At 62.0% G+C, this 56,535-nt stretch carries 54 protein-coding genes and 2 pseudogenes (1 of these 56 only partly in view); 18 read left to right on the forward strand and 38 right to left on the reverse strand.

Annotated elements, in window-relative coordinates:
• Positions 1–54 precede the first annotated feature (54 nt).
• The 13 genes and pseudogenes from ACLKMW_RS11680 to ACLKMW_RS11740 form a co-directional block, all read right to left on the reverse strand.
• Positions 55–204 (reverse strand): annotated as a pseudogene (locus ACLKMW_RS11680) (DUF736 family protein); the annotation flags it as partial.
• Between the two features lie 677 nt (positions 205–881).
• A complete protein-coding gene (locus tag ACLKMW_RS11685) occupies positions 882–1,175 on the reverse strand; it encodes a type II toxin-antitoxin system VapC family toxin (RefSeq protein WP_415724643.1) in 294 nt (97 codons plus the stop codon).
• Complete coding sequence (locus tag ACLKMW_RS11690) at positions 1,168–2,109, reverse strand: hypothetical protein (protein WP_415724644.1); 942 nt, start codon at positions 2,107–2,109, stop codon at positions 1,168–1,170. The genes ACLKMW_RS11685 and ACLKMW_RS11690 overlap by 8 nt, the downstream gene beginning before the upstream one ends.
• On the reverse strand, positions 2,109–3,035 hold the full coding sequence (locus ACLKMW_RS11695) for an ArdC family protein (protein ID WP_415724645.1): 927 nt from the start codon (positions 3,033–3,035) through the stop codon (positions 2,109–2,111). Before ACLKMW_RS11695 ends, ACLKMW_RS11690 begins: the two co-directional genes overlap by 1 nt.
• A 335-nt stretch (positions 3,036–3,370) precedes the next feature.
• On the reverse strand, positions 3,371–3,958 hold the full coding sequence (locus tag ACLKMW_RS11700) for a hypothetical protein (RefSeq protein WP_415724646.1): 588 nt from the start codon (positions 3,956–3,958) through the stop codon (positions 3,371–3,373).
• A gap of 26 nt (positions 3,959–3,984) precedes the next feature.
• Positions 3,985–4,455 carry a hypothetical protein gene (locus ACLKMW_RS11705; RefSeq protein WP_415724647.1) on the reverse strand — a complete coding sequence of 157 codons (471 nt, stop codon included), beginning with the start codon at positions 4,453–4,455 and terminating at the stop codon, positions 3,985–3,987.
• Positions 4,439–4,762, reverse strand: a complete 324-nt coding sequence (locus ACLKMW_RS11710; RefSeq protein ID WP_415724648.1) for a hypothetical protein — start codon at positions 4,760–4,762, stop codon at positions 4,439–4,441. Before ACLKMW_RS11710 ends, ACLKMW_RS11705 begins: the two co-directional genes overlap by 17 nt.
• On the reverse strand, positions 4,762–5,646 hold the full coding sequence (locus ACLKMW_RS11715; protein WP_415724649.1) for a DUF7007 domain-containing protein: 885 nt from the start codon (positions 5,644–5,646) through the stop codon (positions 4,762–4,764). Before ACLKMW_RS11715 ends, ACLKMW_RS11710 begins: the two co-directional genes overlap by 1 nt.
• The gene (locus ACLKMW_RS11720) at positions 5,643–6,119 is read right to left on the reverse strand and encodes a hypothetical protein (protein ID WP_415724650.1); all 477 of its coding nucleotides are present in this window, start codon (positions 6,117–6,119) and stop codon (positions 5,643–5,645) included. The genes ACLKMW_RS11715 and ACLKMW_RS11720 overlap by 4 nt, the downstream gene beginning before the upstream one ends.
• 90 nt (positions 6,120–6,209) lie before the next feature.
• The gene (locus ACLKMW_RS11725) at positions 6,210–7,949 is read right to left on the reverse strand and encodes a ParB N-terminal domain-containing protein (RefSeq protein ID WP_415724651.1); all 1,740 of its coding nucleotides are present in this window, start codon (positions 7,947–7,949) and stop codon (positions 6,210–6,212) included.
• Between the two features lie 325 nt (positions 7,950–8,274).
• A complete protein-coding gene (locus ACLKMW_RS11730) occupies positions 8,275–13,371 on the reverse strand; it encodes a lactate dehydrogenase (RefSeq protein WP_415724652.1) in 5,097 nt (1,698 codons plus the stop codon).
• Positions 13,372–13,455: 84 nt separating this feature from the next.
• The gene (locus tag ACLKMW_RS11735; RefSeq protein WP_415724653.1) at positions 13,456–13,854 is read right to left on the reverse strand and encodes a DUF3085 domain-containing protein; all 399 of its coding nucleotides are present in this window, start codon (positions 13,852–13,854) and stop codon (positions 13,456–13,458) included.
• A 10-nt stretch (positions 13,855–13,864) separates the two neighbouring features.
• On the reverse strand, positions 13,865–14,470 hold the full coding sequence (locus ACLKMW_RS11740; protein WP_415724654.1) for a DUF1419 domain-containing protein: 606 nt from the start codon (positions 14,468–14,470) through the stop codon (positions 13,865–13,867).
• 245 nt (positions 14,471–14,715) lie between these two features.
• Here ACLKMW_RS11740 and ACLKMW_RS11745 point away from each other — a divergent pair, with 245 nt between their 5' ends.
• The gene (locus ACLKMW_RS11745; protein WP_415724655.1) at positions 14,716–15,051 is read left to right on the forward strand and encodes a hypothetical protein; all 336 of its coding nucleotides are present in this window, start codon (positions 14,716–14,718) and stop codon (positions 15,049–15,051) included.
• A 376-nt stretch (positions 15,052–15,427) separates the two neighbouring features.
• Here the strand turns inward: ACLKMW_RS11745 and ACLKMW_RS11750 are convergent, their stop codons facing one another.
• Positions 15,428–16,327 (reverse strand): DUF3991 and toprim domain-containing protein, encoded by a 900-nt coding sequence (locus tag ACLKMW_RS11750; RefSeq protein ID WP_415724656.1) that lies wholly within the window; start codon positions 16,325–16,327, stop codon positions 15,428–15,430.
• A gap of 180 nt (positions 16,328–16,507) precedes the next feature.
• Complete coding sequence (locus ACLKMW_RS11755) at positions 16,508–16,696, reverse strand: hypothetical protein (protein WP_415724657.1); 189 nt, start codon at positions 16,694–16,696, stop codon at positions 16,508–16,510.
• Positions 16,697–17,058: 362 nt separating this feature from the next.
• Between ACLKMW_RS11755 and ACLKMW_RS11760 the strand changes: the two genes are divergently transcribed.
• Complete coding sequence (locus ACLKMW_RS11760; protein WP_415724773.1) at positions 17,059–17,529, forward strand: Ros/MucR family transcriptional regulator; 471 nt, start codon at positions 17,059–17,061, stop codon at positions 17,527–17,529.
• Positions 17,530–18,497: 968 nt separating this feature from the next.
• Here ACLKMW_RS11760 and ACLKMW_RS11765 read toward each other — a convergent pair.
• From ACLKMW_RS11765 to ACLKMW_RS11775, 3 genes are all read right to left on the reverse strand, one after another.
• On the reverse strand, positions 18,498–18,641 hold the full coding sequence (locus tag ACLKMW_RS11765; RefSeq protein ID WP_415724658.1) for a hypothetical protein: 144 nt from the start codon (positions 18,639–18,641) through the stop codon (positions 18,498–18,500).
• The gene (locus tag ACLKMW_RS11770) at positions 18,638–18,934 is read right to left on the reverse strand and encodes a copper chaperone PCu(A)C (RefSeq protein ID WP_415724659.1); all 297 of its coding nucleotides are present in this window, start codon (positions 18,932–18,934) and stop codon (positions 18,638–18,640) included. Before ACLKMW_RS11770 ends, ACLKMW_RS11765 begins: the two co-directional genes overlap by 4 nt.
• A 532-nt stretch (positions 18,935–19,466) precedes the next feature.
• Positions 19,467–19,961, reverse strand: coding sequence for a hypothetical protein (locus ACLKMW_RS11775; protein ID WP_415724660.1), 495 nt, complete (start codon positions 19,959–19,961; stop codon positions 19,467–19,469).
• Between the two features lie 237 nt (positions 19,962–20,198).
• Here ACLKMW_RS11775 and hisI point away from each other — a divergent pair, with 237 nt between their 5' ends.
• Positions 20,199–20,606 (forward strand): phosphoribosyl-AMP cyclohydrolase, encoded by a 408-nt coding sequence (hisI, locus tag ACLKMW_RS11780; RefSeq protein WP_415724774.1) that lies wholly within the window; start codon positions 20,199–20,201, stop codon positions 20,604–20,606.
• 82 nt (positions 20,607–20,688) lie between these two features.
• Here the strand turns inward: hisI and merB are convergent, their stop codons facing one another.
• The 10 genes from merB to ACLKMW_RS11830 form a co-directional block, all read right to left on the reverse strand.
• On the reverse strand, positions 20,689–21,444 hold the full coding sequence (gene merB / locus ACLKMW_RS11785; protein ID WP_415724661.1) for an organomercurial lyase: 756 nt from the start codon (positions 21,442–21,444) through the stop codon (positions 20,689–20,691).
• Between the two features lie 94 nt (positions 21,445–21,538).
• Complete coding sequence (locus ACLKMW_RS11790) at positions 21,539–22,216, reverse strand: helix-turn-helix domain-containing protein (protein WP_415724662.1); 678 nt, start codon at positions 22,214–22,216, stop codon at positions 21,539–21,541.
• Positions 22,217–22,380: 164 nt separating this feature from the next.
• Entirely contained in the window at positions 22,381–22,623 is a 243-nt protein-coding gene (locus ACLKMW_RS11795; RefSeq protein WP_415724663.1) for a hypothetical protein, read from the reverse strand.
• A gap of 45 nt (positions 22,624–22,668) precedes the next feature.
• Positions 22,669–24,024, reverse strand: coding sequence for a dihydrolipoyl dehydrogenase family protein (locus tag ACLKMW_RS11800; RefSeq protein ID WP_415724664.1), 1,356 nt, complete (start codon positions 24,022–24,024; stop codon positions 22,669–22,671).
• A gap of 170 nt (positions 24,025–24,194) precedes the next feature.
• Entirely contained in the window at positions 24,195–24,434 is a 240-nt protein-coding gene (locus ACLKMW_RS11805) for a hypothetical protein (RefSeq protein ID WP_415724665.1), read from the reverse strand.
• Positions 24,435–24,441: 7 nt separating this feature from the next.
• On the reverse strand, positions 24,442–25,866 hold the full coding sequence (merA, locus tag ACLKMW_RS11810; protein WP_415724666.1) for a mercury(II) reductase: 1,425 nt from the start codon (positions 25,864–25,866) through the stop codon (positions 24,442–24,444).
• Positions 25,867–25,877: 11 nt separating this feature from the next.
• A complete protein-coding gene (locus ACLKMW_RS11815) occupies positions 25,878–26,099 on the reverse strand; it encodes a hypothetical protein (protein WP_415724667.1) in 222 nt (73 codons plus the stop codon).
• Between the two features lie 4 nt (positions 26,100–26,103).
• The gene (locus ACLKMW_RS11820) at positions 26,104–26,460 is read right to left on the reverse strand and encodes a heavy-metal-associated domain-containing protein (protein ID WP_415724668.1); all 357 of its coding nucleotides are present in this window, start codon (positions 26,458–26,460) and stop codon (positions 26,104–26,106) included.
• A 199-nt stretch (positions 26,461–26,659) separates the two neighbouring features.
• On the reverse strand, positions 26,660–26,983 hold the full coding sequence (locus ACLKMW_RS11825) for a cation transporter (protein ID WP_415724669.1): 324 nt from the start codon (positions 26,981–26,983) through the stop codon (positions 26,660–26,662).
• A gap of 27 nt (positions 26,984–27,010) precedes the next feature.
• Positions 27,011–27,418 (reverse strand): mercuric transporter MerT family protein, encoded by a 408-nt coding sequence (locus ACLKMW_RS11830; protein ID WP_415724670.1) that lies wholly within the window; start codon positions 27,416–27,418, stop codon positions 27,011–27,013.
• Between the two features lie 79 nt (positions 27,419–27,497).
• Here ACLKMW_RS11830 and ACLKMW_RS11835 point away from each other — a divergent pair, with 79 nt between their 5' ends.
• From ACLKMW_RS11835 to ACLKMW_RS11865, 7 genes are all read left to right on the forward strand, one after another.
• Positions 27,498–27,911: a MerR family transcriptional regulator gene (locus ACLKMW_RS11835; protein WP_415724671.1), complete on the forward strand. Its 414-nt coding sequence runs from the start codon at positions 27,498–27,500 to the stop codon at positions 27,909–27,911.
• A 445-nt stretch (positions 27,912–28,356) separates the two neighbouring features.
• The gene (locus tag ACLKMW_RS11840) at positions 28,357–28,578 is read left to right on the forward strand and encodes a hypothetical protein (RefSeq protein ID WP_415724672.1); all 222 of its coding nucleotides are present in this window, start codon (positions 28,357–28,359) and stop codon (positions 28,576–28,578) included.
• Between the two features lie 501 nt (positions 28,579–29,079).
• Positions 29,080–29,820, forward strand: a complete 741-nt coding sequence (locus ACLKMW_RS11845; RefSeq protein ID WP_415724673.1) for a DUF6088 family protein — start codon at positions 29,080–29,082, stop codon at positions 29,818–29,820.
• Positions 29,801–30,913: a nucleotidyl transferase AbiEii/AbiGii toxin family protein gene (locus tag ACLKMW_RS11850; protein WP_415724674.1), complete on the forward strand. Its 1,113-nt coding sequence runs from the start codon at positions 29,801–29,803 to the stop codon at positions 30,911–30,913. Before ACLKMW_RS11845 ends, ACLKMW_RS11850 begins: the two co-directional genes overlap by 20 nt.
• A 61-nt stretch (positions 30,914–30,974) precedes the next feature.
• Positions 30,975–32,060: a hypothetical protein gene (locus ACLKMW_RS11855; protein WP_415724675.1), complete on the forward strand. Its 1,086-nt coding sequence runs from the start codon at positions 30,975–30,977 to the stop codon at positions 32,058–32,060.
• A gap of 356 nt (positions 32,061–32,416) precedes the next feature.
• Complete coding sequence (locus ACLKMW_RS11860) at positions 32,417–32,863, forward strand: hypothetical protein (RefSeq protein ID WP_415724676.1); 447 nt, start codon at positions 32,417–32,419, stop codon at positions 32,861–32,863.
• A 70-nt stretch (positions 32,864–32,933) separates the two neighbouring features.
• A complete protein-coding gene (locus tag ACLKMW_RS11865; protein ID WP_415724677.1) occupies positions 32,934–35,669 on the forward strand; it encodes a UvrD-helicase domain-containing protein in 2,736 nt (911 codons plus the stop codon).
• Between the two features lie 6 nt (positions 35,670–35,675).
• Here ACLKMW_RS11865 and ACLKMW_RS11870 read toward each other — a convergent pair whose 3' ends face one another.
• From ACLKMW_RS11870 to ACLKMW_RS11890, 5 genes are all read right to left on the reverse strand, one after another.
• A complete protein-coding gene (locus tag ACLKMW_RS11870; RefSeq protein WP_415724678.1) occupies positions 35,676–37,415 on the reverse strand; it encodes a phospholipase D-like domain-containing protein in 1,740 nt (579 codons plus the stop codon).
• Positions 37,412–40,843, reverse strand: coding sequence for a DEAD/DEAH box helicase (locus tag ACLKMW_RS11875; RefSeq protein ID WP_415724679.1), 3,432 nt, complete (start codon positions 40,841–40,843; stop codon positions 37,412–37,414). The genes ACLKMW_RS11870 and ACLKMW_RS11875 overlap by 4 nt, the downstream gene beginning before the upstream one ends.
• Before the next feature lie 77 nt (positions 40,844–40,920).
• A complete protein-coding gene (locus ACLKMW_RS11880; protein WP_415724680.1) occupies positions 40,921–41,841 on the reverse strand; it encodes a hypothetical protein in 921 nt (306 codons plus the stop codon).
• 212 nt (positions 41,842–42,053) lie between these two features.
• Positions 42,054–42,938 carry a nucleotidyl transferase AbiEii/AbiGii toxin family protein gene (locus ACLKMW_RS11885; RefSeq protein WP_415724681.1) on the reverse strand — a complete coding sequence of 295 codons (885 nt, stop codon included), beginning with the start codon at positions 42,936–42,938 and terminating at the stop codon, positions 42,054–42,056.
• Entirely contained in the window at positions 42,935–43,762 is an 828-nt protein-coding gene (locus ACLKMW_RS11890; protein ID WP_415724682.1) for a type IV toxin-antitoxin system AbiEi family antitoxin domain-containing protein, read from the reverse strand. Before ACLKMW_RS11890 ends, ACLKMW_RS11885 begins: the two co-directional genes overlap by 4 nt.
• 104 nt (positions 43,763–43,866) lie before the next feature.
• On the opposite strand from ACLKMW_RS11890, the gene ACLKMW_RS11895 reads away from it, so the two are divergent.
• From ACLKMW_RS11895 to ACLKMW_RS11910, 4 genes are all read left to right on the forward strand, one after another.
• Positions 43,867–45,240, forward strand: a complete 1,374-nt coding sequence (locus tag ACLKMW_RS11895) for a DUF4238 domain-containing protein (RefSeq protein WP_415724683.1) — start codon at positions 43,867–43,869, stop codon at positions 45,238–45,240.
• Positions 45,241–45,416: 176 nt separating this feature from the next.
• Positions 45,417–45,950, forward strand: a complete 534-nt coding sequence (locus ACLKMW_RS11900; RefSeq protein ID WP_415724684.1) for a hypothetical protein — start codon at positions 45,417–45,419, stop codon at positions 45,948–45,950.
• Positions 45,947–46,735: a hypothetical protein gene (locus tag ACLKMW_RS11905; RefSeq protein WP_415724685.1), complete on the forward strand. Its 789-nt coding sequence runs from the start codon at positions 45,947–45,949 to the stop codon at positions 46,733–46,735. Before ACLKMW_RS11900 ends, ACLKMW_RS11905 begins: the two co-directional genes overlap by 4 nt.
• A complete protein-coding gene (locus ACLKMW_RS11910) occupies positions 46,728–47,552 on the forward strand; it encodes an integrase (protein ID WP_415724686.1) in 825 nt (274 codons plus the stop codon). Before ACLKMW_RS11905 ends, ACLKMW_RS11910 begins: the two co-directional genes overlap by 8 nt.
• A 132-nt stretch (positions 47,553–47,684) precedes the next feature.
• On the opposite strand, the gene ACLKMW_RS11915 is transcribed toward ACLKMW_RS11910, so the two are convergent.
• Entirely contained in the window at positions 47,685–48,299 is a 615-nt protein-coding gene (locus ACLKMW_RS11915) for a recombinase family protein (RefSeq protein WP_113946499.1), read from the reverse strand.
• Positions 48,300–48,425: 126 nt separating this feature from the next.
• Between ACLKMW_RS11915 and ACLKMW_RS11920 the strand changes: the two are divergent.
• Positions 48,426–51,311, forward strand: a pseudogene (locus ACLKMW_RS11920) (Tn3 family transposase).
• Between the two features lie 80 nt (positions 51,312–51,391).
• Here the strand turns inward: ACLKMW_RS11920 and ACLKMW_RS11925 are convergent.
• The 3 genes from ACLKMW_RS11925 to ACLKMW_RS11935 are packed head-to-tail and all read right to left on the reverse strand — an operon-like array spanning position 51,392 to position 54,272.
• On the reverse strand, positions 51,392–51,577 hold the full coding sequence (locus tag ACLKMW_RS11925; RefSeq protein ID WP_415724775.1) for a TIGR02391 family protein: 186 nt from the start codon (positions 51,575–51,577) through the stop codon (positions 51,392–51,394).
• A 21-nt stretch (positions 51,578–51,598) separates the two neighbouring features.
• Positions 51,599–53,767 carry a heavy metal translocating P-type ATPase gene (locus ACLKMW_RS11930; RefSeq protein ID WP_415724687.1) on the reverse strand — a complete coding sequence of 723 codons (2,169 nt, stop codon included), beginning with the start codon at positions 53,765–53,767 and terminating at the stop codon, positions 51,599–51,601.
• A gap of 19 nt (positions 53,768–53,786) precedes the next feature.
• Positions 53,787–54,272 carry a methyltransferase family protein gene (locus tag ACLKMW_RS11935; RefSeq protein WP_415724688.1) on the reverse strand — a complete coding sequence of 162 codons (486 nt, stop codon included), beginning with the start codon at positions 54,270–54,272 and terminating at the stop codon, positions 53,787–53,789.
• 70 nt (positions 54,273–54,342) lie between these two features.
• On the opposite strand from ACLKMW_RS11935, the gene ACLKMW_RS11940 reads away from it, so the two are divergent.
• The gene (locus ACLKMW_RS11940; RefSeq protein ID WP_415724689.1) at positions 54,343–54,756 is read left to right on the forward strand and encodes a MerR family transcriptional regulator; all 414 of its coding nucleotides are present in this window, start codon (positions 54,343–54,345) and stop codon (positions 54,754–54,756) included.
• 42 nt (positions 54,757–54,798) lie between these two features.
• Here ACLKMW_RS11940 and ACLKMW_RS11945 read toward each other — a convergent pair whose 3' ends face one another.
• Entirely contained in the window at positions 54,799–55,131 is a 333-nt protein-coding gene (locus ACLKMW_RS11945) for an ArsR/SmtB family transcription factor (protein ID WP_415724690.1), read from the reverse strand.
• Positions 55,132–55,203: 72 nt separating this feature from the next.
• Here ACLKMW_RS11945 and ACLKMW_RS11950 point away from each other — a divergent pair, with 72 nt between their 5' ends.
• Positions 55,204–56,070, forward strand: a complete 867-nt coding sequence (locus ACLKMW_RS11950) for a cation transporter (protein WP_415724691.1) — start codon at positions 55,204–55,206, stop codon at positions 56,068–56,070.
• Positions 56,067–56,535, forward strand: partial view of a signal peptidase II gene (gene lspA, locus ACLKMW_RS11955; protein ID WP_415724692.1) — the 5' portion only. Its footprint extends 20 nt past the window's final position; the window shows 469 of its 489 coding nt (coding positions 1–469); its start codon is at positions 56,067–56,069; its stop codon lies beyond the right edge, outside the window. Before ACLKMW_RS11950 ends, lspA begins: the two co-directional genes overlap by 4 nt.

The following is a 56,535-nucleotide window of genomic DNA, read 5'->3' on the forward strand; positions in this document are numbered from 1 at the left end:
CCGGAAACCGGGCACTCCAGACCACCCACTCCGCATAACGACACGCTATGCATAATCGACATTGCCGGAGAAGATGCGGAAATGCGGTCCCTTGTCGGAGGGGTTTTCGATGCGGACCAGCTTGGCCTTGACGTTAAGGTTGAGGGTCTTGATCGAACCGTTGAAGCCGTTGCCCGTGGAAGCGAAGGTGCCGATGGTAGCCATGTGTCTCATTCCTTTGTTGCTCGGGCCGCGCCCATCGCGACCTCGATTGACGGTCGATGGACCGGAGGCGATCGACGGGCACCCGCAGGGCTGGAACGAAGTGGAAGGCGGCCGGGAGAGACTTTCTTGATCCGCGCGGAATGGCGGCGCAGCCGTCAGGGGAAGAAAGTCGCGAAGGCCGTTGCCGGGACAAGATCGAGAGCCCGCCATAGCGGGATCGGTCTTCGGTCAGGCCAGTCACATCGAGGACGCAGGTGGACGTGGCTTTTGTGGAAACCGGAATGAAGACCGGCGTTTCCATCGTCGGCGTCATACACACGAGACAGCGACTGTCCGTTCGAGAGTCCCTCTGCAGTTAGCCCACGCACCGCCTCGGATCCCAACGGCGCGGACCGCGCCCCCATTGCCCCGCACCGGCTTCGACACGGAGACGTACGGGGAAGATCGGCGAGAGAACCGCCCGACGCTACGCGCCAGGCTAACCCACGGCTTTGCAACCACGCTGCGTCCATGGTGCGCGATTGGGGGAAGACAGCCAGCAATTGCACATCCGGCTCCCGTTCAAACCGGATCGGCAACCGATAGAGGCAACCGTACAGGCGGGGTTCCGTCGAGCAAATCTACAGTGTGGGAAGGCCTCTCGTCCGGGTCCGGGGCCGGGGACGGCGGGTCGCTCGTCACGGAACCGTGGTGAGATCGGTTTGCCGGAACTCGTCGACCGTCGCCAGGATAGGCACCGCAAAGTATTTCGCGCATGCGTAATACAGGCAATCGCCGAGATTGAGGCCATGGCGGCCGGAGCGATACCGGTGTGCCGCGGACAGGGCCAGCCTGGTGGTCTCGGGTGCGGGCGGCGGATCCCGAACCTCGATCCCGCGCTCGTCGAGGAATTCGGCGACGATCGGCTCCACTTCGGAAACCGCGCCGGCAAACTTATCGGGGCGCGCGAGACCAAGAACGCCCTCACACACCGCACATGCCCTCGCACTCATTCGGCCAGAGATCGAGCTGGCCCCGGTCGGCGGCGGTGGATAGATCAACGTCATCGAGCGGTACGCAAGATCGATGCAGATACACCTCGCCGCGAATGCTGCGCAGTCCGGTCCGCAATACCCGATCGACTTCGACGGCATCCTCCCATGCTGCCGCGTCGTGTTCACGCATCGACCGCCACATGGCGTTGCTGTGAAAGGGGCAACCGATACACGCGCTTTTCGGGGGATCGGGATAGTCGTGCCGGCGCAGCCAGGCGAGACAATCCCGCCGGCTCATGCGCTTTTCGATCAGCGGGAAACGCTTGACTTGCCAAGCCTCGAAGCTCGGTTTTGCGCGTACGATCTCGTCCGTCGAGATGCCGATCCAGCATTCAACGACCCGAAAGGAAGGGGAGCGTTTGCGCGTCAGCCCCGCGAGTTCACGTATCTTCCGACGGATTGGAACAATCTTATAGTCGGTGGTGCATTGTCGGCGGATCATGCCGATCGAGACGGTTTCCGTCGTCGTCTGGCGCGTGGCGACCTCGATCAGTTCACCGTCGCCGTCCTCGTCGAAGACCGGAACCATGGCACCTGCGGGCGTGACGGTCTTGGCGAAGGCGGGGATCGAGGCCCAGCGGTTGCCCTGCCCGGCCGCGATCAGCTGCTCGCGAATATTGCCGCCCGAGACAATATGGACTGGGAACGGCAAGACGTTGGGCGACATCAGCCATGCGAGATGATCGTAGACGGCCCGTGGCTCCCAGCCAGTGTCGGCGAAAATGGCGCAATCGGGCATGGGGCCGATCTCGCCATGAGCGGCCATCAGCGCGAGTGTGGTGGATTGCACGCCGGCGCCCAGCGAAAGCGCGCGCAAGCGGAGCGGGGAAGGCTCAGCGCCTTCCCCCATGATGTTCGGAGCATGCAGCATCACGCCGCCTCCGCGACTTGTGCCGCACCAGGCTGGAGGTCGTGCAGATAGTTGACGGCGCGCTGGGCGTGGGCAGCTGCGGCAAAGATGAAGCGCTTCTCGTTCCTGAGGATTTCAAGCCAGCTCGCCAGATAGCTCGCGTGATCCGGCCTCGGCTCCAGTTCAGGGACGATGCCGAGATCGGCCGCTAAAAAGCAGCCCCCCAAATCCGCGACCAACTCTTCATGCGCCCTGAAGGAGCGATCCTTGTGATAGCGGGAGAGATTGCGATCAAGCCGCTTTTCCGAGCCAACCCAATGGGTCAGTTCGTGCCCTAAAGTTGCATAATAACTCGGGGCGTCGCGAAAACTCTCGAACGGCGGCATTTGCACGATATCGAGGCTCGGATTGAAGAATGCCTTGTCGCCGCCGTGCCGGATGACCGCCCCGGTGTTGGTGAAGAAGGCATCCGCGTGCTCGATCCGCTCGACCGGATCGGCCACCGGCGCGGGATTGCCGTAATACTGCGCCGGAAGGTCCTCGATCTGATCGGCGCAGAACACGGTGTAGGCCTTGAGGATGGGAATGCCGCGTTCGACTTCCTCGCCTTTCGCATCGGTTTCGGTGCGGGTGATCCGGCTGGCATAGACGACCATCGAGCCGGTCTCGCCCTTGCGGACATGGCCGCCCAGTTCGACGCTCTGCTTGAACGTCATCCAGGTGGGCGAGATAAACCCCCTCGCCACCGCCTCCGACCAGAGAAGCAGCGTATTGATGCCCTGATATGGCAGCCCGTTGTGGCGCAGCGGCCGGGTGATGCGACCCGTCGTATTCCCGGCGCTCCAGGGCTTCACCCATGGGCGCACACCTTTCTCCAGATCGGAGACGATGCGGTCGGTGATCTTCGCGTAGATATCGACGCGGGGTTTGCAATCTTTCCTGCTCATTTTTCAGAACCTCCATTCGAGGCCGCGCCAGTCGCAGCCGTCACGAGGTCCGCAAGCGCAGGACCGCAGGTCCGCGAACCCGCTCGAGCGCAATCGGAAAGAGGAGAGATGTCAGTTGCGGGCCGCAACGTCAGTGAAGGACGGCGCAGCCGTTTCGCGGGGCGAGGACCGGAGCAGGACCGACATTCGTGACGGCCGCGACTGGCGCGGTCTCCGCGATCATCTTCATTTGTCCGATTGCGTGGCGGCGCACACGCGAAGAGGCCGGCGTCCTCAAGGACACCAGCCTCGATGTGGAAAGATGGGGGCGGAGCCGAAGCTCCGCCCGTGGGCGATCAGCCGAGTGCCGCCATCTGGAGATCGGCCGCCTGGCGGCTGACGGTCTGGCCGGGATTCTCGACCTGACGCTCATAGGGCTTCCAGGTCTCGCCGACGATGTGCTCGTAGGCAGCAACGGCGCCCTCGGCAGCCATGCGCAGAGCGTGTGACTGAAGGCCCATGTCGGCGGCGAATTCGCGCTTGCGCTGGGCGTTGCTGTCGAAACCGACCGGGCCGTCGAGATCCTCGTCGCGGACGTCGTTGGCGAGCTTGGCCGTGGCGTCTTTCGCCTCGGTAACGGCCTTGGAGTAGAACTGGCCTGCACCGTAGGCGGAGCCGACATAGGAGCCGACGATCCGTTGCAGGTGGATCTGCATCGCCTTGTCGGAAAGCCCCTCGGAGAGGCTGTCGGCGCCTTCGATCAGGCTGCGTTGGTGGAAGTCGCGGATGCCGTCGCTGTCGAGGACAGAGAGGCCGAAGCTTTCGGAGATCAAGGAGGCCTGGTTGCCATCCGGGCAGCAGAGCCGGACCATTTCGAGGGTCGTGCCCTTGCGGAGCGGGACGACGCGGGCCTTGGACTTGGGGGAGCGGGTTGAACTGGACATTGAGCTTACCTTTCTAGCGATGCCCTTCAGGTGATCGGCCCTCGGCCGTTCTTTCCTGCGGGTGCGGTCAAAAGGAACCGGCGGAAGCTGGACGCTTCAGGGTCCGGGCCCTGCCAGGCGAGCGAGGTTGGCTTGCGGACAAGCGGGGGCCAGTTCTTCACTGGTCCCTGCGCGGGACGCGGGCCGGCCTTGTCAAGATCGGCGGGGTTCCGGCCGCTCCGCGGCGCGACAGCGGCCTTGAAGTGGCCAGCCGCTGGTTCAGACCGCAGCAAACCCGCCGGAAAGACCGGCAAGGGATGGTCTACGACACCGGCATGCTGACCGGCAAGCGCCTGGTCGACCCGCACCGCCACGGTGTTCCATGGCCTGCCGCGCTTCAAAGGCATCCACGATTTGACCTGGGTCGTCTCGTCACCGTGGTTGCGACCAGCATCGTCGCCACGGATGAATGCCAGCCTGCGGCGAGAACGACATCCGGCGTCACGCACAGAGCTCATCAGGTTGGAGCTGCGCCCGCAACGCCGCTATGGCGCTTTCCTGGCGTGCCAGTTTGCGCGTCAAGGCGTCGATCTCCGGCTGACGCTCAGCGGTAATGGCGGCCAGATTGGCACGATACCGTTCAAGGAATGCACCGGGATCGGGCGACTTCCCGCGCCGATACGTGGTCTGGCGCGGATGTAGCTGCGGTATCAGCGCTGTCATGCGCCGCGTGATCTGCCGGTCGATCATGTCCAGGTGACGCTGGATTTGCCGGCGAGCTTCCTCCATACGGAAGAGCCGCGCCCGACGAGCTGGCTCGGCCATCACGCTGATCTCCCCTGCCAGCTGACAAAGCTCGACGGCCCTCCATAGACCGCGTGTCGCTCCGGATGGATGACGAAGCCGAAGCGGCCGACACGGTATTCGCCCGAAGGAACGAGGAAGCGACGTTCCTCGCTGCCCAGCCCGCGTTTGCCGCCGGGGGTGGCGATGACTTCGGTGAAGCCGGGTTGGTGATCGGAGACGATCGCCGACACCACGATCCAGTCATCGCGGTGCTTGGCGAAGAATGCACGTTCATCCTTCATCCAGGATTCACCGGGACCAAGCACATCGCCGGTGATCGCCTCCCAGGCATCGGGGAAGCTGTCCTTCATCGTCTTTTCAGCTGCCCGGCGCTCGAAGGCAGTAAACAGGTGAGGAAAGCTGAATGCGACGATCGCCCAGGCCTCATCCTCCTCATAGGTCCCGCCGGTGACGCGGATCAACTGATGAACCTTGCGGTTCCGGTCAGGCGAAAGGAGGAAGCCGCCATGGCCGGCCGTTGAGTGGAAGACAACCCCGTCAGCATAGATGGTTGCCCCCTGCGATGGCCCCCATGGTGTACTGGCCGTGGATCGCACTTCGCGTCGGACGAGCGCGATCTTTTGGCGCTGGTGTTCGGCGTTTTCCAGAACTTTTGCCCGGAATGCGTTCTCATTAGCGAGGTCGCCGTTATGACCGTAGAAGTCACCCCGCGTCCATTCGGCCATGGGCCGCCGGATACGCCAGCCGGTGACAAGGTAATGGCGCCCGTCTCGGGCGGGAGCCATCGCAAAGGCGTGCTCGCCGACGAGTGCAACGAGCAGGCCATCAGCGCTTCGCCCAAAAGAAACCCCCGGAAATCCGGGGGCTTCTATGACGCTGGTTTCGAGAGCAGGCGCGCTCATGCCGCCGCCCTCCCCTCGACAATATCGGCCGCTACGGCGTCGGCCGTGATTTCCTGCAGGACGGCATTCGGATAACCGTGGCGGGTCACCCATTCCTCGGCGGCCGCGCGATTGGCGGCAAGATGAACAAGCTCGGCGTCCTCGCCACCCCGATCGAGGACGAGGACCGAGCCGACAGCGGGCCGTTCCTTTACCGCGAACTTGAGTTCGCTGTTCACCGAAAACGTCCGATGGACACGCAGCACGATCGTGCCCTGACTGCCGTAGTCACCCTCGTGGAGGGTGATGGAGGCGGGAATCGTCGTGTTGCCGACACGGGCTTCGGCCTGTTTGCGGATCAGCCGGCCGCCTGAGTTACGTTTTTCCCAGGCGGCGAGCTTCTTGGCGAACCGCTCCGGAGGGCGCGGGGAGCCGTCAGAATATGTCAGGGTCGAGCCCAGTGGCACGAGGTCGTAGATCAGTTGAGCGGTCATGGTTTTCTCCATGGTGTTGAGTGGAAAACAGAACCGCCGCCGGTGATGCACCGGCGGCGGGATGATCGTTCGGAAGGAAAGATGTGGCGCCTACTCGGCGGCGACCTTGTAGGCCTCGCGCTGCTCGTCGGTGAGATCATGGTCCTGCGGAGCCGGACCTTCATCGACATAGTCATGCGCGGGGTCGACGACCGCATCGCTGTCGAGCTCGTCCTGGTCTTCCGACGTACCGTCGTCTCCAGGCTGTTCGACGCGCTCGTTCTTCTTCAACCACGCAGCCAGCTTTGTCTGGTCGGGACCGAACAGCGCTGACGGATGGACGAAGCGACCTTCCTTGAAGTGCTCGACCAGGGCGGCGCGGGTGTCCTTCACCTTCTGCCGGGGAAGAACCGACGTATCCGCGCATGACGCCTCCAGCGCCGGTCGCGACAGGCACGAGAGGAAGTCTTCCGTGCCCATGTTGGGCAGGAAGCTGTCCGCACCGATCACATCGCCGGCCACACGGGAGACTACGCCGCTGTCCGAACGGTTTTCCCTGCACGACAGCACGTCGATCAGGAGCGAGCGCACTGCGACGCGAAGCGTGTCCATGTCGAAGTCGAGCTTGCCCTCCTGGTCGAACAGGCGCACGGCATGTTCGCCAAGGCCGGCCGCCCCATAATAGGAGATGTCGCGTGTGCCGGACGCCACCGTTACGTTCTGCCCTGCGAACGCCAGAACCAACAGCGCCATCAGCGTGTCGTCCTCGATCGGTGCCCGCGACAGCGCTTCATGTAGAGCATCGGTACGAAGATCACCGATCATCTCGAAGCCCTTTCGGGTGACATCGGGGCGGGTCTTCACGACGATGGCAGCATCGTCACCCTCACTGAGCGGTTGCTCGCCCTTCTTGGGCTTCTTTGCCTCCGGCATGCGGAAGTGCACCGCCTGCACCTTCCCCTCGCGATCGAGGTACATGGCCGTGTGGTCGGACTTGCCCGGCTTGCCATAGACGCGTTCCGCCTTCTTCGGCAGTTCCGGCTGTCCCCAATTGTTGGCCTCGGTGATGACCCCCTTCTTGGGAAGGTTCTGCGTCATCCACTCCTGCTGCGCGCCCAGGAACGCCTCGACGTCGGTCGTGTAGCGGCTGTCCTGGTCGGCCGGTGCGAATAGATCCTCGACCCAGGCAATGCCGTAGGCCTGCGCGAGTTCGTCACCAAAGCTTGCATCGTGGGCGTACATGCGGGTCTTCTGCAGGCCCTGCGCTACGCTCCACCAGGATACCTGCGGGTCGGCCTTCGAGGGCTTGTGCTTCTTCCAGACCTCCTTCTGTTCGTCGAGCGACGCTGCTGCGATGGTGCGCAGCTGGCCCTCGTTAGGCATGTCGCCCTTTGCCATCTGGTCGAGCATCGCCGGCAGGACATTGGCGAGCAGACGCAGTTTCCGGATCTGGCGAACCGGCAGAGCCAGAGCGACAGCGATTGCTTCCTCGGTCCAGCCGAGCGCGACCAGGCGCTCGATCGCCCGCCACTGGTCGACGGGATTGAGCTGTTCATGCGCCAGCGTTTCTGCGAGCGAACGCATCGCGCCGCCATCTTCGGCGCGCTCGATCACCAGCACGGCGATTTCTTCAAGCCCTGCCGCGATGGCCTGCTTGACGCGGCGGTGGCCGGCATCGATGACGAAGCCGTTGCCGCCATCGGATTCCGGTGCAACGACAGGCGGCTGCACGATGCCGACGGCGCGAATGGTCGCTAGCAGCAATGCGTCAGCCTGCGGGCAGGACTTGGAGCGTCGCGCCTTGTCGGGGTTTCCCTTCAGCGCGCGCGGATCGACAAACTTCAGTTCCATGGAAGTGCTCCTTACGGGGTTGCCGGACACAGCCAGTCGCTGCGTCCTTTCTCGTCTTCTTCTCGAAGACACCCCCCGGCCCGCGGAGCGGACGGACCGGTGCAACTGCGGCCGAGCATCCCTGCCCGGCAGGACAAGCGGGGCTAACAGCCCTGCGAAGGACGCCGCGGCCGGGATTGCGAGCGGCGCGGTTGAGCGTAAGTGTCACCGGTTCGGCCGATCGGCGAACCGGATTTCCTCTTTCCTCCTTTTCCCTTCTCGGTTCCCCTTCAAGATCGGCCGCACCCTGGAGTGGGCAATCGGCCTGCCAACCACGACGGAAAGGTTACGCGGCATCCCGCAACGGGCCGGCGAGTGTTTCCACATCAGCCGATAGCGCCGCCTCCACTTCACCAAGCTGCCGTCGCTTGTCAGCCAGTTCGCCGCCGAACGCGAACTCGGCACCATTGTCCCGGGATTGGTATGATGCGAGCCTGCGGCGTGAATCGGCGAGGCGCTGGCGATAGCGCTCGCGTTCGCCCTCGAAATCGTCCAGCGCGTGCTCAAGGCGCGAAATCGCTCCGAGTGGCGTGACCGTCATCGAGAGTTCGATTTCGGAGTCTGCGCCGGTGCGCACTAACATCGTGGTGTAGCGGTAACCCTCCTTGCCGAAGCGCTGGCCGTCATATTCGAGGTCGAATCCGCCGACTGAGCCGATGATGCTCTCGCCTTGCCTCTGAAGCTGCACCAGGGTCAGGATCTCCTTCATGAGCGCCCGCCCCGCCTCCTTGCGCTCAGCGTAGATCTTGCCGGCCACGGTCATGACGAAGGCCTCGCCGGCGGTCGGAACGAGAAGCTCGATATCCCGGCCGATCTCGGCAATCCGGCGTGTGCAAAGCTCGATATCGCGCTCGGCGTCGCGAAGCTGCCGGCGAACGGCGTGCTGATCGTCGATATGGGCGGCGCGCAGGCGTTCCAGACGGGCAATGTCGGCTTCAAGCCCCGCCTTCTGCATCAAGCGCTGATCACCGGACGCGATGGCCTTGGCCATAGCGAACTGGTTTGCCTGCCCTTCGCCGAGATCTTCGAGGCGACGGACAGAGGTGTCGCCCGAGAGCGCGGCGGCGATGAACCGGGCCTTGCGCTCGTTATTCTGCCACATGGTCGCGTCGAGTGAGCCCTCAGTGGCGTAGGCGAAAATATCGATCTCGTCATGCTGGTTACCCTGACGCACGATGCGACCCTCGCGCTGCTCGATCTGCGACGGCAGCCAGGGTACATCGAGATGGTGAAGCGCCTTCAGCCGGAGTTGCGCATTGACGCCGGTGCCCATCGTCTCGGAACTTCCAATCAGGAAGCGGACCTTGCCCGCGCGAACGTCGCCGAACAGCCGTTGCTTGGCCTCCGACTTCTTATAGTCTTGCATGAAAGCAACCTCGCTGGCTGGCACTCCCATGCGAATGAGCTCGTCCCGGATCCAGCGATAGGCGGAAAAGCCCCTGCTCTTCTCGACGCTGATCGTGCCGAGATCGCTAAAGATCATCTGCGCGGTGCCCTGGAGTTCGAACGGCTTGCCGTCATGGCGGATATAGTCGTTGTTCGAGGTCGCCTTCCAGATATTGAAGGCGTTCGAGATGAGGTTGTTGAGCTTGTTGTCCGCCTCATTGTCATTATCGGCATCGATAAGGCGCAGGTCGATCGCAGCGTGGCGGCCATCGGTGATGACGGAGAGCAGGATGTCGTCCCCCGGCTCGGGCGGCCTGTCGCGTTTCTCGATCTCCGCGATGCGCGCAGCCAGGACCATCTGGTAATGTTTGAAGGCCTGCGTCGGCTTCGACGTTATTATCTGGCGCTTGCCGGTGGAGATCGCTGGCACCTTCACGAATTGGCGCAGGTCCTCCGGCATCACGACGTCGGCGAAGGAGCGGAACATCGCGATCAACTCAGGAACGTTCACGAAGGACGCGAACCGCGACACCGGCTTGTATTTGCCGGAAGGTTGAAGCTCGAGCTCGGTCGTCGTGTCGCCAAAGGTCGACGCCCAGGCATCGAACTCGTGCAGTCCGCGTTCCATCAGCGCAGCGTGGTCCATGAGCCGCTGGACAGTGAACATCTCACCCAATGTATTCGTGATCGGGGTTCCGGAGGCGAGGACGAGCGCCCGGCCGGGGTTCCTGGTCTCGATGAAACGGGACTTCACATAGAGGTCCCATGCGCGCTGCGAACCGTTCGGGTCAACGCCCTTGAGCGTCGACATATTCGTAGCAAAGCTCAGCTTGCGGAACTCCTGCGCCTCGTCGACGATGATCTGGTCGACCCCAATCTCGGCGATGGTGAGAAGATCGTCCTTGCGGGTGGAGAGCGCTTCCAGTCGCTCCTGCAGGCCCTCTTTCAGCCGCTCGAGGCGTTTGCGCGAGACGCGGTCATCGCTTTCGACCTTCAGGAGCAGGCTTTCGTATAGCTCGAGCTCATCATGGATCATCTGCTGCTCGAAGGCAGAGGGAACACCGATGAACTTGAACGCTGAATGCGTGATGATGATTGCGTCCCAGGTCGCGGTTGCCGCCCGCGACAGGAAGCGCGCACGCTTGTCCTTGGTGAAATTTGTTTCGTCGGCGACGAGGATCCGTGCGGTCGGATAGAGCGCCAGGAACTCGCGCGCCACCTGCGCGAGGCAATGGCCGGGAACGGTGAGCATAGTTTTGGCGATCAGGCCGAGACGCCGCTGCTCCATGATGGCGGCCGCCATCGTCATCGTTTTACCGGCGCCGACGGCGTGGGCGAGGTAGGTCGAACCGGCCGAAATGATGCGCCAGATTCCACGCATCTGATGCCCATAAAGAACAAAGGCGCCCGAGGCGCCTGGAAGCTTCAGATGGGAACCGTCGAAGGCCCGAGGAGCGATGTTATTGAAGCGGTCATTATAGACGCGGGCCAGCCGGTCCGTGCGGTTCGGATCGGACCAGATCCAGCACTGGAAGGCCTCCTTGATCTTGTGAAGCTTCTCCTTGGCGGCTTCGGTATCGACGACATTAAGCACGCGCCGTTCGCTGTCGCCGTCCTTGATCGTATCGAAGATCTGCGGGACACGGCTGTTGAGCGCATCCGCCAGCAGCTCACCGGCATGCCGGCGCCCGGTCCCACACTCCGATGTGCCGACGGCGAGATAGCCAAGCTGGCGCGCATCGACAGTCCACGAAGCCAGTTCCGGCATGTGATGGATCTTGATGTCGGTTCCCATCGTCTCCTTGACGAAGGCGACGACATCGAGGGCGGGAATCCACGGCGCGCCGAGACGTGCGGTGATGTCGGAGGGGCGAAGATCGACCGGCTGCACGCCCTGCAAGGCCGCGACGTTACGCTCATAGACGGGATCGAGAACGGTAGCGGCTTCCGCGACCTTCAGCTTGTCGCGGACATAGCCTGACAGATAAGCGTCAGCCATCTGCCATGAGCCGTCGGCCGGATCCTGGAAGATCGCGCCGCCAAGCTCAGCGACAACGTCCTGCGGATCGCGGTGCAGCAGCTCGGCGATATGATCGAGATCGACACGGCCGCGTTCATTGAGAACCACGGCGAGCGCGTCGGCCGCGCTGGAAATCATCGGCGGCGCCGGCGGAGAGATAACGCGCTCCGAGAAGATCGGCCCTGGCCTGGCTGTGTCGTTTTCGAGATCGTAGTCCTCGATCGAGGCGACCAGCCAGCAGTCGGGATCGTCGAGGAAGGGCTGAAGGTTGGGACGCCGATGGCTTTCGCGCGTCTCGCCGGTCTCCGCGTCCTCGCTGATCGAGACCGTAGTGTGGTTGATCGGGCCGAAGTCGCGAACGAAGCTCGACCATGCAATGCGCAGCCTTACCTGAAGATCTTTCCACGGCTGGTCCAGTTCCTGGGCTTTCAGCACCTCGCGCACCGCGTCGCGAACCGGGATCAGCTTGCGGATGATGCGGACGTGCTTTTCGGGGATGCCGTCGGCGCCACGGCCCTTGCGTATCTTTACCGCGGCCGGCTCGCCGTCGATTATCTGCAATAGGCCGCGGGCATTGTCGAAGAAGAAGCTGCCTTCGCGCACATGCCGGCCAGCGGGCAGACCGACGACGGTCTGATCGTCTGCCGCATCCAGGTCGAAATCGATCTCCGAGGGTTCGCCATCATAGCGGTCTTCCGGAAGAAGAATGACCGCTGCGGACAACGCAGCGTCGAGGTCCTCGCCGTCGCGGGGCAGGCATGTGTAGGTTTCGCCGAAAGGTCCGGAGGTGAGCGCATGCGTGCCGAGCACGAAGTCCGGATGCCGGGCGAACCAGCGATTGACGCGGATGGCGCCCTCATCGTCGGTCGCGGGCCGGACTTCCTCGGTATCGAGCCAGGACACGTCGCCGTCCGGCTCCCCCGCCTTCCTCTTCCGGAAAAAGAGGATGTCGACAACGACGTCTGTTCCGGCGTCCGCGCGGAAGCTGCCTTCTGGCAGCCGGATCGCAGCGATCAGGTCCGCCGACTTCGCTATATGCTCACGGGCGGAGACATCTGCCTTATCCATCGTGCCTGAACTGGTGACAAAGGTCGCGAAGGCGCCAGGCTTCAACAGGTCGATCGACCGCGCGATGAAGTAGTCATGCAGGCGCAAGGACAGCGAACGATAGGCCCGATCGGAGCGGACGGTACGATCTGAGAACGGCGGGTTGCCGATGGCAAGGTCGAAACTCGCCGGAAGGTCAGCGCGGGCGAAATCACCGGTGACAATCCGCGCCTGTGGCTGCAGCAGCCGGGCGATGCGCGCAGTCACCGGATCGAGCTCGATCCCGGTGACATGGGAGACATCGCGCAGGCCTTCCGGCATGAGCGCTGGAAACAGCCCCGTGCCAATTCCTGGCTCCAGCACACGCCCGCCGCGCCATCCCATGCGCTCGAGGCCCGCCCAGATCGCGCGGACGATGAACTCCGGCGTGAAATGGGCGTACTGGGTGCAACGGGCGAGCGAAGCATAGTCGCTCTCGCCGACGGCATCCTCCAGATCGGTGCCTATTTCGTCCCAGCCCTTGCGGAAATCGATCTCACCGGGCCGGCGAAAGACGCCATTGGCAAGGTCGGACGCACCGAAGCCGGTGAAGCGGATCAGTTGCTCCTGTTCTTCAGCGGTGGCCGGACGCTCGTCCGCCTCGATTTCGGCCGCGAGCCGGATCGCAGCGATGTTGTCGCGGGCGCGTTCCTTCCAGCCCCGTGCGAGACCACGGTCGTCTGCGAGAAAGAAGTTCGAACCACGCTCGCGGCAGGGCTTGGAAGGTGCCCGGGCGATGGCAGCGATCGGCATCGCCGGCGCCGGCGACGATGGATCGGGATCGTCGTCGGGTTCGAAGTTTCCGGCAAAGGCCGTCACGCCGAGGCCGGGACCGGATGAAAGGGCTGTGTTGCCAAAAAGATCGATGGTGAAGGGGTCGTCGTGCGACATGATAAAGCTCCTTGGATTTCGGGCGAGCGCAATCACGCGGGCGACGGCGTCGGCCACGTGAAAAGGTTCGCGGTTTTGAAGGGGTTAGCGGACGATCAGGGAGAGCGAGACTTGGCGCTCGGTGAACTGCACATTGAGATGCGTGCAGCGCAGGTTTCGATCGAACATCGGGATCAGCTGCTCAGCATCGATGAATTCGATGCCGTCATCGCCCCCGAAATGGCGATGCTTGTAGTGAAACCAGTCTGGATTGCCGACCGGATGGCACTCCTCGGAGTAGACGACGAGCGGCCGCTCGCCGTCGGGGAGCTTTCCGTTCGACATGATGTAGACGCCCTGGTCTCCGACGAGCCAGAGCCCGGGAATCTCGCCCTCGCCCGGCTTCATGCCGTAGTAGGGATTGCGGAATCCGCCGTTGATGGCGGCATCTGCCTTTCCGCGTTCGATGACCTTGCGAACGGCAACAATGGGAAACGTGAACATCGCCGCCCCCTCACGCTGCTACGGCCAGAGGAAGATGGCGGAGGTGGACCGGCAGCTTGGCCGCGATCTCCGCGTCCGTGAGCTGGTCGAGCAGCTTGACGTCACGGCTTCGGTCGGGACCGAAGAACAGGACCGTCCGCCGGCCGCGCTGCGCGTGCGGAAAACGCCAGTCAGCGTAACCGCGATATTCATCGTGGCTTGAACTCCAGATATGCTCGATCCGCTCTTCGCGGGTCATTGCACGGACAGGCCGGCTTTCCCGCTCGACGATCGCGGCGCGCATGTGCGCCGGCGAGCCCTTGTCGGCAAGGTCGCAATAGCCGTGGAAGAACCGCATCCGGTCATCGATCTTCAGCGTGAAGAAGACGCTGGTGATGCTGCCAGTGAGGAATTCGCGCATGGCGAACATCTCGCCGTTGATGAAGAGCGGTGGCAGGATGTTGAACATGTAGTCATGCTTGGTCTCGGCAAGCTCGAACCACTCGCCGCTATAGAGCCTGCCGTCGGCATCCTCGAAACGATTGGGGCGCTGTGCGTGGCGATCGAACATGCGAAACATCTGCCGGCGGTCGGCAATACCCTGGTAGACTTTACGGATCGGAGAAGAGGGGTTCATTGGCGGGCTCCTTCAGCCTCGTCGGACTGGAGCGCGGTGCATCCTCGGGGATCACCATCATCTTCAGCCCTTCCTGACCCCTCCCCAGCGGCCGCCTCTCCGTCCGGGCGGGTCAAGTGCCGGCGAAGCCGGGCGAAGCTTCACACTTGACGCGGCTGGCGGGCATGCGGCAGCCGGGTTTCATTCATTTTCTTTCCCTCTTCTTTCTCCCCAATTCGGCCGCGTGGCCGGGCTGATATCCGCCGATGAACAGCGTCCTTGTCGCTACCGGCGCAGCCATGGCCGCGGAAGCGGAACCGCCGGGCCGGGTGGATTCAGTCCTGGATTGCTCAACGCCAGTTCTCGATGCCGACACGCCGGAGAAAGCAAAACTGTTGCGGGTGCAGTACGGCGCCGACGCGATCGTCCGCCAGTTGCGAGAGACCTATGCCCCTCGGCTGGAGGGATTATTCTGGAAACAGACGGAAGGAGAGGAAAGCAGGCTGGTCCTGCGCCTGACAGGCGACGAGCCTGTCGAGAACGAGAGAATGACGGTGTGCGGGGAGCCGCTGACCGTCGAGTTCGTCTCTAGAGCGAGATGATCTCCTCTGGAATCTCTGTCTCGCTCCAAATGTTTGTTTTTGAAGCATGATCTGGTCCGAAAAGTCTGCAACTTTTCGGGATCATGCTCTAGCCAGATACATACGAGGGAAGAACTCCAGAAACTCCACAGCAACAATCTGGAGTGGTTTCGCGGTAAGTTCCCTGGCTTGCAGGGCCACCTATGCGGACGAACGCACGGGCGAGATCGTGCTGGAGATCTACGCGCCGGAAGCCGATGAACTGATGTGGAGGTTCGGAGGCGCGAGGCCGAATCCCGTCTTGGTGTACCATTGCGGATCGAGAAGACTTCGGCAAAGGTCAGGCTCGCGATCCTCAATCGCGCGCCATGAGCGCGGTCGTGCGCGACCTGCCCTGTCAGGCGGTTGCCGCGTCCTTCAGCACAGCATTCCAGTCCTCGGCAAGCGGTTTCAGACGTTCGAAGTCACAGGAGAGTTCACCGGCAAGCTCACGGAGCCGTGATACAAATTCTTCGCCCTGCGCGTTGGCGTCAGTTGCCGCGACCAGGCGCGCGTCAGGTCGTTCCCCCAACAGGCGAATGGTGCCATCGGTGGCCGGCGACCAGCCGCCACCAGTGCTGACATAAAGCGTGTCGCGTCGGAGCTTCTCGATTGCGCCAAGGCTCATGGCATCAATGGCCGCCTCCGTCACGCAGATACGAGCCGCACCCTTGAAGCCGAACCGGAACAACACCTTGCTACCGCCGGAGGCAAAGCCGCGCCATTCAGGACCACGTTCCTCCCAACCGGTGACCGCGCCGTCTGCGCCCTGATGAGCGGCCCACATGCTGCCGCGCGGCCCTTCCCGTAGAAGGTTCTGGGCAATGGCTGCCCGGATAACCTGTTCGGGAATGCGCCGTTCGTCGCGCAGATAGCGCCAGGTCGCCGATCCGCGCCATGGCTCGCGCCGCGCCGCCCAACGATCCGGTATCGATTGGTCAGGTTCCGTCTCGCGCGATTGCCGTTGCCATTCCGGTTCGCGTGGCTGGAAACCGACGAGGGAAGCAACCTGCACGAAGGCTTCCAGAAAATCGCAGCCGTCCAGATGCTGAACCAGCGAATAGACGTCGCCCTTGGCATCGGAAAGTGGGTCAAACCAGCCTTTGCCGTCGTGGATGACGATGATGATGTCGTCGCCGCGGCGGTATTTCACCGCCTTGCGCGTGCTTTCCTTCAAATCGATTGCGAAACCGCCCGTCTCCAGCACAGCCGCACATCCCACCCGGCCGCGCAGCTCTTCTATATCCGCTTTTTCCATTCTTTTCTCCCGGCCGCCTTTCGGCCGGCCTTTCTCCAAGTTTATCTCTTCCGCACACTTCGTGGAACACCTTAGCGACGGGCGCGGCGAGCAAAGGGGGCAAGGGCGCGGCATCTGCCGCGGCGCAGCTTCCCTTGCGGCCTGCCGCTCGTAAGCGGCACGCCGGACGGGAAAACCGGTTCAATGAACCGGCTGACCACCCGTGTATGGGTCGTAGAGATAGAGGGCGTTGACCTCGTCGTCATCGAGGTCATTGGCAGGTAGGACGCCGTATTCGTCTTCATCGACCTTGAAGAGGATGACCGGCGTCATCAGCGTGCGGGCGAGGTTCCAGGCGTGGTTCTGAGCGAGGCTGAGTTCTTGCGACATGGTGTGGCTCCCGTGGTCGCGGGGACCATTCCCCGCTCGACAGGCGCCCGTCGGGTCCGGCCTGGACCGCGATCACCGCGTTGGCGAAGTCATAAGCGGCGGCACGCTTTCGTAGTCCGACCCCTTGCGGGTTGATCGACAAGGTCTGGGCTGGAACAAGGGAATTAAGCCGATAGGAGCGGAAAGTGGTCTTTGCGCCGGAGCCGCATCCCCAGCACAACGCCTCGCAGATTCAAGCCTGCGCCTCGTTGCGCTTGACGCAAGCCCGTAACATCAAGGTCTTTGCGCCGACGCGTTCTTTCTGTACCGACGATGTCGCCACCATCGTGGCGTCGTTACGAAATTTCTATCCGAGCAACACCATGAATGAAGACAATCCCAAGCCGGCCGCCGATTTGATTGGCCTGACCACAAAGATCGTTTCGGCTTATGTCAGCAATAATTCTGTACCCAAGACCGAGCTCCTGCGGCTCATTACCGACACACATACCGCCATCGCCGGCCTCGTTACTCCCAACGCACCCGACCAGAAAGAAGGAAAGCCCGTCCCAGCCGTTTCGATTCGCAAATCCGTGACACCGGATTTCCTGACCTGCCTGGAGGACGGCAAGAAGTTCAAATCGCTGAAGCGGCATCTTGCGACGCACTTCTATTTAACGCCGGATCAGTACCGGCAGAAATGGAATCTGCCTGCCGACTATCCGATGGTGGCCCCGAACTATTCGGCGTCGCGCTCCACATTGGCCAAAAGCTCTGGCCTTGGTCGCAAAGCCGCCGTCGCCGAAGCAGCACTACCAGTCAAACGAAAGAAGCTTGGGCTGAAGTTTAAGTAAGGATCGCAGATTACGCGACTCTCTCCTGCGTCAGGGATGGACGTCCGCAGGGTGCAGACCCCATAGGGGCTTCAGCTTCTTCGACAGCCCATTTCCGCAGGAAGACGCCCGAATCACGCTCTCCGCCTACTCCCAAACAGATGCCCAACCTATCTGAGGTCTCTCGTCCTCGGCCCTGATCTGGTCAAGATCGGGATCGCCTTCATGCGTCTTGGGCAATGCTCGACCACGGCGGTCGAATGCCTGCCCGCCATGACAAAATTCGTCGCCGCGCCCATCGGACGGATCGGCCGTCACGATCGGAGCGTAGCGCCGGAGTGCCCAGAGCACCGCCGCTCAAAGGCTTCCGCGTCGCTGACGGGATCAGCATCGCGCAGCACCAGGCCCGGCACTACCGCCTGCGCCTTGGTCTCCGGCATGCCAGCGCGCGCGCCGAGCGTGCGGGCAGCCTCGAATCAGACCAAAATGGAAGTCTCGTCTCTGAGAACATGTCGGGTCGGTGATGCACCACAGCACCTTGCCCAGAGGCGCGCGGCAATCGATACCACGAAAATCGCCGCGGCCGCACCGTCCACTGCGCCATTGCGCCGCCAGCAACTTCACGCAGCGCCCCTAACCGCAGCAGAACACGCTAAACCGAACTACGCATTCGATTATTCACCGCCAGGACTTCGAGCAGATTGCCGGAACGCTTCTCGATCAGGACTTCCCGGTCGGAAAAGGCGTCCGCCTGCCCGGCGACACGATCTCGAATCTCGCAAGTAATGAACGCGACGAACCGGCCCAGCTGTCGCCGATCGACTGAGAATTGATCCATTCTCGCTACGGTGGCCCGCCTTCTGCACATTTGCTTCACGCCGGCCGCGACAAAGCCGTTGAGTTTCGGAATGGATGCGGCCGAGGCAGCGACGCACTGCCTCAAGGGCGTCGAAACCCTTACCAGCGGTATGAAATCAACCGGGATGATTTCAACCTCCGACGCGTGCCGTTCCTGTCTCTATGGACTCTTTGGAACCGGTGCCGGGGAGATAGCCGCCGAAGCCAATAAGTATGCCGCCAAGCATGGCGATCGCCGCCCAGACCGCGATCCGAAATGTTTTCACGCCGCTCAATTCGAGCTCCCATGCCCTGAATGGTCCTCGGCCGCCGGTTCGCTTGCCTTGCGTTGAACGACGAATTCGACGTCGACCGCGCCGGCTTTCTCAAAAACAAGCGTCGCCGGGAACGTGTCGCCGTCCTGCAACCACTGCTTCGGACCGATGAACATGATGTGGAGCTTTTCGGATTCGAAGTCGACGGTCGCGTCAGGCTCTAGCGCAAGTCCATCGACTGGCCGCATACTGGCCACGCCGTTCTCAACCACGGAACGATGAATCTCCGCGCGCTTTTCTGTCCACGCACGCACCCGTTTGGCGCCTAGTCTCTACCCTGCGTAGCAGGAGAGTTTTTCACGTCCTTATCGAAGGTCTGCGCCGCAAGCTTCAAACCTTCGACGGTCGTCAGGTAGAGTAGAATAGATGAATTAGTGCGCCTGCCAACTTGCGATTGTTAGCCTGCGATGCAGGCGAAATTGGCCGAATGGGAACCCTACGGCTCAGAATCCCTCTTGACCCTGTAGCCACTACAGGCCGCATCATTGCTGCGAAACACACCTTAGGAGGTCGCAATGAAGGATAGAACGACTGCAACCATCACGACCGCCATACTCATCGTACCCCTCGTGGCGCTGTGCTGTCTTGGCCCAGCCTTGTTCGGCGCGGCACTGGGTGGCGCGATAGGATGGCTCGGAGGCCTTGACCCGGTATACGCCTTGGGTGCGGCGATTGTTGCCGGGTTTGCCATTTACAGCTTTATGCGTCGGCGAAGTGCTCATTCTCACGAGAATGCCCCAGGTCGTCATGCCACGCATCGGGAGGGAGACGTCGTGGATCACACCGTCAAGCATCCGTTCGTTTCGTCGTCCTGCTGCCCGTCCCTTCCAAGCGAAGCGTCAGCCACAGAACCGCAGCCGGTACAATCAGCCACTGGAGCAGCGGCGAAATCCCGACATTAACATATGGCAGCAGCAGCATTTTTGCATCGTAGCTCCAACGCCCCAGCAGATGGACGGAAACCCATTCGATTGCCACAGTCAGAAGAAATCCGGTCAGAACCGTCACAACGGCCAAGGCGGAGTGGGCGGTAAGAGGCCAGAAGGGTTTTCGCGTGAACCACGATCCTGCCACTATGGCCGCTGCGGCAATCGCGATATCACCCAATGTGCATTGAGCGATGTCCGAAACAATCTCCAGAGGTGATCCTGAGCGCCAGAGTGCGTAAAGCGGCGAATGGGCGATCTCCCAAGACAAATGGAAGACCGCCGATAACAACAGGTAAATCAGCCAGAAGCGCTTTCCAACTCGAGCCATGGTTGATGTCGACGCTAGGGTCACATCCGGTAGCCTACGGATCGAAAGTCTCTAGCGCCGAGGATACCGCTGGTAGCGCCTACAGGGTCAAGATAGTTTTGTCCTGAGAAAAGCCACAATGCATACAGGGTGGGTTGCAGTCGGCCACCTTGAGGTGATGTCGGCAGGAAGGGAAGACGGAGGTCAATGAAAAATGAGAACGATATGCGCGAGCAGACTGGGCCAGACTCACAGAGCCACGTTCTGGCTCACGTGGAAAGCATGGGCGATCACATCGGCCCTCTACTTGAATCCCGACAACGCATCGAAGAAGGAACGGTTTTGATGCCGCGGTTCGACGCGAACGGCCTTATTCCGGCAGTCGCCACGGATGCATCGGACGGTACAGTGCTCATGCTCGCCTGGATGAATGCGTCAGCTCTGAAAAGGACAATCGAGACCGGCGAGGCTTGGTACTGGAGCCGGTCCCGGCAATGTCTCTGGCACAAGGGGGCTACCAGCGGACAGATCCAGAAAGTCGAGGAACTGCACATTGACTGTGACCAAGACGCAATCTGGCTCAAGGTTCGGGTTGCCGGAGACGGCGGATGCTGCCACACGGGCAGAACCAGTTGCTTCTATCGCAAGATCGCTAATGGGCCGGACGGTGCGGTGCTTCGCGGCCTTTAAGATGTAATGCCTGCCCGCTGAATATCGCACTTGAGTCTTGCACATTTACCCTGTGCATGTGGCCAGTGGTCGCAGTCTGAACCTACCCGTCTCCACGATCAGAATGCGCTGCCCGAGCAACTTCGTCCTGCCGACCTTCGCGCCCAGCCTGCCCAGCAGTGCGTTGAGCGAGTTCCGTTCCGAACACATGGGCGTTGGAGCGCTTGCAGTAAGCGACGGCCTCGTCCATTGACAGCAGGATGGTTTCAGGCTCGGTGTGCTTTGCCTGCCAACGTTCGCCCGAGGCGCGCGAGGTGAAGAAGAAGATAAAGTGGCAGGCCGATTTCATGACACGGGCTGCCGATGTGAGGTCCCATGTCTGCGGAGGCACCATGGACACCACTATGCCGGCGGGTTCCACGGAGTTGACACCGCTTGGCGAAACGGTGAGACGGACCACTTGGCCCGATTCTGGGTCCTTAGACTCGATTTCGGCGGTATCGTCGATGAGTTCCGGTAGGAACAAGCAGTCCACCGCGCACCACGCATACAGCGTTCGATCGCTGACAGTAAGCTGATGGTGCGTAGGCGTCACCGCGAGCCCAAAGAAGCCTTGGATGCGGTCCTCTCCGTCCAGGTGGACGAACGGGCTCAGTACCGAGTTCTTTACGAGCGCGCCCGCGGTAGCGAACGACGCACCGAGGGCCTGTGCAAACTGCGAGGTTGTTACAGGCTCGCCTTTTGTCAACTCGCCAAGGAGCACCATCCCGGCCCGCTGTAATTCAGGCGAGAATACAGGGAAGTTGCGGCGCGCCGCCTCCCACAGTTCGTCCACGGTCGTTGTGTTGTCAGGCATCATAGTGATCGTCTCCATTCCAGGACGCAGCCAGAAGGGCGCGTCGTCTGGCGGGAATCTAACCCCGGCGGCAAACGGCCGTCTTGAAGCGGATTAGCTACTGAGAGGGCGATCGCTGGGGATATGCGAAGAAACGCGCGCGGAAAACGCCGGGGGGCATGCCGACCAGCTGCCGAAACGTGTTGGTGAAGTGGCTCTGGTCGGCAAAGCCGGCATCGAATGCAATCTCCGAAAGAGGATTCTGCGATGTTGTAAGCCGATGGCAGGCGAACTCGACGCGACGCTGACGGATGTAGTGCCCTACCGTGCAGCCGAAACGTCGGCGGAAATCGCGGGCGAGGTGCACATGATGAACGCCCGCCATCCGCGCCAAGCTTACAAGCGTGTGATGCCGATAAAACTCGTCGTCGATTTGCTCGCGCACGCGGGCGAGCCACGGCGCGGGCGCGCCGCGCGCTTCGAGACCCGGACGATCGTCGAGTTCCGCGAGCAATGCGAAGACAATGTCTGCGACCGAGATTGCCGACAGATCATCCGCTATATCGAGCTCGCGCCGCAGTTGAAAGGCCAGCCAATGGGGTGGCGGGCGGCGTGCCACATCGAAGCGCTCGAAGTCGTGGATGGGGTAGGAGGCGCTCTCAAACGCAGCCGGATCGACATCGACAGTCAGGCAAAGACTGCCCGCGTCCGAGGTGCGGGCGCTATAGACCTGCCCGGGCGCATGGAATATGAGCGACGCTGGACCGCAGGTGAGCCGTGTGCGACCCCAGTCCACCTCGTAGCTTCCCTCGATCGTGAGGCAAAGCCCAGCCCCTCGGGATTGCTCGGCTGGAAAGATTGTGGAGGCGCAATAAGCGGCTTCCCGAACCTTTAGTCCCGTCGCGTCGAGCGTTTTCAGTGGCCTGATACAACTAATAGGGTCGTGATCCTTCATCCCATCTACGCGCAGCACGAGAGCTGCTTGACGTCCTTGGTGAAGATGATCGCGGTGACCTTCAGATCCTCGGCCCTGGTCGGATAAGGGTGGAAGGTCTCCACGAGATCGCGGGCCCGGAAACCGAAGCGGATGGCGAGCGTCGCTTCCAGGATGATCTCTCTGGCCTCAGCGACCAATACGCTGGCCTCGCGCAGCTTGCCGGTGTCTTCCTCGGCGACAAGCTCAGAACGTCGATCATGGCGCATATGCCGGGTCCTTGGTGCTAGTCCGCCAGCGCGCATCCAATCTTCCTAGATCATCGAACTGATGTCGGACGCAAAGCTGGGATAGGCGAAGATGAGTCCCTTGATCTTGTTCGCGGTCAGGCCTGTGGCCATTGCCATTGCGAAAAGGTTGACCTGTTCCTCGGCGCCGGGGCCGAGCAGATGCGCGCCCAGGATCTTTCCGGTCCCCATCTCGACCAGAACCTTGTAGGCGGTGTACCTGGCGCCGACGCGCAGTGACGAGTACCAGCCCGCCGTCCTTTCGAAATGGATGTCGAAATCCAGTCCTTTGTCGCGTGCTGCGGCTTCGGAAAGCCCGACAGAGGCCACCTGCGGCAGTGTGAAGACGACGCTTGGGATCGGCGGATAATTCACCTCACGCTCATCCTTGCCGGCAAGCAGGTTCTTGCCGGCAATCCGGCCTTCATTGGCTGAGACAGGGGTCAGGTTCGGGCCGCTGTCCGCACAATCGCCCGCGGCGAAGATGGCGGGGTTGGTGGTGCGCATGAAGGGGCTGACCTTGATACCCTTGCGGCTGTACTCAACGCCTGCGGCTTCGAGGTTGAGATGGTCGATATTGGGCGCGCGACCGGTTGCGTGAACCACCAAATCGCAGCCGACAGTCTGTACGCCTGTCGGCGTCTCGTAGGTGACCGTGAAACCAGTGCCATTCTTCTCGATCTTTAAAACTTTGGCCTCCGTCCGCAGATCGACGCCGAGATCGGCCGTCGCTTCGGACAGGATCGCGACCAGGTCCGGATCGAAATTCCCCAGCGGCCGCTCCATCATTTCCAGAACCGTCACTTCGCGCGCTCCTGCGCGCTTCGAGATATGGGCGAATTCCATGGCAATGAATCCGCCGCCGACGAACACCACTCTGTCGGGCCGTTCGGGCAAGTCGAGGAAATCGGTGCTGGTCGCCAGCAATTCCTCGCCGGGGATGTTCAGTTCCATTGGCCGGGCGCCGGTGGCTATATGAAAGTGCCGTGCCGACAGGGTCTCGCCATTCACCTCGATCTTGTCACGCCCCGTGAAGCGCGCCTCGCCGTGCAACACTGTAATGCCGGCTTTCTTCAGCCCGCCCTCGATTCGGCCGGGCATCGCGTCGGTGAATGTGCGCTTGAAGGCGATCATGTCCGGCCAGTTGATGGCGGTTTGTGCCTCGAGCCCCTTGCCGTCGAGGCTGCGGGCCCATTCGACCCCCTCGGTCACGGCAATCAGCATTTTTTTCGGGTCGCAGCCTCGCAACGCACAGGTGCCGCCGAAGGGCAGGCTGTCGATGCTGGCAACCCTCCAGCCAGTGTTGGCAGCCATCCGAGCGACACCGTTTCCACCCGTCCCACCTCCGATCACGATCAGATCGAACCTTTTGGTATCGCTCATGCTCTTTCCTTTCGGCCCGCTGCGGCTGTTAGACCCTGTTCACGCACTTTCAGACGATACAATATCCGGTTTGTTGTGGGCTTCCCAACTGCCTGGCGCCTATGTGGAATGGCAGCGGTTACACTCACTGCCTTCCCTTCATGATAGCTGCCGCCGGTTCTGGCGAAAGCCTATTTATGCTGGCCGTGAAGGGGATGCGTGACGGCATCTTTGGAACATTGCTGCCGCCACCCGACGATTCCGATGACGGCCAGGACATCGGCGGCAAGCCAGAAAAGGCCGCCTCCGGTCAGCCAACTGGCGTGGCCGGCAAAACTGATCGCCCCGGTCGCGGCAAGTACCAGCGCGCAGGAACAGACGATCTTTGCTGCCAGCAACCCTGCAAGACCGTATCCGTGCGAAGGCTCCATTTTCCTCCTATCCGGCGCAACAGGACAGCTTCGAAACGTCTTTGCCAAAGCCCTGTGCGGCGAGTTTCAGCCCTTCAACCGTGGTGAGATAGGGAAAGATCGTTTCGCCCAGCTCCCTTGTCGTCATGCCGTGTTTGATGGCCAGCACCACCGTCTGGATGCTGTCAGCGCCCTCGGGCGCCAGGATCTGCCCGCCAAGCAGACGATCTGTCTCGGCATCGGCGACCAGCTTGATGAGTCCGCGCGTGTCGCGGGCAGCCAGCGCCCGCGGCACTTGGTCGAGCGAGACGATCGAGGTCCTGGTCTCGAAGCCAGCGGCCCGGGCGGCCTCTTCGGTCAGCCCCACGCCGGCCACCTGCGGATCGGTGAACGTCACCCACGGCATGGCGGCGTTGTCATAGACGAGGCTGTCGCCGTTCAGTGCGTTTTGTGCTGCGAGCTTGGCGCCGTAGGCCGCCATATAGACGAACTGGTCGCGGCCGGTGACGTCACCCGCCGCGTAGACACCGGCCTTCGAAGTGCGCATCCGCTCGTCGACAACGATGCCGCCGTTGTCGGCCAGCCTGATTCCCGCCTCGACAAGCCCGAGGCCGTTGGTGTTTGGCGATCGCCCGGTGGTTAGAAGCACTTGCTCGGCAGCGATGACCTCATCCGCTCCGTCGATGGCGACCGTCAACTCGACGCCGCGGTCCGCCCGCGCGATCCGGCGATAGGCTAGGCCGGCGCGCACGGAAATGCCCTCGTCGCGGAGATAGCCGGTCAGGGCCTCGGAGATTTCCGGCTCGGTCTCCGGTAGCAGGCGGCGACGGGTGACGAGCGTCACCTCCGTTCCGGCACGGGCGAACATCTGCGCCAGTTCGCAGCCGATATAGCCGCCGCCGATCACCAGCAAGGAACGTGGCAGTTCGGGGAGTTCGAGCGCGGTTGTACTGGTGAGGTAAGGAATATCCGCGACGCCGGGAAGGTCCGGCAAGGCCGGCGAAGAGCCGGTTGCGATGATGATCTTGCCGGCTGGGATCGCGGCGCCATTCACGATGACGCCCTGCCCGTTGAGACGCGCAGCACCTTCCAGATAAGCAACCCCGTTATACTCGGGCAGCAGATCGACATATTTCTTCTGCCGCAAGGTTGTGACCAGGTCGTCCTTGGCGGCAATCAAACGCCCCCAGTCAGCGACGTTGGCTTCGCCGGCAAGGCCGGGAAAGCGATGCGATGCTCGCGCGCCATGCAGCGCCTCGGCGGCGCGGATCATCGTCTTCGACGGCACGCAGCCGACATTGACGCAGGTGCCGCCAATCATGCCGTGGCCGATCAGGGCGACATTGGCGCCGAGCTCCGCCGCGGTGATCGCGGCCGAGAAGCCGGCCGATCCGGCGCCGATGACCGCGAGATCATAGCGCCCGTTGCCCTTGGGCGCGCAACAGTCAGACATAAGGTTCTCCTTCAGTGTTTTCTGGTATCGCCGCGCGGCCTGTGCCGCCACAGGAGGTAGCCGGCTATGACGACAGCGATGATGAGCACGGGAAACAGGCCATAATAGATTGCCGCGGTGAGGGCTCCCGCGCCAATCACGCCGGTCGCCACCAGCAGGATCGGCGCGAGGCAGCATACCACCGCGACGACGGCCGCAACCAGTCCAGCGTGAACGTGGGACCCGCCGTGCATGATCTCAACTCCCGATCGCCTTAGCCGGATATCCTAAGCGCGTCGGCGCATCTGCAATGGCATCGACCGTGGTGACGGATGGGTCATAGACAACGATAGCCGCCTTGTTGGCGAAATCCACAGTAACGGACCGAACCCCCTCGACACGTTCGATTGCCCGCCGCACGATGATCGGGCAGGAAGCGCAGTACATATTGTCTATGGCAAAGCTCTGGATCCGTTCCGTTGCAGCGACCTGTACCAGCGCTGGCTTGTCCGTCCTGGCCGGCAGGCCCGTTCGGGCCGGCGCGAAAGCGAAAAGAGCAAAACCGCCGACACCAACTGCGACTACTGCGACAGCGATTTGTGGAAGATACTTCACGTCATTGTCTCCTTTGTGAGCCGCCAGACTTATGGCGGCTCACGAGAGATTGTCACTGCCGACCAAAATACTCCCTGTAGTCAATACAAGGTCAAGCGGTATCTCGCACATGGGGCATCATGCCATGTCGAAGTTATTTGGATTGGAACTCGCTTGGCGGGCTGTTTCGATGGCCCAGCCCATAAACAGGTAGCCTGGCTCAGCCTCCGGTGTTGAGCGCAAGCTTGGAAGGATATCCAGCATTCGTAGTGGCGTTGACGAGGGCGTCGATGTCGGTCACCTGGTCGTCAAAAACGACCCTAGCGGTGACCGGCGGATTGATGTTGTAGTTCTCCACAATATCGACGCTGGTAACGCCCGGCACCTGTTGAAGGGCCGCCTGGACGACTGGACCGCAGAGAGCGCAGGTCGCATTTTCAACGCTCAAGGCGACAGTTTTTTCCGCGGCATGACCTGCAACGGGCGTGAGCAATGCGAGGGCAAACAGTGCGCTCGCAGCTTGGCGTAAATACGAAATCCTCATGTTCCTTCTCCTTTCAATTCGTGCCGATCAGAGGAAGTTGACGGCAAGTCTGGGAAACGCGTAGGCCAGGATGACGAGAGCCGTCGCCGTCCAAAGTCCGATCCGCGCAATTCGAGTTGATCTCGGACTTGCGCAGTACCCGCCTTCAGCGCACGCCTTCTTCGCCTTCCAATAGACCGCGTAATAACCGTAGGCGAGGAACGCTACGGTCACCGCGATAAAGTAAGGCTGGTAGGGTTCGAGCGCCGTCAGATTGCCGATCCAGGCACCGCTGACGCCAAATGTGAACAGGGCAAAGGGCACCACGCAGCAGGTTGATGCTGCAATTGCTCCAACAATTCCCCCCACAGCCGCCAACTTGGATTCCGAGACCGCTCTCTCGCCGCTGTCGATCCCACGCGCGGACTCCAGGGACACTTCACGTAAATTATCCATATCCAAACCTCGTGACAGTTACTCATCCCCATGATACATAACGCCTGTACCAACTACAGGCTCAAGAGGAATTTTAGCGATGGCGGAAAATGTTCCGGTGAGGGGATTGCAACGCGGCCAACTCTCCAAGCACACGGGCTGCCATCTGGAGACCATCCGCTATTATGAAAACATCGGCCTGATGCCGGAACCGCCGCGCAGTCCGAAGGGATACCGCCTGTATGGTGAGACTCATCTCCGACGCCTGCGCTTTATCCTGCGCAGTCGCGAACTGGGTTTTGGCATCGATGAGATTCGCGGCCTGCTCGACCTGGTTGACCGCAAATGCCAAACCTGCTCGGAAGTCCAGGAACGGACAAAGCCGCATTTGGCGGAAGTCAGGGCGAAGATTGCTGACCTTCGTCGAATTGAGCGGCTCTTGAGCCAGACGATGGCGCAATGCTCTGGCGAGGCCGTACCGGAATGCCCGATCATTGACGCGCTCGCCGCATGATCCCGAATGTTGCAGTAACAGCGCCACGATCGCTGGGGACCTAACAGTTGCAGCGACCTGCGTCGTTGGCGCAGCAATCAATTTTGTTAGATGATACGTTGGGGCGATGTTTTAGGGGGCATTGCAAGATTAGTTCGCAGGTGTCCGGAATGCCCGATAATCGATGCCCTTTTTTAAGATGCGGTCGGGTTCTTGGACTCACACCTGGTGCACACACGGTCGCAGCGATATCACTGAAAGCTACACCTTCCTACTGCATGTTTCCTTAAATCGTAGCCGATTTAAGGATAAAGACATGCAGCAATTCAAAGTGCTACAGCGACCTGTGCGCGTCTGATAAGACGCGCGGCGCTGTGGCAAACAAAGCCGATTCTTTCCGCTGGATGCACGGGAGAATGCTCTTCCCGAATTTTCGTTAGTATTGCCCCAACGAAAAGTGTTCCAGTTGACTGTATTCCGTGAAGCCCACGAAAAACCCCAGGCGAGCATCTACTTTAGTGCTGTCGTCGCGGGGGTGCTCGCCGCCCTCTCGATCTCGGGTGCGACAGCTCTAGAGTTCGGCATCAACCCTGCGCTCGCAATCATGCTGTTCGTGACCTTCCTCCACCTCTTGGCGAGCTGCGACAGGCCCTCTCGCGTTTCCGATTTCGTGCCGTCCTGCTGCTGAAAAACTTCGTGGTCATTCCCGCCCTGGTGGCGGTCCTTACCCAGTTCATGCCATCCGATCCACTGATGCGGTTTTGTTACCGCTGACTTTCGCTGTGCCAGGCGCCATCCCGCTCCTGCCGGCGATCTCATACCCCCTGAGGGGTAAGTGCACCCTCGCCCCCGGGACTGCCGGGGGAGTTGTTGTCGACGGCGGATCGCGGTCGTCTGAGACCGACATCCCTCAGGAGCCGCCCTCCAGGCGCGTGATGCGCTCCCGAAGTTCGGACAATGCAGGTCTGTTCGAGGACATGGCCATGCCCGTCGCGCTCGTCTCCGTTTTGCGATATGTTCTATTTTTGTTCTCAGCAGCCCAAAGAGTCAATCGGGCTGATGGGCGCAAGCTTGAGGGGAAACAGGGTGATGTACTGACCAAAGTTTGAATACAAATTCTGGTCAGAATTCTGGCGCCGATTGCTACTGACCAATTTTTATATATAATCTTCGGTCAGAAAGGGGCCTGATGCCAGACCCAACGTCAGATACGCTCGATCGCATTCACGACCGGATCGCCAAGGCGGCGCCGGCCGGCGTATGGTCGCGCGCCGACTTTCTCGACATCGGGACACCGAATGCCGTCGAGAAGGCGCTGCAGCGGCTGACCCTGCGGGGCGACATCCGCCGGCCCTATCGCGGTCTCTATGACAAGCCCAGCGTCAGCAAGCTGACCGGCAAGATGGTGTTTCCGCCCCGCTCCTCGTTCGTCAACGCCATTGCCCGGCGCGACAAGCTGCGCGTCCTCGTCGACGGGATGACTGCCGCGAACGACCTCGGGCTGACGACGGCTGTCCCGGCGCGCTCGACGATCTATGCCGACACCTATCCCCGGACGATCGAGATCGAGGCAAGCGCGGGCGATCCGAAGGCGGCGAGGCCCGTCATCTACAAGCTCGATTTCAAGCGCATCGCGGCGAAGACGGCGTTTTGGGCTGGGCGGCCGGCCATGCGGGTGGTCCAGGCGCTGACATGGTTTCGGGATGAACGATCGAGCTTGGATGCAGCCGTCAACGGGATCGTCCGGCACCTGTCGCGCAATCCCGATCGGGACAAGATTGCACAGGACCTGCGCGACAACATCCATGCGGTGCCCGCGTGGATGTATCCGCTGGTCGAGACAATCACGCGCAGGATCGCCGAGGATCAAACCGAAAGCGAGCCGCGTTCAAAACCCGAGCAGGGCGATCATGCAGAAGACGTTCATTGAGATCCTGCGCTCGACCGTCGACGAACGCCGTACTCTCTTCGAGACGGTCGCCGCGCATTTGGAAACGCAGGCGCAGAACATCGAGAAGGACCTCTACGTCTGCTGGGTACTCGACTTCCTGTTCAACCAGCGCGGAGACGATCCGATCGGTCTCTATTTCAAGGGCGGCACGAGCCTGAGCAAGGCGTATGGGTTGGTCCGCCGGTTCTCCGAGGACATCGACATCGGCATGTACAAGGCCGATCTGCATGTCCCGCTGGAAGCCGAGATCGCCGCCCTGCCCTCCGTCAATCAGCAGCAGCGCGCTCTTGCCGAGAAAGTCGACGAGGCCGCGCGACAATACATCTCTGGGCCGCTCAAAGAGCTGCTGACGAAGGATCTCGCGGCCGTCGAAGCGGCGGCCGAGCGGCCTGGTCATTTTTCGCTGGATTTCGGCTTTGATCTTTACCGCAATAAGGAAGCGCTCGACATCCTGGTGCTTGGCTACAGGAGCGTCTTCGAGACCGCCGACAGCTATGTGCAGGCGGCGGTCCGCATCGAAGGCGGCGCGCGTCCCGATCCTGAGCCGGCCGAGCCACGCGAGATCGTGCCCTACATCGCGTCGGAAATGCCGGAAGGGGCGAGCCTCACCGTTCGCAACGTGACGACGGTGAGGCCGGAGCGGACCTTCTGGGAGAAGGTGCTGATCCTGCATGCAATGGCAGAGATGACAGAGAAGCGGCGTCAGGATGCCAATCCCGAGCGGCCGGTGCCCGATCTCAATCGGTACTCACGTCACTACTACGACGTTCATCAGATCTGGACGCATCCTGACTACGGTGTCGCAACGGCATCCATGCGCGAGCTTGCCAAGATCTGCCGGCAGCACAAGGAGCTGATGTTTCGCGCGCCCGATCATCGTTATGACCGTGCGGTGCCAGGCACCTATCGCCTGGTTCCGACGGACGACATGCGAGCCAAGCTCGCGGCGGACTACCAGCGGATGTCGGCAATGATTTTCGGAACGCCGCCGGCTTTCGCGGACGTCATGGCGAGCATCGTGGCCCTTGAGCACTATCTCAATGCAGCGCCGGCCAATGTCGGTGAACCATGAACGCCGCGCTCCAACCAACGTCGATCGGCACCGGGCTTGGGTGAAATGATAGGATCGTCGCATGGCTGAGACTTTGGGGACTGCAAGACTGCCTGACCATGCTTCGGTCGAAGCTGTGCTGGCGCGTCTGCCGGCCGGCGCCGGCGAGACCGCATTGGCGGCGGCCTTGACCGAGGCGTTCCGCGGATTCGCTTTTTCGGCGACGAGCATCGACGACCAGTATTGGCGGGACACACGGTCGGTGTTGGCCGCTGACGGAACGCGGCTGGCCGAGTATCGACCTTGGATGGAAGCCGAGCTTGCCAAGGACGATGGCGACGTCTCTGCTCTGTGGACACGATTGCAGGGCACCGATCTTCAGATTTCGGAGTGGCGCGGCAACAGTGTCTATGCATTTGCCGCGACCGGACCGGGCGCGGCCGACTACGTGCAGATTTCGCTTGGCCGCGAGATCGAATGGCGCGCGGGTCCGATCGTCAATCCAGCATACCGGCCCTGGAGCGAAGAGGCGCTGCTCGATCCGTCATGGATCGCGCACGACGATATGTCTGACGACAAGGTGGTCGCTGGGCCGTTGTACCGCTTGCCGAAGCGAGCGGGCAGCAGCGTCGTGCATGTCCGCACTTTCCTTGCGCGGTGCGCGCGGCTAGAGCGCGACAAGCGTGAGGCGCGCCGTCCGGAGATGGAGGGACGCGTTTGGGTCGGCTCCGACGGCACGCGAACACCCTTTCTCGAACTGCAGCCCAACTGGTTCGACTTCGTGCCTCGCGAAGTGCGCTTCTTTCAGGATTGGGAGGAATCGAGCGCGCGCGGGGCGCGCATGTACGAGCATTGGGCGCTCGACATCAACGACTACGAGCACAAAGGCCAGCGTGAGATCGGCTTCATCACCCGCCCGCTGCATCTGCCGACGGACAAATTGGAGGCCGGGGAACTCTCCGTCCATATGCTCATGGATCGCATAGAGGCGATCGACCGCGAAGTAGGGCTTCCCTTCGCTTGGTTTTTCATGATGACGCACGGCAATAGCGTGGAACCGGACGTTGGCGAAGCAATCGCGCGGGGCTTGCGCGAAGCACGGGTGCGGTTGCCCGATCATGATGCGAAGGTGCTCCTACGTTGGGCCGACGAACGATACGGATTCTGACATCGTAGAAGTGGGGCCAGCCGAACAGCGCCGCCCGATAGCAGGCCGATGTCGGGTTAGGCATGGGCTGGACAATGCCCCAGGATAGCGCCGTATCCCTCTCACCTGGAGGAACATCTTGCTCGGAAGAAGCCCAAGCTCACGCTCGTAAAGAGCGAGTGAACGAGATCGCGGCGTAACTCGACCGGTCAGCGCCCCGCTTTCGGCAGGTGGATGTGGTCTTGGCGGACCCATCCATTACGGGCGGGAAGGTCACAGGTTCAAATCCTGCCGTCACACACATCCTGCTTTTTGCTTGCCGCGTTTCGAACAACGCGTTCAACTGCACCGCTCAGGGGAATCGGGAGCAGCCATATATGATCGTTGATCACGAGCGGGAAGGCGAACGAACCGTCACTTACATTTGGATAGATGAGGTATTGCCGGCCGACTTCGAACGTCGGCTGCTGAACGAGCTCCTCGCCCTGTCGGAGCCTGTCGGATTGGGAGCGATCGAGGCCCTTGCACGCAAGGGTGACGCCTTCAGCGCTATTCTCGATGAGGGCCTGCACCAGGCCTCGCACGACCACAGGGGACGGCGCCGCCACGATGATGCATTTCACTTTGACTACGTCTGCGGCTATCGCATCAAGGTCGACTACCTGCCCTTCGGCATTTCAATCTACGAAGACAGTCCGGAATTGCATCTGCGATACCCCGGCATGCCCGTCGTCGTGTCATCCGTGTTCGATCGCGAATATGGCGAAGGCGCTCTGGAAGGTGCGGTGAGATTGGCGCTTTCGGAGGAACAAGAGCCTCGGTGACGAACAGAAGCTGCGCTTGCGAGATGCTGCGAGCGTGACGACCGCGCCGTTGTTGTGGCACCTAGTCCGGATGTCTGGACGCACCCGAACATATCGGCCTGGTTTCTTCGCGCGGTTTCTGCCGTCCGGACGCTGGAAGCTGACGCTCAATCCTTCGATGCCGGAGGTGATGCGGCTGGTCTCGTCCGGCAGCATCGATCTGCCATGCATCGATGTAACCGCCATCTCGGTCAGCAAGGCCCTGCTGTGGCATTGCGTCGAGGTTCGATCCAGCCATCGTGTCGATAGTCTTGCCTGCCTGGGAGAACAGGCCGCTGTGCAGCTCGCGGCCGATCTCTATGGTTTCGTCAACGCTCACCTGTTCGACCTCGTTGCGTGCGAGAGCGGCCGATTGAGCGAGGTGGACGCCCGGCTGCGGACGATCACGGAGAACCAGCGGCAATACCTGGCCCACGCCGATCTCGCGCGGGTGATCGCGGCCGTGCCGGGCAAGGCAGCAGCTGCTTTGTCCCATCCGCTCTTCGATCCGGAAATGATGCCATCGGGTCTAAAGGCCGCATTGCCGGCGTCTCTCGCCTTCCTCACGGACGCGAGCGTTCGCCACCGGTACAATGATGAGTTCGTTTTCGCGGAACTCGGCAGATACCGATCGTTCTTTGACGACCTCGACGGACTATCCTTGTCCGACGAGCAACGGGAAGCCTGCATCCGCCTGGAGGACAACAATTTGCTGGTTGCTTCGGCGGGCTCCGGAAAGTCCGCCACCATGGTCGGCAAGGTCGCGTACGTGCTCGACAAGCAGCTCCATCGTGCCGAAGAAATCCTGGTACTCGCCTTCAACAGGAGCGCCGCCGAGGAACTCAAGGGACGGATTGCCCGTCAACTCGGTGTCGAAGCGCCGGACCTGAAATGCCGGGTGACCACCTTTCACGCGCTGGGGCGCGGGATCATTGAAGAGACGGAAGGCCGACCGCCCCAACTCGCCGACTGGGTCGAGCACCCCGCCGGTGAGGCGAAGGTGATCGAGAAGATCATCGAAGACCTGTTGGGCTCGGATCCGGAATTCGCCAGGCTCTGGATCGACCTTCTGGTTCTGCATCCCAAGGCCGATATCCCCGCCGAGGTCTTCGATACGAAGGCTGATCACGAACGCTACCTGTCGGTGCGTCGGCGAAATGGCAATGCGACTATCGGCACGATGGCCGGCGTCTACGTGAAGTCGCTTCAGGAGCAGACGATCGTCAACTGGCTGTGGTTGCATTCTGTGGAATTCGAGTACGAGAGGCAGATCGCGCTCGAAGACGAAAACGGCGCGATCAGGCACCTGCATCCGGACTTTTATTACCCCGCCAGCCAAACGATTCACGAGCATCTGGCCATCAACGCCGACGGCTCGTCGCCCTTCGCCGACTACGTGGCCCATGCCCAAAGCAAGCGGGCTTCCTATCGCCAGGCGGAGCTGGATGTGTTCGAGACCACGTCGGCACAGGCGAGCAGTGGATCTCTGGTCGCCGAGCTCGAAGCGGAGCTTGCCAAGCGCAACATTCCATTCCGCCGGAAGAGCTATTCAGCCATCGTTCAGGCCCTCGAGCCAGTGGTGATCAAGCACTATCACAAGCTGATCGCGGTGTGCATCAAGCACATCCGCGCCAGCCATCTGACCCTCGAGATGCTCATCGAGCGGGCTGGATCGCTGCACGATCGAACCCGCGCCAAGGACTTTGCGCGGGCGGTCTGGACCATCACGCAGGCCTATTCCCGGAAACTGGAGGAAGCCAACCGCATCGACTTCGATTCCATGATTGCCAATGCGACGCGCCTCGTCGAGACCGGCCGGTATCAAAGCCCATACGCCCTGATCCTTGCCGATGAGTTCCAGGATATCTCCGAGCCCAGCGCAAACCTCATCAAGGCGCTGAAGCACCAGAGGCCGTTCACCAAGATCTTCGCCGTCGGCGACGACTGGCAGTCCATCTACCGCTTTGCCGGTTCGGACATCACGATATTCACCCAGTTCGAGGCGAACTTCGGCGCAAGCTGGCATGGTCGGCTCGAGCAGACCTATCGCTGCAACCAACTCATCGCCGAGACTGCAGCGAGCTTCGTGCAGCGCAATCCCGCGCAGCTGAAGAAGTCGGTGCAGTCGACACGCCCGGCGATCGCCCGGTCGATCCGTGTCATTCCGATCGAGAGCGACGGGGGTAAACCCGATTTCGGCGGCGCCTGCTGGCGACTGCTGAAGCGCCTCGACATTTTCCTCGGCGGTATCTCGGGCCAATGGCGGAGCGATGGGCGCCAGAAGCTCAAGGTGATGGTGCTCTGGCGCTACAATCAGCTTGACCCGTTCAAGCAAGCAAAGCCCGCGTTCGAGAACATCGAGGTATCCGGACTTTCGTTCCATCGTGCCAAGGGGCTCGAGGGCGATTACACCATCCTGCTCGATGTCAGCGAAGGCGACTATGGGGTTCCGAGCCGGATCGAGGATGACGAACTGCTCAACCTGGTCATGCCGCGACCTGAGACATTTGAGTACGCTGAGGAACGGCGCCTGTTCTATGTCGCTCTGACCCGCGCAAGCCGCGGCGTCTTCCTTCTCACCAACAGCCGCGAACCATCTCGGTATATCCGCGAGCTCTCAGAGATCGCCGGCGACAACCTCCGCTTCGAGACGATCGACGGCGACCTTCTGCGGCGGTGTCCTGCGTGTCGTGCCGATCATTTGGTTGAACGAACCGGGCCCGCCAATCGCCGCTTTCTCTGCTGCAGTCAGTTTCCCACTTGCGATCACACAGAGCCGGTGAAATGAGCGGCGTCAGCTGCATTCGGCTTCGAATCTATCGAGCAACGACGTTGCCAGGTTCGGGCCCTCCAGATAGAGGCCGATTTCATCCAGTGGGTTGTCCTCGAGACCTGACTGCGAGCCCCAATTCAAACTGCTGACGACGACGTGGTCACTGTCCCAGGCCAGAAACTTCGCGTGCAGCTGCGGTTCGGGCACGCCGGTTAGGTCGACTATGCCATGGAGTCGTTCTCGGTGCTTCGTTACGTGGCCCCGCTTCACCGGGCCAGTACGACGCGAATAGTAGATGCGGACGTCGCTGAGCCGCCGGCCAGCGACCTCGGCGGGATCGAAGAGCGCCGGCACCATGTTCGCACCGACCTTGTTCGTACAGCAGACGAAGCGTTGTTGGGCATCGTGGGCGGCGACGCGCAGCAGACGTTGGTGGTCGGCGGCATGCAGGATCGTCAACGTAGCGGCGGGCGCCTGTGCGCCTTCGGGGGTCGAGAGCATGTTTCGCTGACGCCGCAGTTCGGACGCCATGAACTGTAGCGCTTCCACCGATCGGCTGGCACTGGAAAGTTTGGAGACTATCTCGCGGAGCAGATCCAGCCCCTCCGCCACCGCCTGGGATTCCCTGAGTTCCGCCGAGACTTCGACGGCCGAGAACGGGGAGTGGAGCCAATTGCACGAGCCCATCAGCACAACTGCTCCATCGTGACCGTCGTCGGCCACGAGGAACTTCGCATGGCTGTCAACAGGATCCCTCTGCACCAGGAGATAGCCCCTTGTTTGCCTCGTGGCGGACAAGCGGAGAAAGAGTTCCTGCATGGCCGTGGCGTGCTTGGCGCGATCGAGCGAAGTGCCGAAGAAGAGGTGACATCTGACTCCCCGCCTGCACGCATCCTCTAGTGATCGCACGATGCGTTCGCGGCGATCCCTGCCCTTTTCATCGGACTGCGAGGCCACGAAAGTGGATAGGACGAATATGTTGGACGTGGCGGCGCCGACAATCTGCTCGAAGCGCTTCAAGTGCTGCTCGGCACCAACGACAAGCTGGTCGACGTCAAATCGGGTCTCGATGGTTGCGGGGCGCTCTGGCGGCGGGGTCGTGGTTTTCGGTAGAACGCCGGTCTTGATCGTCGTCTTGAGGGCTTCGACGAGCTGGTCGCTCGCCCCTTGCGGAAATACGCCGGCTCCCACCTCGTCGAGATCGAGCACGAGAAATTTCGGCTCCAGGAAGGAGCTGTTTGCCTGTACGCCCCGCAGCCATTCGCCTTGCCTGAGCATACCGACCATGAATTCGTTGACACGCTGCATCATCGAGTAGTGAGTCTCCGGCGGCTCACCATCCGGAAATCTGATGATTGAGCCCGTGGCGGGAAGTTTGGTGACGGGGATGGTGTCAACGTCCCTGGTCCTGAAAACGGATAGTCCGACCTTCTCGTAGACGACGCTGATACCGATCTCGCGGTCGGTCGAGCGTTCGGGAAGCGCGCGCCCGGTCCGTATGAAGTCATGACCGACGCTGCTGGCCGCAAGGACAGGTTGCGGTGACATCCGGACCTCGACGAGGCCGAATTGCATGAGCCGGGCGACGGTCGAACTTACTACCTGTCGCGGGATCTTGAGCGTCTGGGAGATATCATTGATCGTGCCCGGGCTTCGATCCAATGACAGCAGGATCATTTCCTCGACGGGGCTCCACCCCCAGGTCCGTTGGACGATGCCGGGTGCCCTATAGTGCCACGCCGGGATGTAGATGTTGTTCACCGGGATAGCCTCCCCTGCTCATCGACAGGGATGACGGTGGCGCCCCTGCCGCCAACCGGAAAGTCGGTCTCGGACAAGCGAGCGATTTCGTCGAGCATGATCCGCAGAAAGCTGAGTTCATCATTGACCCCGTCAGGGTCGATCCCCTCCACGGCATTGCGGATAAACTGCCGGCTGGTCGCGAGGACCAGCTTCTGCTTGGCGCGACTCAGCAACACATTTAGGCGTTGAGGGTTCTTGATGAAGCCAAGGGCTCTCGAGCCCACAAGGACGTTGTTGCGCACAAGGCTGGCGACGACGACATCGGCCTCGCCGCCCTGGAAACTGTCGCTGGTGTAGACGAACTTTCCGTCGCCTCGTGGGCTGGCGAAGCCGAACAGGGTACCTGCGGACACGTCGATCTCAGGCTTGAGCAGTCGTTCAAGGTGATTGACCTGGGCCGAATACGGAGACAGCACCACGAGCGTCGGCACGGGCGCCCCCTCACGTCTGACGGGCCGCAGCTTCGCCATGGCGGCCAGCAGCGCTGTCGCCTCCACCTCGTTGCGAATTGAGCGCTTCACCGTTTGCTCGAACGCCCGTCTCTTGACTACGCTCAGCGACGGCACGTCCAGAATAACGACCGGAGAAGCGGGAAACCCGTCGGCGCACTCTACGGTCTGTTTGCGAGCCTGCACCCGGTCCGAAGATACCAGTTGCCGCTTGTAGAACGTGTTGGAAACCAGCTCGCAAATGGCCGGGTGCATGCGGCTCTGCTCGCGCAGCGTGTTGGCGATCGTGCTGGGGCGCCCGGTGTCCCCAGCCCTAATCTCTTCCCGCGCGGCAATTGACTTGAACGGCTCTTCGAGACGAGACGCGATGGCGAGAACGTCGCTGAGCAATAAGGGATCTGCCTTCAGTGCGTCGAGGGCAACCTCCACTTCGCTTGGCAGGTCGGAGATCGCGGCGAGTTTCTCCTTGGCATCACGTAGCAGTTCGCTAGCCCGGCTGGCATCGTAGAACTTTTGGCGGTCGGCCGCATCGAAGGGAGACAGCTGATTGTGATCGCCGATCATCACCCTGCGGTTTCCCAGAAGAAGAGCACCGATTAGTTCGGCGCCATTGGCCCGCGCGGCCTCCTCGACAAACACCCAGTCGAACTGCTCGCCGTCGGCTATCATCTCCTCAAGAATATGCGACGATGTGGTTGCAAGCGTCACATCGGACGAGCGCAGCATCAGACTATCGGTGTCACGCAGGGCGCGGTCGGCGATCGACTGCTCGGAGGTATCTACAGGTTTGAGTGCCTGGATGATCTGATTGAGCTGGTTCGTCATGATCGCGGCGCTGGCCGGGTCCGGCTTCGAAACCGAGCGCAACAGAGAATGCGAACTCCGCCTCAGCGTGCTTTCTTTCTCGCTGGAGCGCGATCGTTCGACGCGAACGACGATGGTGGAGGTCGCGGGGAGGAACTTGCGAAGCTCGTCCTCCATATGGACGAGTGTCTCATGATTTTGAGACGACACGAGGATACGAGCATCGGGGGTTTCGTGCAGGATGCTCTTCACGAGGTGCGAGATCAAGAATGTCTTGCCGACGCCGGGCGGCCCGACAACGACATTGATGGATCTGCCGGCGATGATCGACTCCCACGCCTCGATCTTGGACCGCTCCATGTCCGCGTCGCCTGGCGGTGAACCCGGTGCGGCGATGTCGCGCAACACCTCATCCATCGCAACCTGCGCCGGATCATCCAAAGCCCTCAGAAGTTCGATATTGGACCTGGCGGCCACAATATTCTGGAGTCGCCGCCGGATGGCCCGTTCGGTGCCGGTGTCCCTGCGAGGGCGGAGAAAAAGCCGTTGCCCCGTTTGAATGGACAGGTTGGTCCCGAAAGCGAACGCGGTTTTCCCCTTGATCAGACCGCTGCCTTCGTAGCTGAGTTCAGGCACGCGCTCGCGGCCCATCGCGAGTCGCGCCGATTGTGAAAGCGTCCAGTTGGGTTTGCCGTCGTCATACTTCAGCTCGCGTCTGAGTGCCTCGGCCGCCAGCCGCAACCCCATCATTTCGCGCTGAGCATCACGCGCTGGGTCATCGCTGGGCGCCAGCCAGACAACGTTCGCCTCGGCGTTGGCTGGTGCGAGCACATCGACGGGATACAAGCGAAACTGTTCCCTTAGCAGGGTGAAGGCCTCGAGGAGGATGAGAGCGAACCATATTGGAACGTCGGTCGTCCCGTCGGCGGATCGGACGGGTTCCAGGAGGTCGCGCCAACGCTTGGCGCCGGGCCCGAGGTTTTGGACCCGCTCTTCGGCGCTCGCTCGATTTCTTGACAAGTGCAGGCGATGAACAATTTCGACCGCGCCATACATCCATTCATTTGCACGACGCTGGTGCGCACCTTCGATCATTCCGACGGAGTCGCTCATGATGCGAACATTGTAGATCCCGAGATCGGTCATGAGACGTGCGGTGTCCGGACCGGCCGGAACGATGCGGACGCCGGCCGACAGCAGATCGTCGGCGACAAACTGCATAATCGCTGCCGCATCGGCCGCGGGTATGGTGCCCGAAGAGAGGGCCGGCAAATCGCTCTGAACCACACCCCTTGAGGGATAGAGTACCATTTCCCCATCGGAGGTCGAGCCGACCCTGTCGAGTTCGATCACGACGTTTCGCAGCTCGTCGAGAACTACTGCGCCATCGAAAAGCTGGAACTGCGGTGGAGTGGCCAGCCGTTCCAGCATTCGGCGTTCCACGGACAGAAGCGCCGGAGGGTTGTCGCCTTCGAGGCCGAGGAGTGCGCCTGCGACCGCGGCCAGGTCGATCCAGTCCTGCCGGAACGAGATCGTGGCAGAGGCGCGAAGCAGGTGCCCGGAATCTTTGAGATCACCATCCGAGATATGGACGCAGGCTTCGACACCACCGAGGCGATAATCGGCGCTGTCATCTCGGTGTGAAAATATCGAATGCATGCTGACGCCGCCGTGCACGATGCCGGCGTCGTGACACAGCGCGAGCGCTTCTGCGACGCGGACCATATTCCGCCAGAAGACCCCACGACTTGCGCTCGTCAGATAGCGCCCCTCCTTTGCCCTCCGGCGGTGTGATGCTCCGGAAATCGGACTCCCGGGATTGAGCATGACGATGGCGAGTTCGTGCTGATCTTCCGCAGCTTCGAGAACCTCAACCAGAACGTCCCGAGCGCGGCGGGAGGAGAGCACTCGTCGAATCCGCCTCAGCCCACGGGCGACAATTGCCCGCAGATCATCGTCCAGTGCCGTGCCCGTCTTCTTGAACAAGCGCAGTAGGTATGCCTCGCCGTCCGCAATGCCGACGGCAGTGCGGAGGTGAGAATCCCACCCGCCTGTCAACCGCGCAAACGAGTCTTCTGCGAATTTGAAACGAGACTCTAGCGGCGGATTACTCTTCTTGTTGACTGCAGCCATATGGTTTGCGCCCGTGAATACTTCTGCCTAGCAGATTCGAGGCCGCCTTGCCGTTTGATGTGGCAACAAACTGGGGGCTAAACCAAAATACGGGTGTTGAGCTCCGCGTAGGGCGTCTGGGCCTCGATCCCCCGTCGAGTGGCATAGAGGCGGGCAACGCCGTCCGGGAGAGACTCGACCTGGGGCGCGAAGAGGTAGGGCATGATGTCGGTCAGCCGCGGCAGTTCTGAAATGCGATGCCGTTGCAGGTAGCCGACTGCCTTTTCGCGCACCGAACCAGAAGCCCATGTGGCGGTTCCAGGACTGGCGAAATGGATTTCCTCGACTATGCCCTTGATCCAAAGCCACGGCGCAATGCGCTCCGTTCGATCGTTCGAAATGCGCCACATCGGCAGATAGTCGCGTGAGAACACGACTTCCGATCCGTCACTCAACTTCCAGACCCCATAAGGCAGCCAGATCCGCGAGGGCACGAAGTCTTGGAGTGGGGAGCGCGGCGTGGCCACCTCGAAGTCGGCTCGCTCACCAAATCCCGTGTCGAAGAGCAGGTATGTCGGACGGCCGGGATAACGAAGGTAGGCCGGGCTCCTGGAACCATAGGCTTTGTCCCTCACGATGGTTCCGGGCTTGCCACGACCAGGCGGGCCGAAGACACGCTGCCTCCAGAAGGAGGTACGAAGGACCATGTGCTCGTCGATCGACCATGGGGTCGCTCGCAACAGCCGCGCTCTCGATACCGCATGTTGCACGTCGGCTTCCGGGAGGGCCAGGGCGTCAGCCAGCTCGAGAATGATGCGCAAGGCATCATCGAGACTGATGTGTTCCGTTGTCGCGGAACTGTTCGGCTTGGTAAAGATCGAGAGCTCATACCAGTCCCGGTAGCCGAGCGCCCGGGCGAGTGCCTCATGCACGGTCGCCAAGTTCAGTTCGGCCGCGCCGCGTGTCAGATATTTTGCGGCCTGTTTCGGCCGAACGAGATCGGAAAAGTGGATTCGCATGGAACCGCTCCAGCGGTGCTTGCAGCAGCGTGTCCACTCGGCCCGCGCACCTTGGAGAGAGGTTCATACGGGGTCATCGTTCATTCCTGCCCGTGGGCTTTGCCAATGTGGACGGCATGGCCGGATCAGCCATTGTCCAGCATAGGCGATTCGAGCCGATCGGCAAGCCGGATAGCGAGAGCTATCGTATAGACCAAGCTCATCGGATGACCTTATGGGGCGCTCGGAGTTGACCGCCCGATTAGCCCAAATCGCTCCTTCATCTCTTCGGTGCGAACCCAGGTGTCGCCGGCGATTTTTGCAATCAGCCCCTCGAATACGCGCTCGAACGCCTCTTTGGTGGCATCGTCCGATAGAGTCTCTGCCTGCGCTGCCGGCAGCAATGGCCGCATATCGGTCAGCAGCCGAGGATTTGCCAGCTTGGCGAACATCCGTTCCTCGGCCTGAGCGCGGGATATCGATTGGCCGGCAAACTGAAGATAGCGGCCGAACACCTCGGTGACCCGATCAACGTCAAGTCCGTCGAATACATCAAGGGCATGGGAGAGATCATAGAGATCACGCCCCTTGTCTCGCTGCAGGAGAGCGCGCAGTTTGGTGGCGAGCATTTCCTCCCGAGAGAAGGTCGGAATCGCGGCCACACCGGCAAACCAGGGATTATCTATCCGAAGCGGCAGCGTTTTTGGCGGATCGTAGGCTTCGATTTCACGCGTGTTGATTTCGACTTTGAGGCGAATGGAAACGCCGCTTCCGTCTTCGGCATCCACACGGAACCGAAATTTGGGAGCAACCGGGCTTTGATCGAATTGCGCCCGGCCAAGCCACGGCTCGAGTACGACACGCAGCTGATCCAAGATCGGGCCGATGGGACCTGCAGTCGTTCGGACGAGATCTATGTCCTCCGAGTAGCGCAGCGGTTTCGGGAAGTGCAGCTTGTTCAGCGCCGTGCCCCCGCGAAAACGCAGTTGAGCGGACAGGAGATCGTCATTGAAGATGTCGATGAGCGCACGGCTGATGATGAGGTCCTGCTCGACCTGACGCTGATCGGCCCACGGAACGACGTTGCCCCAGGCGACAATGTTCTGAGCGGGAATCATTCATCGACTTCCGGCGTGCGGCGCACGACCACACGCCAACGATCGTCGTGCTCCAGCGGCGCTGGCGTGAAATCCGGATCGCGCGTTTCATCGCGGTCGAGTTCCGTCCACGGCGTGGCGCCGCGCGCCGTCAGCGCAGCATGCATCGGATTGGCGCGATCCGCATGGCCCAGTCGTTCCAGCAAGTGGCCGAGACGCTGGACGACGGGCCGCTCGGCCGCATCGGACAGCGCGGCGAGCTGGGACGGATCGATCTTTTCGGCAAGGTCCGTGAGCACTGTTGCAACGTTATCGATCCCGCCCGCAGCCTGTGGGTAGCGCAGGAGGTCGAGCGCTGTGAGGGCGGGTGAGGATATTTTCATTCTGCCTGTATCCGTTTTGCGATCCTCGATACCCGACTCCACTGCTGCGATGTCTTTGCGGTAATAGAAGACGATCAGATTGCGGCCGGCTTTGATCTTCGACATGCGTTTTGCGGTGACGATCTGAAATTCCATCACGGCCTGGTGCGTGGCTCCGTGAAGTTCCGCCGCCTTCAGCAAGCCGACATAGTAGGGCTGCTGTTCGTGGCGCATCAGGGCATCGATGTACCATGGGGGCGGCGGCGCACCCCAGGAGGCGAACTGCGGGGGCACTGCGACATAGAACCCCTGCCGAGGTCTAATCAGCGCCTTACGGCGTTGAAGGCGCTCGGCCGCATCGAGGAATGCACCGCGTCCGACGCCGAGCGCCTGTTCCGCCTGTTCGCTCGTAAAGACGACCTGTCCTGCGGAAAGCAGGCTTGCGATGTGAGCTGACAGGGCAGAGCGTTGATCGTGAACCATGCTCTATTATCCGCTTTTAGCGCGGATATTTCAACATGATCGGACATGGCTGAACAAATCGTTCTCGTGTTTCCGTGCCACGAGCGGTTTTTCAAACATGATTTGTGAAAAGGTGGCTATCTTGCCGACCGTCGTTCCAGGCCAACATCGACCGCCTTGGTCGCCATGCAAGTGCAGCTTATCTTCTATTTATGTCGAAACCATCCAAGCCTCCCAGAAAGCACCATTATGTAACTCAGGCGCAACTCCGTCACTTTGCGCGCGACGCGGGCCGCACCCAGATCCACGTCTTCGACAAGACGACAGGCAAGAGCTTCATGTCGTCGATCTTGGACGCGGGTTCGGAGAACGACTTCAACACAATCACCGAAGATGGCGGACGGCTCAATTTCGAGGCGATGTACGACGCGGTTGATGATGCCGGAGCAGCGATTGTCGCCCAGATCGCGGAGCACCGCTCGTTGTCATGGATGGGCGATCAGCAGGTATTGGCGCTGGCGGACCTTGGAACGGTCCAGATGCTGCGAACAAAATTGGCCCGTGAAACGCCCGGCGTGCTCGTCGAAGAGATGCGGGACTTGCTGGACAAACTCGGAGCCGATTTGAACGACCCGCAACTGGCACCGCCGACTGACGCCGATGCCAAGCGCGGCACGATCGAGGCATTCGCCAAGCGCACCAGCCATCGAAATTCCTTTCTACGGTTGATGCCGGGCCTGGTTGAGCCTGCGGGCTCGGCGCGCTTCTTGATCTCTGACCACCCGGTCGTGTTCACCAATCCCTTTCCCTATGGGGATCATGGGCTACAGGCGCAGGGTATCCTCGTGCATCTGCCGTTGAGCCCGACACTACTCTTAACCTGGCATTGCCCCACGATCGTTGCACGCCTTGACCGTCTCCTGTGCACCGAAGGAAAAGAGCATGCGACGCTACGTGCTTACGGCCGGGGCCTGATTTCGGGAGAACCCGTCGCCATCAGCGATGAAGAGGTTGAGCGCCACAACGTAGTACAAGTGACGCAATCGCGGCGCTTCCTGTTCTCGCATGCGGCAGACTTTAGCTGCATCCGCGATCCGCTCACGACAGAACCTAGGTCGGGACAGCGTGATGCGCTGGTCCATCTCGGCAGGATGGGGGAAGGCCCTCCGCCCCGGCGACGCATGCCCCAGGGATGGAACATGGTGGTGCATGGTCCGCGCGACCATTGCTTGCTGCATCTCGAAGAGATCGACCCGGACGGCGAAGGGATCACTGCGCGGACCAGCGATCTAGCGCTGCTCAATGCCGCAGCCCAAGACACGCGGCTCGATTATGTCGAGCTATACGATGGGCCGCGGCAGCGTAGGCATCTCGGCCAGGTGAAACTTGAGGTGCTTGCCAATCGCGGGCCTGGCTGGTTCAGGGCGGTGCATTTCGATGACTCGCTGCGGGCCCTCGACCGGCACATCAGCGAAACGAGTGGCAAGAAAATGGGTTAAGAAGCGACCCGACGCTGGCACCTACAGGGAGACATTCTGCATGACGTCGAACGTCTTCCCTTGGCTAGAACAATCCGTGGGGACCGCATAGACAGTTGGGGCGCCGACGACAGTCGGTGTGCCCGCCGGAATAATTTCGTACCTGCGGGATCAATCTGCTTGGGGGGCGTAAAGTTGTGGCGATCCTTGATCCGCGCGTGCTCGAATTGATTGAGACTTTGGTGGCAGCCCGGCTGGACTGGTTGGCGTTCGAATTGATTGAAGGAATTCGGCTCGGCCGTTTGCCCGATGAACCCGAAGAAGTGCTCGCGGCGGCGCGCCAGTCCGTCCGCAGCAATGCCCAACCCAAAGCCCGCGGCGAGCCGCACGTTCTGCTTGAGGAGCCGAAGCCGATACCAGCGGACGAGCAGGTAGAATGGGCGGCGGCCTATGTCGAAGAGCGGCTCGATGCGGCGCTCGAACAGCTGCAGGCATCGTTGGAAACGCTCGACTTCATCGTCGAGGCGACCATCGAGCGGCAGGACCCTCAAGACGTACCGACACAGGCATCCGGCAAGACCGATCAGAACGTGACATTGGTACTGCTGGACCTCGAGGGCGACCGGAAAAGCAGCCGTGACGATGTTGCAGGCGCCCGCGACGACTTTTCCACCCTGCATGCAGCGCTGGCGGACTGGACCGCTCGGGCCCGCGGACAGGCGACGACATGATCCCCGCTGTCCAGACAGCTCTTAATACGATCGTAGGTCGCGTCACGACGCTCGACCACGCTTCCGGCGCCGGGCGGATCTTTGAGCTATTCGTGATGACCAGCATGGCGCGCGGCTTACGAGACGCCGGCTTCAGCGTCTGGCTCCAGCGATCCGACGGGACTATCATCCGCCCCGGCGATGCCGATAGGCGTTTCATTCAACGCGGCGGTGCGCCTGCCGGCGTCCCCGCAGCCTCGGCGGGGTCGAGCAATGCCAGCGTGATCGGCTTTCGCTGGGGCCGCCGAAGGAAGTGGGAAATCTGGAACGGCATTCAATTCGCAGGTCGTAGCGCCGCGACACACGAGATCGACATCTCGATCGTGCCGGGCAGTGTCGGGACCGAGATCCGTAAGGCCGGTGGCATACCGGTGGGTCGCCCGCGCGTAGCGATTGAGTGCAAGGATGTCGGCACCTCCGGCAGCGTCGACGAGATGCGGGCCTTCATCGCGCGGCTCTATGATGTCACGCTGCTTCACGCGCATCATCGCCACATGCACTTTCCCGACGCCCGGGCGCTGCATCCCGGTAGCCCGAACGAGCCGAAGCACCGAGCGATCGTAACCTATTGGCAGGAAAACCGGCGCACCAAGAACATCATCGCACGCCGCACGGGGTTCACCGCGGGGACCGCGCCGCTCGGCGAGTATCATCGAGTCGAACCGCACCGGGATATCAGCGTCGGAAGCAGCACAGTCGATGAGCTGGTCTGGTCGGTGGTCAATTGGGTCCGCCACAATGCCTGAACCGGACGAATTCACACAGAAGCAATCTGCAGAGGCAATTCGGCTCTATACCGCCTATCGTCACGAACTAGACCATAGCCAGATCGGCGGTCGTTTCATGCCCTATCGCTGGTGGAAGCTGCCCGACCCGCTCGCCGGGCTTTGGATGCCCTATTCGAGCATGCTGTCTGACTACGCCGCGGAGCTCGCGAACATCATCAATGATCTGACGCATGACGTGCATCGGCTGCGCGCATGGGCGCGAGTGGCGGCCTCACTGTCCAATGAAGAAAAACTCGCGGTCTCGCACGAGTTCATTGACACGCTGGGGACCGTCGCACTCGGGCGACCTTACGCGATCAAATCGCGCTTCGCCTTTGCGGCGGGCCATCTTTGCCACCAAGCCAATAAGACGAACGATCTCCAAGGGTGGCGTGACCAGTTCCCGAATGAGCGAGCGCTCTATCTGGACGACATAGACCAGATCTGCAGGGGATGGCGACGCTTCCGCTCGTTCAAGCGCCGCATCGAGCCTATCGCCGGCGGCGCGTTCAAGCAGGCCACCGGGGACTTCCGTAACGCCTATAATCATCGTTTCTCGAGCCGGTTTCTGATCGGGATGAGCGCGATGGTCACGCGTATCGTCGGCGAAGACGGGCGCATTTGCTACGGTATTGGCGGCAGCGAGCCGCTCAATCTCGATCAGGTTGCCGATCTACTCGCCATTGAGCGTGACCACTGCTATCGCGCCTTTGAAGCGTTTCAGGCGCTGGTAGCGGAGCACGCCGCAGCGATCACGGGGTTCGATCTCGGCAGCGAAGGAACACTTCTGTCCTGAACCGTAATTCTTCGAGTGTGGGTGATTGCTAGAAGCTCGCCGCAATCTGCAGGCAGCCATCGTCGGGAAATCGCATTGTGCACCACATCGCGCACGGCGATCCTGGGGTCGTTTGCGGGAGGGGGCGAAATCCTACGCTAAGCCAAGAACGCGCTTCCCATAGTCCCTGAGTTCGCCTTTTGGGCCGACGTAGCGATAGAGAGTGACGCGCTCGATCCCGAGTTCCTTGCACAGATCGGAAACGGAAGTATCGCGCTGTGCCATGGCCGCCTGGGCGAGCCGCACCTGTGCCTTGGTCAGGGCGAATTTTCGGCCGCCTTTGCGACCGCGCGCTCTTGCGGCGGCGAGGCCAGCCATGGTCCGTTCGCGGATCAGGTCACGCTCGAACTCGGCCAGAGTGGCGAAGATACCGAACACCATGCGGCCGGATGCGGTGGTGGTGTCGATCTGGGCGCCCTTTCCGGTCAGCACCCGCAGGCCGATATTGCGATCCGACAGATCCTTCACCGTGTTGACCAGGTGAGCGAGCGATCGCCCGAGGCGGTCGAGCTTCCAGACCACCAGCACATCGCCGTCGCGCAGGGATTTCAGGCAGGCGGCCAGTCCGGGCCGATCGTCGCGGCCGCCGGAAGCTCGATCCTCATAGATATTGTCCTGTTCGACGCCGGCGGCGCGCAGGTCGTCGTGCTGCAGATCGAGGGACTGGGAGCCATCGGCTTTGGAGATGCGAGCGTATCCGATCAGCATGTTTCTTAAACGGTGGTTTGAGGGGGGGGCGCTGGCCACGAATGATTTGTTCGCTGGAAATGTATCTCAACCAGCTTCATAAACAAAGCGTCTTGAACATCATCGGATTTTGAAAAAGGAACATGGATGCCGCGTCGCGTCACTCTAACCGATCGGCAGAAGGACGCGCTGTTGCGCCTGCCGACCTCGCAGGCGGATTTGCTCAAGCACTATACGCTGAGTGATGAAGACCTTGGACACATCAGGCTGCGCCGACGCGCTCACAACAGGTTCGGCTTCGCCCTGCAATTGTGCGTCCTGCGCTAGCCCGGCCGGGTGCTGGCTCCGGGCGAACTGATCCCAGCAGAGATCGTCGAATTCATCGGAGCACAGCTCGGCCTGCTTGCCGACGATCTCGTTGACTACGCCGCCCGCGAGGAAACGCGGCACGAGCATCTTTCCGAACTGCGGGCGCTCTACGGATTCCGCACCTTCTCCGGACATGGTGCGCGCGAGCTGAAGGATTGGCTGTTTCGGGAAGCCGAGATGGCGGTGTCAAACGAAGATATCGCCCGTCGCTTCGTGGCGGAGTGCCGACGCACCCGCACGGTTCTTCCTGCAACATCGACGATCGAGCGGCTTTGCGCCACGGCCCTGGTCGATGCCGAGCGGCGGATCGAGACGAGGATCGCCAGTCGGCTGTCCGTGCCCATCCGGGAACAGTTGCTGGCATTGCTCGAGGAGACGGCCGACGATCGGGTGACCCGCTTCGTGTGGCTGCGTCAGTTCGAGCCGGGCTCGAACTCTTCGTCAGCCAACCGGCTGCTCGACCGGCTCGAATACCTGCAACGTATCGATCTCCCCGAGGAACTGCTGGCCGGTGTTCCTGCTCATCGGATGACACGCCTGCGCAGGCAAGGCGAACGGTACTATGCCGACGGCATGCGCGATCTTCCGGAAGACAGGCGGCTTGCGATTCTGGCCGTTTGCGCGTCGGAATGGCAAGCGATGCTCGCTGACGCCGTGGTCGAAACCCATGACCGGATCGTCGGCAGGCTCTACCGGGCATCGGAGCGCATTTGCCAAGCGAAAGTCGCCGACGAAGCGAACGCGGTGCGCGACACCTTAAAATCCTTCGCCGAAATCGGCGGCGCTCTGGTCGACGCACAGGATGATGGCCAGCCGCTGGGCGACGTCATCGCGAGCGGATCAGGGTGGGACGGCTTCAAGACCCTTGTTGCAATGGCAACCCGGCTGACCGCCACCATGGCGGACGATCCTCTCAATCATGTACTCGACGGTTATCATCGGTTCCGGCGGTACGCTCCGCGCATGTTGCGCCTGCTCGATCTGCGGGCTGCGCCGATCGCGCTCCCGCTTCTCGAAGCGGTGATGGCTTTGCGTACTGGCTTGAACGATGCCGCACATACCGGCTTCCTTCGGCCCAGCTCGAAATGGCATCGCCATCTTCGTGCCCAGGCGGTCGGCGACACTCGCCTCTGGGAGATAGCGGTGCTGTTCCATCTGCGCGATGCCTTCCGATCCGGAGATATTTGGTTGGCCCGATCCCGGCGCTATGGCGACCTGAAGCATGCGCTCGTTCCGGCGCAGGCTGTCGCGGAAGGCGGTCGTCTCGCCGTGCCATTGCGGCCGCAAGAATGGCTGGCGGATCGGCAAGCTCGCCTCGATATCCGGTTACGCGAACTGGGCCGCGCCGCGCGCACCGGCACGATTCCCGGCGGGTCGATCGAAAACGGCGTTCTGCATATCGAGAAGCTCGAAGCTGCCGTACCGACCGGCGCCGAAGATCTGGTGCTCGATCTCTACAAGCAGATCCCGCCCACGCGGATCACCGATCTCCTGCTGGAGGTGGATGCAGCGACCGGCTTCACCGAAGCGTTCACGCATCTGCGCACCGGAGCGCCCTGCGCCGACCGGATCGGGCTGATGAACGTCATCCTTGCGGAAGGGATCAACCTCGGCCTGCGCAAGATGGCCGACGCGACGAACACGCACACCTTCTGGGAGTTGATCCGCATTGGACGGTGGCATGTCGAGGGCGAAGCTTACGACCGGGCGCTGGCCATGGTGGTCGAGGCGCAAGCGGCGCTACCAATGGCCCGGTTCTGGGGCATGGGCGCCTCCGCTTCGAGCGATGGGCAATTCTTCGCCGCTACGGAACAAGGCGAGGCCATGAACCTGGTCAACGCGAAATACGGCAATACCCCGGGTCTGAAAGCCTATAGCCACGTCTCGGACCAATATGCGCCGTTCGCGACCCAGGTGATTCCTGCGACGGCGAGCGAAGCTCCCTACATCCTCGACGGCCTGCTCATGAACGATGCCGGCCGCCATATTCGCGAGCAGTTCGCCGATACAGGCGGCTTCACCGATCACGTCTTTGCCGCATGCGCCATTCTCGGCTACCGGTTTGCCCCTCGCATCCGGGATCTGCCGTCCAAGCGACTCTATGCGTTCAATCCATCGGCCGCGCCGGCCCACTTGCGGGCCATGATCGGCGGCAAAATCAATCAGGCCATGATCGAGCGCAACTGGCCCGATATCCTGCGCATCGCCGCCACCATTGCAGCCGGAGGCATCGCGCCTAGCCAGATTTTGCGCAAGCTCGCCTCCTATCCGCGGCAGAATGAACTGGCCACAGCTCTGCGGGAAGTAGGCCGCGTCGAGCGGACGCTGTTCATGATCGACTGGATTCTGGACGCCGATCTCCAACGCCGCGCCCAGATCGGGCTCAACAAGGGCGAGGCCCATCACGCGCTGAAACGAGCCATCAGCTTCCATCGCCGGGGTGAAATCCGCGACCGTTCCGCCGAAGGCCAGCATTACCGGATCGCCGGCATGAACCTGCTCGCCGCCATCATCATCTTCTGGAACACCATGAAGCTCGGCGAAGTCGTCGCCAACCAGAAACGCGATGGAAAGCCGCTGTCGCCCGATCTCTTGGCCCATGTCTCGCCGCTGGGATGGGAGCATATCAACCTCACCGGCGAATATCGGTGGCCAAAGCCTTAGCGTAGGATTCCGCCCCCTCCCGCAAACGACCCCTTGTCCTGCGGTGACTGGCAACCACCTGTTTCACGAACGCCCCACTGTCACGCGCGCGGAGGCGTGCGGGCGGCGTCAAGCCTCCGATGGACGAGGGACACAAGCGAAAGCAGATCCTCGGCGTCCTGTTTGTACATCTGCCAGTTGATCCTGCCCTCGTGAGCCGTGGGGTTGCGGAACATCCCGAACGTTCCCTTGCCTTTCTCGCGCCATTCGTCTTCGGCCAGGACCAGAGCTCTTGCGCAAGCGCGGCATCAGGCTGCTCCTGCTGGATGCGCTTTCCAACCCAGCAGCCTCATCGCGTTGGCCGTCACGATCACCGTCGCTCCCGTATCGGCGAGGATGGCCGGCCACAATCCGGTGATGCCGAGGACGGTGGTCACCAGGAACAACGCCTTCAGGCCCAAGGCGACCGCGATGTTCTGTCGGATGTTGCCCATCACCGCGCGCGACAGCGACACCATATTGGCGACATCCATCACGCGGCCGTGGAGCGATGCGGCATCTGCGGTCTCCAGCGCCACATCCGTGCCGCCGCCCATCGCTACGCCGATGTCGGCCGCCGCTAGTCCCGGGGCGTCGTTGATGCCGTCGCCGACCTTGGCGACCCTGAATCCTTCCGCCTGGAGTTCACGCACGATCCTCTGCTTGTCCTCGGGCAGGAGCTCCGCCTGCGCCTCCATGCCGAGGCTTCCGGCGATCGCCTCGGCCGTGCGGCGGTTGTCGCCAGTCAGCATAACGGTGCGGATGCCTTCGTCGCGCAGCCATTCGATGCCGCGCCTCGCGTCCTCCCGCGGCTCGTCGCGGAGCGCGATCAGCCCTGCTATCTTGGAGCCAGCGAGGAGTACCGAAACCGTCTTGCCTTCGTCGTTCAAGCGAACGATGTCCGCTTCCTGTTCCGGCGATAGCCTGATCCGGTCGTTCGCCGCGACGGGCGAACCCAGGAAGACATTCGTTCCGCCGACGCTCCCGACCACGCCTTTCCCGGGGATGGCGCCGGAATCCAGCGCAGGGGGAACGGGAACCTTGTCCGCCTTCGCCCTGTCCAGGATCGCCCTCGCTAAGGGATGGCTTGAACCTTGCTCCAGCGCCGCCGCCAACGAGAGCACCTCGCGTTCGGAGCGGCCGAAGCCGATGACGTCGGTGACCACGGGCTTGCCTTCGGTGAGCGTGCCCGTCTTGTCGAAGGCGACCGCGGTGATCTTGCCGAATCCCTCAAGAACGGCTCCGCCCTTCATCAGGAGTCCGCGCCGCGCGCCCGCCGCAAGGCCCGCCGCTACAGCCGCCGGGGTCGAGATGACGAGCGCGCAGGGACAGCCGACCAGCAGGACCGCAAGTCCGCGGTAAACCCATGTGCCCCACTCCGCACCGCCAACGAGCGGCGGCAGGATCGCGACCAGCGCGGCCACGGCCACCACGCCGGGTGTGTAGTAGCGCGAGAAGCGGTCGATGAACCGCTCCGTGGGCGCCTTGCTCTCCTGAGCCTCCTCGACCAGGCGGATGACACGCGCGATGGTGTTGTCGGCGGCGGCGGCTGTGACCCTGATCCGCAGCACGGCGTCGGTGTTGATCGTCCCGGCGAACACCGGGTCCTCGACACTCTTGCGCTTCGGCGTGCTCTCCCCGGTGACGGGAGCCTCGTCGATCTCGCTCGAGCCCTCCAGGATCTCGCCGTCTGCGGGAATGCGGTCGCCGGGGCGGACCACGATGACCGAGCCGACCGCGAGCGTGTCGGCGGGCACCTCGACCGTGCCGCCCTCGCGCTCCACGAGCGCGGTCTTCGGCACGAGGGCCGACAAGCCTTGTATGCTCGCCCTAGCGCGGCTCGCCGCCACGCCCTCCAACATTTCGCCGATCAGGAACAGCAGGACCACCATTCCCGCTTCCTCAGCCGCGCCGATGATCACCGCGCCGATGGCCGCGACGGACATCAGCGTCTCGATGGAGAACGGCGTGCCCATCGTGGCGGCGACAATTGCGCGCCGCGCGATCGGCACGAGGCCGACGAGCAGCGCGGCGACGAATGCCCAGTATCCTGCTCCGGGAACCAGGAGACCGACCGCGTAGGCCACGAGAAGCGCCGCTCCGGACGCGATGGTCAGGAGGGCCCGCCTGGTGCGCCACCATGGCGTCCCGCTTTCTTCGTCCCCGTGGACGTGCGAGTGATGGGAGTCGTCGCCGTCGTGGGGCTTCTGGCCGTTGGCAGCCGGAGCGATGGCATACCCCAGGCGCGACACCTGCTTCATGATCTCGCGGGGCGAGGTTCCGTCGCCATGCGTGACGGACAGGCTGCGGCCGGGGACCGACACCGAGACGTCCTCGATGCCGGGCAGGCGGCGAACGGCAGTGTCTATCTTGGTCGCGCAGGAGGCGCAGTCCATCCGCTCGACGCGGTAACGGGTCTTGATCTGGGCGGCGGTCATCTTCGTCATCTCCTCGGGATCAGAGCCAGCGCCGGACGCGCGTCTTGTAGCGGAGGTACTCGCCGCCGAACTTCGCCTCCAGGTAACGCTCCTCGCGGAGGATCACGCCATGCTGGTTGACGAGCACCGCCGGGACGAGCAGCGCGAGCGCCGCGACGCTGTCCATTGCGAGCGCGATGCCCGCGTAGGCGAGCGCCATGCCGAGATACATGGGGTTCCTGGTGAAGCGGTAGACCCCGCCCGTCACGATTGCCGTGGTCGGCTTCCACGGCTCCGCCCGCGTCCGCGCACTGCGGAAGCCGCCGAGCGCGCCCGCGAGGAAGACCAGCGCGGCCAGGACCAGCGCCGGGGCGAGGACGTATCGCAGGACTTCCGGCAGATAGCTGAATCCGCCCAGGAAGTGTCGGTCGGACGCGACCCCGAGGATCAGGAAGCAGGCGAAGACCAGCGGGGGCGGCGCGATCACGCCGGGAATGTCGTTTCGGAAGGTTTCGGACGCGCTCATGACAGGCCTCTTGCGTTTGCGTCCGCAGAACATAATCTCTCTAGCAGCTAGAGCTTCAAGAGGAAAATTCATGTTCTCGATCGGCGACCTTTCGCGGCGAACCGGGGTCAAGGTCCCCACGATCCGGTACTACGAGCAGATGGGGCTGCTCGAGGCGCCGGAGCGCTCGGAAGGCAACCAGCGCCGCTTCGGCAAGAAGGAACTGGAACGGCTGGCCTTTATCCGGCACGCCCGGGATCTCGGCATCACCATCGAATCCATCCGGGAGCTGATCGACCTCAGCGGTCATGCCGAGAAGCCGTGCGCCGACGCCGACAGGATCGCCAGGGAGCAGCTCCAGTCGGTGAGGGCGCGTATCGCGCAGCTGAGGCGTCTGGAGAAGGAGCTCGAGCGGATCGCGACCTGCTGCACGGGCGAAACGGTCGGGGACTGCTACGTCATCCGCGCGCTGTCGGATCACGGGCTGTGCGACAGCGAACACTGAGGCCAATGCCCTTTCCTCAACGGGAGCACTGGCCGCTGCCGTTCATCCTCGCGAACCATAATTTGCGCACGAATCGACCAGGCGGGCGGGACCTGCGACTAGCTCGTCGGACAGCGCCATCAGCTTGTCTATCCTCGGGTCGCTGAGACGATAGTGGACAAATCGGCCCTGCTGCTGGCCGAGTACGAGGCCGCACTCGGTCAGGCACCTCAAATGATTGGAGGCGTTCGGCTGCGACAGGCCCGTCCTGGCGACGATGTCGCTCACCGAAGCGGGGCCGCCGCGAAGCACTTCCAGGATCGAAAGCCGCGACGGATCGGAGAATCCCCGGAAGAGCTTGGCTTGAAGGTCTACCGGGCGGGTCTCTACGAGCATCTATCCACCTCTCGACATATCACCACACAATGATATGTAACTGGCAAGTTCCAGAAAGAGGCATTTACGGCAATGGCCAACGGCAACGCAACTTCGTCGACAGAGGCGGTGCGCTACGACGTGACTGGAATGGACTGCGCGTCCTGCGCCGCGAAGATCGAGAAGGCGGCGCGCGGCGTCGCGGGGGTCCGGGACGTGAAGGTGTCGATCGCCTCCCAGGTCATGAAGCTCTCGGTCGACGATCCGGGAGCGCGCCTTCCGGCCGTCGAAGCCGCCGTGACCGACCTGGGCTATCGGCTGAACCGCGTTGGCGAAGTCTCGGATGACGACAACGACGACAGGATTCCCGATCTCTCGCACGTGACGCCCGCTTACAAGCGCGCCCTCTGGATCGTGGTGCTCCTCAACGTCGGCTACGGGATCGTCGAGGCTGCCGGGAGCTTCGTCGCCGGGTCGCAGGCACTGCAGGCCGACTCGCTCGACTTCATAGGCGACGGGCTGATCTCGTTCCTTGGACTGATGGCCGTCGGCTGGGGCCTTGCGGCGCGCGCCAAGGCCGCGCTGCTCCAGGGCGTGTTCCTCGGCCTCCTGGGTCTCGGCGTGGTGGCCTCGACCGCGTACCGGATCTTCGTCGAACACCAGCCCGAGTCCCTCCTCATGGGCGGATTCGCCGTTGTCGCCCTCGCGGTGAACGTCGCTGCGGCCGCGGTGCTGCTCCCCCACCGGAAAGGCGACGCGAACGTGCGGGCGGTCTGGCTGTTTTCCCGCAACGATGCCATCGGGAACCTGATGGTCGTGCTTGCGGCCGGCCTGGTCTTCTGGACGGGTACGCAATGGCCAGACCTCGTCGTCGCCTTCATCATCGCGGGCCTGTTTCTGCAATCGGCCTGGTTGATCATCCGGGATGCGCGGAGCGACCTGCGGGACGCAAAAGGATGAAGGCCCGGCTGATCGGCTTCTCGTGCGCCTCGATGGCGCTGGCCGCAGACCAGATCACGAAGGCAGCCGTCCTCGGCAACATGGATGCGCTCTCGCTCGGGGTGGAAGTGCTGCCTGTGCTTGACCTCGTCTACCTGCGGAATCCAGGCATCAGCTTCGGCATGTTAGGCGGGATGCCGCGGTGGCTGCTGGTGCTTGCAAGCTTGGTTATCGTGGGAATCCTTCTGACGTGGATGTGGCGCACCGCTCGGCCAGTGGTGGCCACCGCGCTGGGACTGATATCTGGAGGGGCGATTGGCAATATCGTCGACCGAGTCCGGTTGGGCGCTGTGACGGATTTCCTCGACTTTCACGTCGGCGGGTACCATTGGCCAGCGTTCAATTTGGCCGATGTGGCGATCGTATGCGGCGCGGCGCTCATGCTGCTCGATGGAGTTCAGGCTCCCGGCAACGTCGAAACGCGTG

This window comes from Borborobacter xinjiangensis (genome assembly GCF_047739745.1).
Taxonomy (GTDB): domain Bacteria; phylum Pseudomonadota; class Alphaproteobacteria; order Rhizobiales; family Rhizobiaceae; genus Pseudaminobacter.

Coding starts and splice junctions, on each gene's coding strand:
- ACLKMW_RS11690 (WP_415724644.1), bottom strand. CDS start 2,109: ATGCTGCATGCTCCGAACATCATGGGGGAAGGCGCTGAGCCTTCCCCG.
- ACLKMW_RS11695 (WP_415724645.1), bottom strand. CDS start 3,035: ATGAGCAGGAAAGATTGCAAACCCCGCGTCGATATCTACGCGAAGATC.
- ACLKMW_RS11700 (WP_415724646.1), bottom strand. CDS start 3,958: ATGTCCAGTTCAACCCGCTCCCCCAAGTCCAAGGCCCGCGTCGTCCCG.
- ACLKMW_RS11705 (WP_415724647.1), bottom strand. CDS start 4,455: ATGAGCTCTGTGCGTGACGCCGGATGTCGTTCTCGCCGCAGGCTGGCA.
- ACLKMW_RS11710 (WP_415724648.1), bottom strand. CDS start 4,762: ATGGCCGAGCCAGCTCGTCGGGCGCGGCTCTTCCGTATGGAGGAAGCT.
- ACLKMW_RS11715 (WP_415724649.1), bottom strand. CDS start 5,646: ATGAGCGCGCCTGCTCTCGAAACCAGCGTCATAGAAGCCCCCGGATTT.
- ACLKMW_RS11720 (WP_415724650.1), bottom strand. CDS start 6,119: ATGACCGCTCAACTGATCTACGACCTCGTGCCACTGGGCTCGACCCTG.
- ACLKMW_RS11725 (WP_415724651.1), bottom strand. CDS start 7,949: ATGGAACTGAAGTTTGTCGATCCGCGCGCGCTGAAGGGAAACCCCGAC.
- ACLKMW_RS11730 (WP_415724652.1), bottom strand. CDS start 13,371: ATGTCGCACGACGACCCCTTCACCATCGATCTTTTTGGCAACACAGCC.
- ACLKMW_RS11735 (WP_415724653.1), bottom strand. CDS start 13,854: ATGTTCACGTTTCCCATTGTTGCCGTTCGCAAGGTCATCGAACGCGGA.
- ACLKMW_RS11740 (WP_415724654.1), bottom strand. CDS start 14,470: ATGAACCCCTCTTCTCCGATCCGTAAAGTCTACCAGGGTATTGCCGAC.
- ACLKMW_RS11745 (WP_415724655.1), top strand. CDS start 14,716: ATGAACAGCGTCCTTGTCGCTACCGGCGCAGCCATGGCCGCGGAAGCG.
- ACLKMW_RS11750 (WP_415724656.1), bottom strand. CDS start 16,327: ATGGAAAAAGCGGATATAGAAGAGCTGCGCGGCCGGGTGGGATGTGCG.
- ACLKMW_RS11755 (WP_415724657.1), bottom strand. CDS start 16,696: ATGTCGCAAGAACTCAGCCTCGCTCAGAACCACGCCTGGAACCTCGCC.
- ACLKMW_RS11760 (WP_415724773.1), top strand. CDS start 17,059: ATGAATGAAGACAATCCCAAGCCGGCCGCCGATTTGATTGGCCTGACC.
- hisI (WP_415724774.1), top strand. CDS start 20,199: ATGGGCGATCACATCGGCCCTCTACTTGAATCCCGACAACGCATCGAA.
- merB (WP_415724661.1), bottom strand. CDS start 21,444: ATGATGCCTGACAACACAACGACCGTGGACGAACTGTGGGAGGCGGCG.
- ACLKMW_RS11795 (WP_415724663.1), bottom strand. CDS start 22,623: ATGCGCCATGATCGACGTTCTGAGCTTGTCGCCGAGGAAGACACCGGC.
- ACLKMW_RS11800 (WP_415724664.1), bottom strand. CDS start 24,024: ATGAGCGATACCAAAAGGTTCGATCTGATCGTGATCGGAGGTGGGACG.
- ACLKMW_RS11805 (WP_415724665.1), bottom strand. CDS start 24,434: ATGGAGCCTTCGCACGGATACGGTCTTGCAGGGTTGCTGGCAGCAAAG.
- merA (WP_415724666.1), bottom strand. CDS start 25,866: ATGTCTGACTGTTGCGCGCCCAAGGGCAACGGGCGCTATGATCTCGCG.
- ACLKMW_RS11815 (WP_415724667.1), bottom strand. CDS start 26,099: ATGCACGGCGGGTCCCACGTTCACGCTGGACTGGTTGCGGCCGTCGTC.
- ACLKMW_RS11825 (WP_415724669.1), bottom strand. CDS start 26,983: ATGAGGATTTCGTATTTACGCCAAGCTGCGAGCGCACTGTTTGCCCTC.
- ACLKMW_RS11830 (WP_415724670.1), bottom strand. CDS start 27,418: ATGGATAATTTACGTGAAGTGTCCCTGGAGTCCGCGCGTGGGATCGAC.
- ACLKMW_RS11835 (WP_415724671.1), top strand. CDS start 27,498: ATGGCGGAAAATGTTCCGGTGAGGGGATTGCAACGCGGCCAACTCTCC.
- ACLKMW_RS11845 (WP_415724673.1), top strand. CDS start 29,080: ATGCCAGACCCAACGTCAGATACGCTCGATCGCATTCACGACCGGATC.
- ACLKMW_RS11850 (WP_415724674.1), top strand. CDS start 29,801: ATGCAGAAGACGTTCATTGAGATCCTGCGCTCGACCGTCGACGAACGC.
- ACLKMW_RS11855 (WP_415724675.1), top strand. CDS start 30,975: ATGGCTGAGACTTTGGGGACTGCAAGACTGCCTGACCATGCTTCGGTC.
- ACLKMW_RS11860 (WP_415724676.1), top strand. CDS start 32,417: ATGATCGTTGATCACGAGCGGGAAGGCGAACGAACCGTCACTTACATT.
- ACLKMW_RS11865 (WP_415724677.1), top strand. CDS start 32,934: ATGTCTGGACGCACCCGAACATATCGGCCTGGTTTCTTCGCGCGGTTT.
- ACLKMW_RS11875 (WP_415724679.1), bottom strand. CDS start 40,843: ATGGCTGCAGTCAACAAGAAGAGTAATCCGCCGCTAGAGTCTCGTTTC.
- ACLKMW_RS11880 (WP_415724680.1), bottom strand. CDS start 41,841: ATGCGAATCCACTTTTCCGATCTCGTTCGGCCGAAACAGGCCGCAAAA.
- ACLKMW_RS11885 (WP_415724681.1), bottom strand. CDS start 42,938: ATGATTCCCGCTCAGAACATTGTCGCCTGGGGCAACGTCGTTCCGTGG.
- ACLKMW_RS11890 (WP_415724682.1), bottom strand. CDS start 43,762: ATGGTTCACGATCAACGCTCTGCCCTGTCAGCTCACATCGCAAGCCTG.
- ACLKMW_RS11905 (WP_415724685.1), top strand. CDS start 45,947: ATGATCCCCGCTGTCCAGACAGCTCTTAATACGATCGTAGGTCGCGTC.
- ACLKMW_RS11910 (WP_415724686.1), top strand. CDS start 46,728: ATGCCTGAACCGGACGAATTCACACAGAAGCAATCTGCAGAGGCAATT.
- ACLKMW_RS11915 (WP_113946499.1), bottom strand. CDS start 48,299: ATGCTGATCGGATACGCTCGCATCTCCAAAGCCGATGGCTCCCAGTCC.
- ACLKMW_RS11930 (WP_415724687.1), bottom strand. CDS start 53,767: ATGACCGCCGCCCAGATCAAGACCCGTTACCGCGTCGAGCGGATGGAC.
- ACLKMW_RS11935 (WP_415724688.1), bottom strand. CDS start 54,272: ATGAGCGCGTCCGAAACCTTCCGAAACGACATTCCCGGCGTGATCGCG.
- ACLKMW_RS11940 (WP_415724689.1), top strand. CDS start 54,343: ATGTTCTCGATCGGCGACCTTTCGCGGCGAACCGGGGTCAAGGTCCCC.
- ACLKMW_RS11945 (WP_415724690.1), bottom strand. CDS start 55,131: ATGCTCGTAGAGACCCGCCCGGTAGACCTTCAAGCCAAGCTCTTCCGG.
- ACLKMW_RS11950 (WP_415724691.1), top strand. CDS start 55,204: ATGGCCAACGGCAACGCAACTTCGTCGACAGAGGCGGTGCGCTACGAC.